Raw genomic sequence first — 57671 nt, forward strand, 5'->3', positions numbered from 1 at the left:
TTTGATGGTTTTATTGTGCTACACGGCACGGATACTTTGGCGTGGACAGCGGCGGCCTTGCATTGGCAATTGGCGCACATCGCCAAACCTGTGGTGATTACGGGTTCACAGCGACCATGGTTAATGCCAAATAGCGATGCGCCCGCTAATTTTGAACTCGCCCTGCACGCCGCTTGCGGCAAGCAAGCGGGCGTCATGGTGGCTTTTGGTGGCCAATTGCTGCCGGGTTTTGCGGTCAAAAAACTCGATGCCGATGCAGATTGCGCCTTTGCTGCGCCCAATTGGCAAGAAAAATGGCCGGCGCACCCGACTGAGCAATATCACTTTCAACCTATCAATCCAGCCTTAAATATCCTCGCAATCAAGCTTTTTCCCGGTTCCGAAGCATGGTTAGCCCAAAGCCTGAATCATCAATCATTTGATGGTATAGCCATAGAAGCCTATGGTAGCGGTAACCTACCGAGCAATACCCAACTAGAATCAATCCTTACTCAATTGGCGAACCAAGGTACGGTCTTTATTAATTGCAGCCAATGTATCGCCGGTGAAGTACGGCAAGGCCATTACGCAGCAGGCGATTTTATGCAGCAAATCAATGCCTTGCCCGCCGGGCGCATGAGTATTGAAGCAGCAACGACGTGGCTGTATACAGCGTTGACCGCAAATTCAACGCAGCAAATGCGTGCCAAAGCATGGCAATCCGCGCAGCTTATGGTATAGTGGCGCCCTATCGCTGCTTTGCGAAATCGAAGGAATTTGAACCCGATTTTGCCAAGGTACTCGACGGCGGGCCTCCCCGCATAGCTAGAAGGTGAACTTGGTCAGGTCCGGAAGGAAGCAGCCACAGCTTTTGATGCTAGTGCCGGGGGTCGGGCTCGCCACCTCCCCTCCTTGTATGACCCGTTTTATTGCAGCCTTACCATGTCAGAGCACGGACTGCGGCCTCTACACCTTGCAATAAACCCATAAGCAATTCTATAAATTCGCACTCATCAGTTCGCTTGAACAGCTATTCGCAGCTCTAAATGCATTCAAATCCCCTAGCCGACGTAATTCTTGACCGACATCAACGCATCCCTGCGCCAAAACACGCACTATACGTTTCGCAAGCTGATGCTTCGTGTATCTCCAGTGGTATTGAGCGCCATTCCTCGTAAATCGTCGAATGGCGTTTTTTTCACCTTGAAACCCCGCCGACTCCACTGCATAATCGCCCAAATCATTTTTTGGCGCGCCATATGAAATTTCTTTTCGACCTGTTCCCGATTTTGCTGTTTTTCGGCGCATACACCTACACCGACGATATTTTCCTCGCGACTGGCGTCACCATTGCGGCGACCATCGCACAAGTCGCCTACTGCTGGATTCGCCATCGTCACGTCGACAAAATGCTCTGGATTAGCTTAGTGCTGATTACTGTCATGGGCGGCTTAACGATTATTTTCCATAACAAGCAATTCATTATGTGGAAACCGACCGTACTGTACTGGCTATTTAGCGTCATTTTGGTCGGTGCTTGGCATCTCAAACAAAACAATCTGATCGAAAAACTAATGGGCGCGCAAATGGATTTGCCACGCCCGATCTGGACTCGCGTTATGTACGCTTGGGTCTTGTTTTTCATCGCGATGGGCGCACTTAATATTTTCGTATTTCATAATTTTGATGAAGCGATTTGGGTCAAATTCAAAGTGTTTGGTACTTTAGTGCTGACTTTGGTGTTTGTCGTGGCGCAAAGCCTGTATCTCTCTAAGCACATTTTGCCGGAAGATGAATCCAAACCCTCTGAGCCGCAATAAGGATTATTTATAAAATGCCTTTGTACGTGATTATCGGTACCGACAAAGCCGACTCGCTCGCCGACCGCCTTGCCGCACGCCCAGCTCATCTAGCCCGAATGGAAATTCTCAAAGAAGAAGGCCGTTTGATTTTAGCGGGTCCGTTTCCAGCGATTGATAGCGTTGATCCAGGCCCAGCAGGCTTTACCGGCAGCTTGATTGTGGCCGACTTTGCTTCATTGACTGATGCGCAAGCCTGGGCAGAGAACGACCCCTATGTCGTGAACGGGATTTTTACCGATGTAAAAGTCAAACCCTTCCGCCATGTACTTCCTTAAGAGTCTGGTATGATAATGATCGCCGATGAAATCCGCCTACGTTTGGCTACGCTGAATCCTGAAAATCTTGAAATTTTCGATGACAGTGCTGCCCACGCAGGCCATGCTGGAGCCGCCAGTGGTGGCGGTCACTTTGAAGTCACCATCGTTTCAGCTATATTTGCCGGAAAAAAAACGCTAGAGCGGCACCGTATGGTGTACCAGCCCTTAGCTGATCTAATCCCCAGTCAAATACATGCTCTTAGTATTCGTGCCTTAACGCCGGATGAATTTTAAATAAGATGAATTTTAAATAAAACTAGCTGATTCAATAGAGGAAACACTACATGTTTAAAGCAAACCGTTTGGCCTTAGCTATCGCCGCAGCCACACTGACTACCAGCGTTTTTGCCGCACCTGCAGGCACGATCGCCACTGTTAATGGCGTTGCCATTCCAAGCAGCAAAGCTGATCTATTTGTTAAAGAAGTGACGGCTCGTGGTCAACAAAAAGACACGCCAGAACTGCGCGCACAAGTGAAAGACGAACTCATTAAAAATGAAGTTGTCTATCAAGAAGCCATCAAAAAAGGCGTTGATAAAAGCCCAGAAGCACTCGCACAACTGGAAATGCTGAAACAACGTATTGTGATCGGCGCGTTTGTGAATAGCTACGTTAAAGCTAACCCAATCAGCGATTCTGATTTGCGTAAAGAATACGACAAAATCAAAGCTAACTTTGCTGGCAAAGAATTCAAAGCACGTCACATCTTGGTCGCTACCGAAGCTGAAGCCAAAGCCATTCTTGCTGATTTGAAAAAAGGCAAAAAGTTTGATGAAATCGCTCAAGCGAAATCAATGGACAAAGGCAGCGCAGCAAAAGGTGGTGATTTAGGCTGGGCGAACCCAAATAGCTTCGTAAAAGAATTCGGCACTGCATTAGCTGCACTGCCAAAAGGCAAAACGACTGAAACTGCAGTGAAAACTCAGTTCGGCTACCACATCATCAAATTGGATGACGTGCGCGAAGCCAAAGGCCCAAGCTTTGAAGAAGTGAAAGGCGAATTGGCTCAGCAAATGCAAGGTCAACAAGTGCAAAAAATGGTTGAAGACTTGGTGAAAAAAGCCAAAGTTGAATAAGCTTTTTTAGCAGATAAAAAAACCGGATCATGCTGATCCGGTTTTTTTTATTACTCAGTATCCGTACAAATTTGACTTGGCAATCTCAAAAGCGATGCCAGAAAACATTTGCTGAAGGTGCGCTGCGGCTTATTTCTTAGCTGGCGCACTCGCTTTAGCTGGTTTTTCTGTTTTCATTGGTGCGCTGGCTTTTGGCATTTTATCGGTCTTCACTGGCGCAGCAGGTGCTGCCACTTTGCCACCAACAGAAATTTCGCCTTTAATTTTTGCATACGTACCTTCTTTAATACCTGGTACTTTCATAACATCTTCAGCCGATTTGAAAGGACCATTTTTAGTGCGAAAATCAATGATGTCTTTCGCTTTAGCTGGGCCAATACCTGTGAGCGATTCCAATTGCGCTTGATTTGCTGTATTTAAATCCACCACTGCAAATGCCGCGCTCATCAAAGCAAAACTGGCCAATAAGGTAATAAATAGTTTTTTCAACATGATCAATCCCGTAAAATTTTAGAAGAATGCGTATCGCCGATACGTAGGGGCAACTATAGCAGGCCGCACCATTATTTCCATATTTTGTCAGCTCCAATCAAGGAATCCGTATGAAGGGCATCACACCGCAGCAAACGGTTGAGCATTATGAGAACTTCCCAGTCGGCTCTTTCTTACTCCCAAAACAATATCGCCCTGCTGTTGCCGTCGTGTATCACGTTGCGCGTTATGCGGATGATTTAGCCGATGAAGGCGACGCCAGCTCGGCGGAACGTTTGGCGGCGCTCGATGAATGCAGTGCCGAGTTGCAACGTATTGCACGCGGCGAGCCGGCGCTCACACTGCGCTTTCAAGCGCTCGCGCCCGTCGTGGCTAAATATGCGATTCCACTGCAATTATTTGAAGATTTGTTTTCTGCATTTCGCCAAGACGTTATCAAAACGCGCTACCAAGATTTTGGTGAAGTGATCGATTATTGCCGCCGTTCGGCCAATCCAGTCGGGCGAATTTTATTGCATATCTTTGGCCAAACCGATAGCCGCCAATTGGCGCTCTCAGACGGGATTTGCTCGGCATTGCAACTGGTGAATTTCTGGCAAGACGTTGCAATTGATTGGCAGAAAGATCGCGTGTATTTACCGCAAGACGATTTGCAGCGCTTTGGCGTCACTGAAGCTGACTTAGCCAAAGGCATCGCTAGCCCTGCATTTAAACAATTAATGAGTTTTGAATGTGATCGAGCACGGCGTATGCTGCGCGCGGGATCGCCACTTGGCGTGCAATTACTGGGCCGCGTCGGCTTAGAAATTCGCACGATTGTCTTGGCGGCAGATCGGGTACTGAGCAAAATCAAATTAGCGCAATACGATGTGTTTAATGCGCGCCCTACCCTCACTCGCGGCGATTGGCCGAATATTCTGTGGCAAGCACTGAAATCTGGAATCACGAAAAAAGCATGAGAATGAATCAGAAACAACAACGCGCAATCATTAGTCTGTTCACCGCGCGCTCTTGGGCAGCACGACTTTCTGCGATTTTAATTTTAGCGCTGGCGGCGTTTACGTGGTGGAATCAAAACCAAGTCAGCCCGGGACAACTAACGAAAGGCAGTAGCATTAGTGGCCGTGTCGTTGGCGTGGCCGATGGCGATACGATCACGGTGCTCGATGCCGATAAAAAGCAGTACAAATTGCGTTTGGCGTATATCGATGCGCCCGAAAAAGCCATGCCTTTTGGTCAAGCGGCGAAAAGCAACTTGTCGGATTTAGTTTTCGAACAACAAGTCACCGCGCAGATTGATGACGTCGATCGCTATGGGCGCGGCGTAGCGCGGATCAACAAAGCTGAGCAAGATATTAACTTGGCGCAAGTGAATGCAGGCTACGCTTGGCACTACACTACCTATGCAAAACGGACGCAAAGCAGTAGCGACTTTTCGCGTTATGCCGATGCTCAACAGCGCGCACAAGCACAGCGCAACGGCTTATGGCAGGATACAAATCCAACGCCGCCGTGGGATTGGCGTAAAGCAAACCGCTAGGTTTGAATCGACAATACATTGATGTATTGCTCGCTAGGCAATATTAAATATTACCTAGCGAGCAATACCCATCAATACCGAAACATAAAATACACCGCCCCCACCATACACAAAGCCGCCCACAGATAATTCCATTGCAAGGGCTGCTTCAGATAAAACACTGCCAATGGCATAAACACCGACAGCGTAATGACTTCTTAGATGATTTTGAGTTGCGCCGAGCTACACACTGGATAGCCAATTCGATTGGCAGAGGCTCTGCAGCAAATATTCAACAAAAGCGATGCTCCAGCTCAGCGAAGCCATCAACAACCAAAGTTTTGTTTGCCCCTCTTTCAGGTGTGCGTACCATCCAAAGTCATAAATAAATTAGAACTAAACAAGCAATAAAAATACTCGAAACACCTGCTGGTAAGTTCATCAAGGTCAAATCTCTGAATATTTGGTAGAATTGCGCCAGTTGACCGCGAACCCTTTCTCGCATGGAATCCAAATGCTCGTAGCTCGTTTCACCCTTGCAGCACTTTTCTCTGCCCTCGCTTTTGCCGCTCACGCTGGCGAAGCCGAGGATATTCAGCAATTATTACGTGCCAAGCAGTTTGTGCAAGCCATTGAACGAGCCGATAAATTTCTAGTCAAATCCCCCAAAGACGCACAGGTGCGTTTTTTACGCGCGATTGCGTTGACCGAAGCCGGCCGCAACGACGAAGCGATTAAAGCCTTCACCAAATTATCCGAAGACTATCCGCACCTGCCAGAGCCGTACAATAATTTGGCGGTGCTCTACGCCAATAGCAATCAGTTTGATAAAGCACGTTCCGCGCTGCAAATGGCGATTCAAACCAATCCAAGCTACGCCATTGCGCATGAAAATATGGGCGACTTATACGCCCGCCTTGCATCGCAAGCGTATGACAAAGCCTTGCAACTGGAAAACAATAATTCCCAAGTACAAACCAAGCTGAAATTAGTCAGCACGCTATTTAATCCAAATCAAGTGCCTAGCGCACCGGTAAAAGCCGCCACAGCAGCAGTGCCCGTAAAAGCGGCACCTGTGCCAGTGGCTACGCCGATTCCTGTCGTTGCCAAAGCCAGCGCAACAGCGCCAGCGAAAGTCGCTTTAATTACCCCTCAACCGACCTTGCCAGCGACGGTTGCCACGAAACCGCCAGCCAAAGCAACTGTCGCACCAACAAGCGCACCTACTGCAAGCGCAACCGTTAAGCCAAGCCCATCACCAGTGCCAAAAACCAATGAGCGCAATGCCGATCGCCAGCAAGTGATTGCCAGTGTAGAAAATTGGGCCAATGCATGGAGCAAGCAAAATGTGGGCGGCTACGTGGGTAGCTACGCCAAAGGCTTTAAAGCGCCAGGTGGACGTAGCGCTTGGGAAAAAGATCGCCAACTGAAGATTTCTGGTCCGAAATCAATTAATGTGCAAGTCGATATTCTTAAAGTTGACTTCATCGACGATGACACTGCCAAGGTCAAATTGCGCCAAGATTACAAATCAGATCGCCTCTCAAGCAGCACCGTCAAAACCCTGACCCTGCAAAAATCGGGCAATCGCTGGTTGATTCTTGAAGAACGGATTGGTGGTTAAGTATACGCATGTCACGTTTACCACCTTGGGCCAAGCGCGTAGCGTGCTTGGTCATCTTGCTTTGTTTGGCCACTGCCGCCACTCCGCGTTTATTTGAATTTGGCGATACCACGTTTAGGCTCACGCCCGACAAGCCCGGCGTAGCTCATTCTGGCAGCAATGAAAGCCGTATTCTCGCCGCGCTGGATGCTATCCGCGCGGGCAAGATGGCAGATGCGCGGGCCACTGTGGATGCCTTAATCGACGAGCAACCCAATTACCGCCTCGCTCAATTACTGCGCGCCGATCTCTATGCCATGCGCGCGATGCCGCTCGCTACGATTGGCGGAGGCGTGGCCAGTGCGCCAAGCAGCAGCGTGCTGGACGATTTGCGCAAGGAAGCCTTGGTACGCATTGCGCATCGCGATGAAGACAGCACAACCGCCAATCGCTTGCCCGCCAATATCGTCGCTTTTGCCCCGCAGCAAAAATACGCCATTGTCGTCGATGCTTCCACATCACGGCTGTATGTGTTTGCCAATGAGAATGGCCAACCTAAACGTATCAAAGACCATTACGTCACCGTCGGTAAGCTCGGCGTCGATAAAAAAGTCGAAGGCGATCAACGCTCGCCGCTCGGCGTCTATTTTGTCACCAGCCACTTAACGCGGCCGCAACTAGACAAAACCTACGGTGATTTAGCCGATTTATACGGCGTGGGCGCTTGGCCGATTTCTTATCCCAATGAACTTGATCGTAGTCAGAGTCGCACCGGCCACGGCATTTGGCTACACGGCAGCCCTGCCGCAACTTACGCTCGCGCGCCGCAAGCGTCTAATGGCTGCGTGGTGCTCACCAATGAAGAAATGCTCGATGTATCAAAATATCTGCAACCGGGCAATACACCCGTCATCGTCGCGCCAAAAATTGAATGGCTGAGCGAAGCGCAGTGGCAGCAGCGCCATACCGCAGGCTTAGCCCTGCTCAACGAGTGGAAAGAAAAATGGGCAAAACTCGATTCGAATGGCTATCTAAATTTTTATGGCGATGACTTCCGTAGCGCTGAAGGCCAAAATATTCAAGCTTGGCGCAGCCAAAAAGCGGCGGTCAATCTCGGCAAAACATGGGCGAAAGTTGAATTGAATAATGTGTCTATTTTTGCTGCTGGCGAGAATAGCTCACAGCTCGTTACGACCTTTGAGCAAGACTACCGCAGTAATAATCTGAACAATCAAATGAAGAAACGCTTGTATTGGCAACAAGGTACAGAAGGTTGGAAAATCATCTGGGAAGGCGCAGCCGCAAACTAAGGGTATTTTACTGTATGCCTTTCTATATAATGGCTACAACTCAATACCCATAAAAAAACCCGCTTGAATCTAAGCGGGTTTTTACTTACTGTGGATCGTGAACTGGGGGGCTTATAAAGTCAAACCACCTGTCACTTCAATCGCGGCACCGTTGATGTAGCTGGCTTCATCTGAAGCCAAAAACGCATACACGCTGGCGATTTCGGAAGGCTGTGCGAGGCGACGCATCGGCACTTTTTCTTCCATCGCTTGAATCACTTTTTCTGGCATGTCATTCAAAATCGGCGTAGCCACAAAACCTGGGCAAACCGCATTTGCACGAATGCCTTTTTTACCGAGTTCTTTTGCCCAAGTTTTCACAAAGCCAATCACGCCAAATTTCGACGCTGCATAGTTAGACTGACCAAAGTTACCATACACACCGACCACTGACGACGCGTTCAAAATCACGCCCGAATTTTGCGCAATCATCGTATCGACAACGGCTTTCGTGCAGTTGTAAACGCCTTTCAAATTGACATCAATAACGCGGTCGAACTGATCTTCGCTCATTTTGAACAATTGGGCGTCCATGACGATGCCGGCGTTATTCACTAACACATCAATCCGATTGTATTTTTCTTTTACGGCAGCAACCATCGCGGCAATCGTATCGGTTTTGGTAACATCAACCACAAAACCAACTGCATCCGCCCCGCCCGCCACTAAGGCCGCAACGACTTTATCAACACCAGCTTGGTTGACGTCGCAGACGACCACTTTCGCGCCTTCAGCAGCAAATTTAATGGCCGTAGCTTCGCCGATACCGCTAGCAGAACCTGTAATGATGGCTACTTTGTCTTTCAGTCTCATGGCACACCCTCTTCACGGTCGACGCCCTCTTTGGGCAAGACCCATAGCATAGAGCACATGTTGCGTCGCAACAATAGACAAGAAAGGGGAATTGATACAAAAATCACCTAAACATTACGCAAAGCGAAATTTAGTGATCATTGCCTTGGATCAGCGAGCGGCAGTCAACAACTTGTAAGTCATTATCCCGCGCAAAAGTCATGATGAATTCAAACACGCGCGGATCGATTTTTTCGAGTTGCTTATCCACCGCCACACAGCGCACATTATTATGCACCATCGGTCGCACAAAGGGTGCGTAAGAAAGCTTTTGGTCGACACCAAAAGTCGACAGAATGCCCGACAGGCGCTCGGCCCAATCGCTAGGACGAAACTCGCGTCCATTGCTGGTAATGCCTTGAATAATGATTTCGTAGGGATTGCAGATCATGTGGGCGCTTGGCTTTTTTAATTCGAGAACTGCCTGCATTATACCACCGCCCCTAGCTGCAACGCATGAAAATGTAGCTCAGCTTGGAATAAGTACATCCTCCACAAATCAAGCAAAATACTTGCTTTTTTAGGGTATAACACTGAAAATACTCGTTTTTTCAGCCATTTGGTCGCCCTCTAACGGCGTGCGGCCAGGACAAAACTCTGATGCGTCACTACCTAAAGTTCAGCGATTTCACTCTTGAAGAATACCAATACCTGTTTGAACGCACGGCTAAATTAAAAGCCCGTCTCAAATCAGGTGCCCTGTACCAGCCATTGCCTGGCAAGGTACTCGGGATGATTTTTGAAAAATCGTCAACGCGAACTCGGGTATCGTTTGAAGCGGGCATGTTCCAATTGGGCGGCCATGCGATGTTTTTGCAATCCAAAGACACGCAATTGGGTCGCGGCGAACCGATTGAAGACGTCGCCAAAGTGATGAGCCGCATGGTCGACATCGTCATGGTGCGTACGTTTGAGCAAACGATTATTGAGCGTTTTGCCGAAAATTCTTTGGTTCCAGTGATTAACGGCCTGACCAATGAATATCATCCTTGCCAAATCATGGCCGATATTTTCACCTATATCGAACATCACGGCTCAATTGAAGGCAAAACCGTATGCTGGGTGGGCGATAGCAACAATATCAGCCGTACTTGGTTGCAAGCCGCCAAAATCTTCAATTTCAAACTTAATCTGGCTTGCCCACGCGGTTACGAAATGACCGTGCTCGATGGCGAAACGTATAGCTCAGACAACTTCGAAACCTTTACCGATCCATACCAAGCCGCGCGCGATGCCGATATCGTCACCACTGACGTTTGCACGTCGATGGGTTACGAGCGCGAAACGCTGCAACGCAAAAAAGACTTTATCAATTACAAAGTCTCAGAAAAATTGATGCTGCAAGCGAAAGCCAATGCGTTATTTATGCACTGCTTGCCAGCGCATCGCGGCGAAGAAGTCGATCCTGAAGTCATCGACGGCCCACAATCAGTGGTGTGGCAAGAAGCAGAAAATCGCATGCACACGCAAAAAGCGGTCATTGAATATCTGCTCTTAGGTCGCGTGGACGATTAATGTTTGGCATCACCGATCTTTGGACTTACCTGCTGGGCACCGTGCTGATTATTTTGATGCCGGGCCCCAACTCGCTGTTCGCGCTGACGATGGCCAGCACGCGTGGGCGTAAGGCTGGCTTTGCTGCTGCGGCAGGAATTATCGTCGGTGATTTTATTTTGATGTTGGCAGCGACTTTGGGCGTGGCGTCTTTAATGAAGGCCAACCCGATTGCCTTTGATGTAATCCGCTACCTAGGTGCTACCTACTTGATGTATATCGGTGTACGTGCTTTGCTAGCAAAGCCACAGCCAGATACCCCAACTAACCAGCCCAGTGAAAACTCTACCCATAAAGCATTTCGTTCCGCACTGGGAATTTCGCTGATCAATGTGAAAGCAATTTTGTTTTTCATGGCTTTTTTCCCGCAATTTGTGAATCCAAACTATCCGCATGTTTGGCACACGTTTGCGGCGCTCGGCCTGATTGTGCAGTTGGTTAGCATTAGCTATTTAACGCTATTAATCCTGCTGGGCAGCAGCCTATCGCGGCGGCTTTCAGCTAAAATCTGGCTGAAAACCGTATTAAATAAATTAGTTGGCACCCTGTTTGTGAGCTTTGGCGTACGCTTGGCACTGAACTAAGTATGAGTGCAAAAATTTTATAGCAAGACAGTAAGAAAACTTTTGCTTGAACACGATTCGCAATTTTCTTTTTTGAACATCTTCAGACTAAGGCAATACGTATGTCCGATATTAATAAAGTAGTTCTCGCTTATTCCGGCGGCCTTGATACATCTGTCATTTTGAAATGGCTGCAAGACACTTACCAATGTGAAGTGGTGACCTTCACTGCCGACTTAGGCCAAGGCGAAGAACTCGAACCTGCCCGCCAAAAAGCACTGCAATTTGGTATCAAGCCAGAAAATATTTTTATCGACGACTTGCGTGAAGAATTTGTTCGCGACTTCGTATTCCCGATGTTCCGCGCTAATACCGTATACGAAGGCGAATACCTGCTCGGCACCTCAATCGCACGTCCATTGATCGCCAAACGCCAAATCGAAATCGCCAACGCCACTAACGCTGATGCGGTATCGCATGGCGCAACCGGCAAAGGCAACGATCAAGTTCGTTTCGAACTCGGTTATTACGGCCTGAAACCGGATGTGAAAGTGATTGCACCGTGGCGTGAATGGGATTTATTGTCGCGCGAAAAACTGCTCGCTTACGCCGAAAAGCACAATATCCCAGTGGATATGAAACACAAAAACGGCGGCGCACCGTATTCGATGGACGCCAACTTGCTGCACATCAGCTTTGAAGGCCGTCACTTAGAAAATCCATCGGCTGAAGCTGAAGAAACCATGTGGCGTTGGAGCGTGAGCCCAGAAAACGCACCGGATGCAGCTGAATACCTCGATGTTGAATTCGAGAAAGGCGATATCGTGGCGCTCAATGGCGTGCGTATGTCGCCAGCGACGGTATTGACTAAATTAAACGAACTCGGTGGCAAGCATGGCATTGGCCGTTTGGACTTGGTTGAAAACCGCTATGTTGGCATGAAATCACGCGGTTGCTACGAAACACCGGGCGGCACCATCATTCTGAAAGCGCATCGCGCAATCGAATCGATCACGCTGGATCGCGAAGTAGCGCATTTGAAAGACGATTTAATGCCACGTTACGCCAGCATGATTTACAACGGCTTCTGGTGGGCCCCTGAGCGTAAAGTATTGCAAACGCTCATCGATGCAACGCAAGAAACCGTGAATGGCTGGGTGCGTTTGAAATTGTATAAAGGCAATGTCATTGTCGTAAGCCGTGATTCAAAAACCAATTCATTATTCGATATGAATATTGCAACGTTTGATGATGATGGCGGCGCGTACAATCAAGTCGATGCGGGTGGCTTTATTAAATTGAATGCACTACGTATGCGTATTGCAGGTCGTTTAAATAAATAAGTTTTGCTTTAGATAAAACCAATTAAAACGGCTCGGTCATTCTGAGCCGTTTGCACTCAGATAGAGAAAGCCAATGCTTGATGCACTTTTAGCGATGGATGAAGAAAAATTTACCACGCTGTCGGTGACGATTTTATGCACGGGCTTAATCATTTATATGGGTTTTATTATTTACAATTTAGCCAAAGAATCCAAAGCCGGAAAATATGGCACGATTGTGCTGTTTTTTGTTTTAGGCTTTGGCATGCTGGGTTTTATTGCCAAAGAAATTTTAAGCCAAGTATTAACTCATTAAGTAACAGTACAAAAGTTTTCACGCAAGGCGCAAAGCCAAAGACAGTGCAGGTAGTACGGCGAGGCGCAGCAACGCAGCGTGAGAACTTTTGACTTACTACTTAAAATTAACCTTTATCTAGGAAATCATCATGAGCCAATTTGATAATGTATCGGTTTTAAAACAAGGTAATGTGTACTTTGACGGTAAATGCATGAGTCACACCGTGGTATTTGCGGATGGTACGAAAAAAACTGTAGGCGTGATTTTGCCATCGGCATTGAATTTCAATACTGGTGCACCGGAAATCATGGAAGTAGTTGCAGGGGTATGCAACGTTAAGCTAGCTGGAGAAAGCGCTACAAATACATACTCTGCTGGTCAATCATTCAATGTACCTGGCAATTCAAGCTTTGATATTGAAACGACTGAAACCTTGCACTACGTTTGCCATTTCGCTTAAGAGCATATTTTAAAAGTGCTACGCATCCCGTGATAGCGGTGCGGGCGGTGCTCGGAATCCTCATGTACAAATCGTACATTGCGGTTCCTGTGCTCCGGCCTCTCCGCTCTAACGGGCGCTCGCTACTTTTAAAACACTCTCTAAGCGCGAGCTGATACCAAATCAGGACGACTGTTCTGATTTGGTAAGCCATATTTCCCATCTATCTTCCAAGCGAGCTAAATTATGCCTTCTTTCGACATTACTTCTGAAACCGATATGGTGGCATTAAAAAATGCGATTGATGTGGCCGCGAAAACCATCATTAATCGTTATGACTTTAAAGGCACCAGCGCCAAAGTTGAACTCAATGAAAAAGATAAGCTGATTACTTTAAACGGCGACTCTGAATTTCAACTCGATCAAATTAAAGATATTGTTTTCCCGGCGCTCGAGAAAAAAGAACCCGAGAGCAGCAAGCGACTCGAACAAGGCGACATCCAAAAAGTTTCCGGCAATAAAGTGAAGCAAGTGCTGACCATCAAAGATGGTATTGATAAAGAACTAGCAAAGAAAATTATCACTATCATTAAAGATTCAAAACTTAAAGTTCAATCGGCGATTCAAGGTGATGAAGTACGTATTACCGGCAAGGATCGCGATATTTTGCAAAGCGTGATTGCTTTAATGCGTAAGTCTGTGAGTGATTTCCCACTGCAATATCAAAATTTCCGCGATTAAATCTCGCGTCAGCATAAGGTTCAACTAATATATAAAGCAACATCCATTTGCTATTCACAGGTTGAGCCTTATGCACTGGCCATCGAAAAAACCTTACCTCGCGCCATTTTTCTCATTAGTTTTTGCCGTGAGTGTACTCTGGGTCTTAGCGATCCAAATTACCGACTCCTATCAAGGGGAAATGAAGCGCGCCAACCTAGAAATAGAAAACCTCAGCGCTTCGATAGAGCAGGAACTCCTCGCCACATTCCGCGAAATTGAATTAGCCCAAAATCTTGCAGCAGCACAAATTAATTCTAATATTTTTTCGGCGAATCCAAACCAAAACAGTCTAAATAAAACCTCTGAATTATTACAAAACCATTTGTATCTGCTACCTACCATAGATACGATTGGGATTATTGATTCCACAGGAAAACTAATCGCTTCAGCAAACCAAAATCCAACATCCACTACAGAAAGCAATCAAGAATTAATTATTTCAGCAGCCAATAGAAAAGATGTAGGGCGTATTACAATAGTACAAATAGATAAAACGAAAAACGCTCTACTGCTAACACAGAATATCAAAATCGAAGAGGAAAATTCAGCCGTATTTTTTTCCAGCATTTCGCAAGCTGCCATTGAGAAAATTCTCAAGCAGTTCAGCAACAATGAAAACACGTCCATTTCAATTATTAACCTTGATTTAAATGCCGTCAGTACAAAACCTAAGCAGTCAGTTAATCAAAATGAACTAAAATATTTAATACGCTCAAGGGAAAAATTTCAAACAACCAGTAGTTACAAAAATAATACTGCGATCCAAAGTAGTATTCGCCAAATTGCGAACTCTTCACTCTTTATTATTGTTTCCAAGCACAATTCAAACTACTTATCTAACTGGAAGCATACAGCTTTAGTTTATGTTTTAGGTAGCTTTTTAATGCTTGGGCTATCCTTGATGATGATTTATTACTTCTGGCGCTCACAAAGACTCAATCAAACCTTAATCCAGAAAGAAAGTAAATTAATCGCCAGTGAAGCACGTTTTCGGCAAATGATTGAAGCAATGCCAATTGGTTTAATTCTAGCAAGGATGCCTGATTTTTTAATTCTGTATATTAACCAGCCTGCCGCACAGACATTAGATATGCCGCAAGCGACTGCGCTATCAAAACGAGCATTCGACTTTTATCATGATACCGCTGAATTCAAGCAGCAGATTAATCAACTGACTGAACTTAAAGCACCGCAAAACATTGAATGTATTTTACAAAAAAATACCAAGGAACAATTCTGGGGCAGCATTTCAATTTCAATGGTGCAAGGCACAGAAACACAAATGCTACTAATTGGCATAGTGGATATTAGCGAGCGCAAACAGTTAGAGGCTGAATTAAAGCATCAGGCAACTACGGATGTTTTGTCGGGCCTATTTAATCGCGCTCATTTCATCCACTCAGCCAGCAATGAAATGCAAAGAATTCAACGCCATCAGCGCAATGCGAGCCTATTAATGCTAGATATCGATCATTTTAAACGCGTCAATGATAATTATGGACACGATGCGGGTGACTTAGTGATTCAAGCGATTGCATTAACCTGCAAAAATATATTGCGGGATATCGATATCCTCGGTCGACTCGGTGGCGAAGAATTTGCCGCCCTACTCCCAGAAACAACACCTGCTGCTGCGTTGCAAGTTGCCGAACGCCTTAGAAGCGCAATTGAGTGCAGTCGCATTCAGCTTAAAGATGGGCAAATCATCCGCATCACCAGCAGTATTGGCGTGACTGAAGTGAGTATTCACGATGAAATTATCGACATCCCACTCAAACGAGCCGATTTAGCAATGTATGCTTCGAAGAAAAATGGCAGAAATCAAGTTCAATACTATAAAGAGGCCGAGCAATAATTTTGATCACCATCAATACAACTAGGTAAAAGATGCGATTAGATAGAGCATCACGACTAGGAGAGCATGATGGAAAATTCACCGCTTGGCGTTATTCTATTTTCAACTGTTGGCTTACTCAGCCTCTTCACTATCGGCTTTATCATCGCCATGGCGATTTATCTCTTTATCTACGTACAGCGCCGTGTGAATGCAGAAATAGCAGAACGAGATTTAAGCCAAGATAAAGAATAATCTCGCACAATTATCTTCTGTATAAGCCAAAAAATTCATCCTTTTCCCCTAAGCGACTGCCACTCCAGAGCAGTGAATCACTCTGGCTTGGCGGCTCTTTTGACCGCTGCAAATACAAAGCACACTGATTATCTGGACGTGCATCGAGCTCTAAATCGGTAAAATAGACAATGGCTGCGGCGGGATCTTTAGCAACAAGGCTTAGATCAATACATTCATGACGTCTGGACTGCATCGCCTCTGCCAATCCTTCGGCAACTGGGCGATAAGATTTGCCCGCATCGACCCAAGTTTGAAACAAACCAACCAACAAGCCAATCAATAAAGTGAGGCCACTCACCCAGCTCGTCAACGCTCTACGTCCAATTGGACGCTTGCGACACAGAACCTGCCCCCAGAGTAAGGTCACCAACACAGCAAATGCAGTGCCATAACTGAATACCGACATTTCAGCAGGGCTGAATCGTCGCAAATAAGCGACGACCTCCAAAGGGTAACCCAATACCAGAGCCAACCAGAAAAACCACACAACGAGCACTGCAAGGCCCAATGTTAGTAAACTAAACCAATTCAGTGCGGCAGCAGCCCCTCTGCGTAACTCATCCACGCCGCCGCTTGCCAGCAAGGAGAGCGTGACCAAAAGTGGTAACACCAGCGTTTCATTGGTTTTACTCACCAGCGTCACAAATACAATTTGTGCCAGCAGCAGCGTAATCAATAATTGCCAGCGAGGCTGGCTCAATTCGCGGCGAAACACATACAATGCCCAGCCCGCCAGTGGCAGAGCCGGCCAAGCAAACCAAACCAGTACCGATGGTAAAAAGCCAAAGTTATGTCCGATTGCAAATGAACGCGCCCCACCAAAAGGCCCCCATGCATAGTAGCGCCACCATGTCTGAAACAAATCACTGGAACTAGTTTGCAGCGAATAACCCCACAGCGCCGCAATCGGAAATGCAATCAACACAGCAGTCAGTAAAGTAATGGCGTAACTTAACTTTCTCCACTGCGTAAACATAAGCATCAGCGATGAAATCAATACCGCCAGTAAAGCATCAGCCCAGCTTGCTCCCGTTAATAGCACCAAGAATACGCAAGCTAGAATAACCCCTGCTCGCAGAGGACGTTTTATTGCCAGCGCCAGTGCATAAGCAAGCCACGCAAATCCGCACAACACGACGACCGCCGGTGAAACATGGTGCCCCCATAAAGGTAAACCAAGGCAACCTAAGAGAATCACCACAGCAAGCCGGCCATAACGGCGACCAAAGAGTTCTCGTGCAGCGAGGCCTGTTCCCCACAAACCCAGCGCCATCCACAAGCCGGTGCTTAATCGGGCTGCATCATGCGCAGCTACACCAAACCAAGACAATGCATTGGCCAGTAACGCAGCAAGCCAAAAATAAAGCGGCGCCTGATTAAATTGTGGCACGCCTGCGATCGATGCCAGCGTCCAATCTGAATGATGCATAAAGTAGGCCACAATCGCCATACTTACATTTTCATCCGGTTTCCATGGATCGTGCCCAACTAAACCCGGAATTAACCAGAAAAAACAGAGCAATAACAGCAGCCAAGGCTTATCTTGGCTTTTTGTTACATTCACAGGACGGTCTTGGGTAGCTTGATAGGTCAGCATGTCATATTCAATGAGTATGTCTAAATAATTTTGGCATAAGCCAATAAAAAAAGGCAGCTATAAAGCTGCCTTTTTTTATTTCTAACTCTAAATTAGCGAGCGAATCGAGCGAATTTAGAATTGAATTTCTCGATACGACCTGCAGTATCAACGATTTTTTGCTTGCCAGTGTAGAATGGATGGCATTCTGAGCAAACCTCAACGTGCAAATCTTTGCCTAATGTAGACGCAGTTTTGAATGCGCTACCGCAAGAGCAAGTCACGTTCATTTCTTTGTAATTTGGGTGGATATCAGCTTTCATGTTCTTTTCCTTGGGTTAGCGGGCGCCGGGATTTTGCCGACGCTGCAAAGTCTGGGATTATCGCAAAATGCGGGCTAATCCGCAAGAATTAACGGCGCATCGAGTCAAAAAAATCTAAGTTCGTTTTCGTTGACTTGAGCTTATCCATCAAAAACTCCATCGCTTCAAGGTCGTCCATTGGGTAGAGTAATTTACGCAGCACCCAGATACGCTGTAATTGCTCTGGTTTAATCAATAACTCTTCGCGGCGCGTACCCGATTTATTGATATTAATGGACGGGAAGATGCGCTTTTCGGCCATGCGGCGATCAAGCTGAATCTCATTATTACCCGTGCCTTTAAACTCTTCATAAATGACATCGTCCATACGGCTACCCGTATCAACTAAAGCCGTAGCGATAATCGTTAAGCTACCGCCCTCTTCAATATTTCGTGCGGCGCCAAAGAAACGTTTAGGACGTTGCAAAGCATTCGCGTCGACACCACCCGTCAAAACTTTGCCCGATGATGGAACCACGGTATTGTAAGCACGTGCTAAACGCGTGATTGAATCGAGCAAAATCACCACATCTTTTTTGTGCTCAACCAAACGCTTGGCTTTTTCAATGACCATCTCGGCCACTTGAACGTGACGCGTAGCAGGCTCATCAAAAGTAGATGACACAACTTCACCCTTCACGGAACGCAACATTTCAGTCACTTCCTCAGGGCGCTCATCAATCAGCAGCACAATCATGACGACTTCAGGATGATTGGCAGTAATTGCATGTGCAATATGCTGCAACATCACGGTTTTACCAGTTTTTGGCGGCGCAACGAGCAGAGCACGCTGACCTTTACCAATCGGCGCCATCAAATCAATCACTCGACCAGTAATATTTTCTTCAGCGCGAATATCACGTTCTAACTTCAAACGCTCAGTTGGAAACAACGGCGTTAAATTCTCGAACAGGATTTTATGCTTAGAAGCTTCAGGTGCATCGCTATTCACGCGATCCACTTTCACCAAAGCAAAATAACGCTCGCCGTCTTTAGGGATGCGAATTTCACCCTCAATCGAATCACCTGTATGCAAGTTGAAACGACGAATCTGGCTAGGGCTCACATAAATATCATCAGGCCCAGCGAGGTAAGAAGTATCAGGGCTACGCAAAAAGCCGAAGCCATCTGGCAAGACCTCAAGTGTCCCCTCACCGAAGATGCTCTCCCCTTTTTTGGCTCGATTTTTCAGCAAAGCAAAAATTAAATCTTGCTTTCGCATGCGATTGGCACCGTCAATTTCAAAACTAATCGCCATTTCGACTAATTCAGTGACGTGCAGATGTTTTAGATCAGACAAATGCATAAATAATTACGCTTAAAATAAAGTAAAGGGGAGGTAGTACGGGATATTCTTAGAGGGGGTAAGCCGTTATGTGGAGCGCTTAGCGCGCCACATAACCTTACTTTTTTGAAGCGTATATGGATTTAACTACAGTGTCAAATATTACTATCAATAAATGCAGTCAATTGTGATTTAGACAAAGCGCCGACTTTCGTCGATTTCACTTCACCACCCACAAACAGCATCAAAGTAGGGATACCGCGAATACCAAACTTAGGTGGTGTGGCTTGATTTTCATCGATATTGAGTTTAGCAATTTTCAGTTTACCCGCATATTCAACGGCAACATCATCCAAAATTGGCGCAATCATTTTGCAAGGACCGCACCACTCAGCCCAATAATCCACTAAAACAGGCTCTTGTGCTTGCAGTACTTCTGCTTCAAATGTCGCATCGGTGACATGTAAAATATTTTCGCTCATGATTGATGATTCTCCAGTGTTTACGGGTTAAGCCAAATAAATGCGATTTAATTACCGACCTTATCTAAATCTATTAATGCGGCCTAAAATATAAATTTCAAGCACTTTCAGTTAAAAAGCTGCTGCAACAGCCTCATCCAAGCGCTCAACAGCGGTGACAGTCATCCCTTCAATCGGCTGCCGTGGGCGATTCGCCTTAGGTACAATCGCGTGGGTAAATCCCAGTTTTGCCGCTTCTTTTAAGCGCTCTTGCCCTCGTTGCACAGGACGAACCTCACCCGCCAAGCCCACTTCACCGAACACGACCATTTTAGCTGGTAAAGGCTTATTCTTCAGTGACGAAACAATTGCAATTAGCATGGCTAAATCGGCAGCAGGTTCAGAGATTCGTACACCGCCCACCGCATTAATAAACACATCCTGATCAAAAGCCACAATACCAGCATGGCGATGCAAAACGGCCAGTAGCAAAGCCAAGCGATTTTGCTCGACGCCCACAGCAAGCCGCTTCACTTGCGGGGAATGGGCGTCATCCACCAAGGCCTGCACTTCGACCAACATCGGCCGCGTTCCTTCCTGCGTCACCATCACACAAGAACCCGCAACAGGCTCTGCATGCTGACTCAAGAACATTGCCGACGGATTAGAAACTTCGCGCAAACCTTTATCGGTCATCGCAAACACACCTAACTCATTAACCGCGCCAAAACGATTTTTAATCGCCCTAATCAAACGAAAACTAGAGTGCGTATCTCCTTCAAAATACAGCACTGCATCCACAATGTGCTCCAAAACACGCGGGCCAGCAATCGCACCGTCTTTAGTAACATGACCCACCAATAAAACTGATGTGCCGTGCCGTTTGGCAAATCGCGTTAATTGCGACGAACACTCCCTAACCTGGGCCACACTGCCTGGCGCACTGGTTAACGCTTCGGTGAACATGGTTTGAATTGAATCAATCACGACTACTTTTGGGGCTTCATTCGCCAACGCCAGTAAGATCTTTTCCAAACTAATTTCGGGGTAAAGGCGAACTTTAGCTGTAGGCACTCCCAAGCGGCGCGCTCTTAATGCAATTTGTTGTGCCGACTCTTCGCCGCTCACATACAGTACCGGCTGAGTTTCGGAGAGTTTAGCCAACGCTTGCAGCAGTAAAGTCGACTTGCCGATTCCTGGATCACCGCCAATCAGCACCACACCGCCGGGTACCAAGCCACCGCCCAATACACGATCCAATTCCTCCATATTCGTAGGAATACGAGGTACTTCTTCTGCATTAACTTCGGATAAGTTTTTAATTGCGCCATCTGCGGCCAATGACTGAAAGCGCCCAGTTGCCGCTTTGGCTTCAGTGATACTTTCCTCAAGCGTATTCCAGTCACCACACTGCGGACACTGTCCCTGCCATTTGGGCGAGAGACCACCGCACATGCGGCAAACAAAATTTGTTTTAACTTTACTCATAGAATCCAAATGAAAACGGCTCGCACTGCGAGCCGTTGAACAAGGCACGAAAACGTTAAATATACTTGAATAAACTTAAATCTTGAACCTGAGAAAAGCTCTTGCGAGTTGCATCTAAAACCATCTGATTTTGCGCAAAATCACTAATTGCTGCAGCGTAATCTAGATCCTGCAATCCCGACAGGGTTTTTGCATATTGTAGTTTCAAATCTTCAGTTGTGTCTTTGACCGAATCAGTTTCAAGCATCCTTGAACCTAGAGAGGCTTGAGAGGTCAGTACATTCCCCAGAGAGTTAGACAAATTCGACAGTGCCGTATTTAACTGGTTTTGAAATGCTGCAGCACCTGTAGAGCCTGACTGAAAAGACTTCAACGCAGATGACAGCGCCCCCAAGGTACTAAATAAATCCACGTGAGTGCTGGCCTTCACTGAAAATTGATCGCCAGCCGCTGGGCTACCTTTTACATCCATTTTCACACCAAAATCCCAAGCCGCCACAGCACCGGGATCAGATGCTAACTGCTTAAACTCAATGTCCGCATTTTCTGCGTAGACCCGAGGAAGGGCAGAGCCCGCCGCACGAGGTACTGCAGCACCATCAATTAAAGACACATTACTAGCGTTATTCACTAAATCATAAGTAGTAATTGTTTTTCCTACATTAGCTGGATCTGGCAAGACTTGAAACTGAATACTAAAATCACGCGGAGCAGGGGCAAGCTGCCATTTATTCGGATCAAGTACTTCACCAGGACTCACAATCCCGCTTCCTGTATTGGCTGGGTTATAAGCGGTTACAAATGTCCCATTGCCATTTTTAATTCGTTGGAATATATCGCTCCCAGATTCGGAAATGGGTAATTGCCGACCATCTGAGATTTGCACTAAGCGTTTTCCATTATCGCCATTATAAGTGACCTGACCAAAAGCAGCCTCCGTAAAAGGTTTGGTATCCCCCTGAAAGCCCGAGTACAAATAATTACCTTGTCCATCCGTCGTATTTGCTAATCCCAAGAGCTCTTGATACCGACCTTGTAAATCTGCCTCAAGTATTTTTTTCTCATCTGAAGCAAATGCGGCATTGCCCGCACGCACTGCTAATTCTTGAATATAATGAATACTCGATGTAACTTGATTCAACGTTGATTCACTTAAGCGCATAAATGAATCTGCAGTAGAGCTATTCGTAGCATATTGTTCATTAATCGATTTTGCCTGTGAAATATCAAGCACACGTGCAGACGCAATAGGATCATCTGCAGGCGTCAATATTTTACGCCCAGAAGATAGTTGGGCTTGCAATTTAGCTTGATCAGACTGATGTCGTTGCAATGCATTGCTACCCAGATTAAATAGGGTTGTAGTCGCGATACGCATTTTAAACTCTCCTAATTTAGTCCAGCTTAACGGCCTAAATTAATAATCTCATCAAATGCTTTTTGTGCAATTTGAATCACTTTGCTTGAAGCTTGATAGGCTTGTTGATATCGCAACAAATTTGCAGCCTCTTCATCCAAGCTAACAGCAGACACCGAGTCTCGACTATTTTCGGCGCTTGATAATAATTTGTCTTGTGCCTTAGCCATAATCGTTGCTTCATTCGTTTGCGTACCAATTGTCGCAACCATACGCCCATATGATTCTTGATATGTTGCCGTTTTACCGTCCAATACTCGATTCGTCTGCAGCTTTCCCATTACGAGCGCATTGCGATTATCTGCACTGGCGGTACTCACATTTTTCTGCACCGTTACGCTATCGCCACTCGCTGGCAATCCATCTAATTTCATGGTCCAACCATTATAACTAACAGTATCACCCGCCTTATAAGGCACCGTACCCGCAACAGCCGGTACAGCACCAGCGACACTAAATGCCATCCCAGATGGCACTACCGAAGCATCAGGTGTAAACGTCAGTGTAACCGGTGTAAAAATATTAGGATTCAAAGAAGCATCAGTCGTTAAAGTGGTTTGTGCAACGGCATCCGGCTGAGTAATCTTCAACGTTCCCGTATTCAATGGTGCAGGTGCTTTAGGCTCGACGGCAGACACGGGCCCCGCAGCGGCAATTTCACGCGGATCCGTAATCCTGACTCCAAGTTGATCAATAAATCCCTTCAAAGGCATGATGGTAAACTTATCTCCTGCCGCGGGTGTCGTGCTCAAAGACAATGACAAACCACCCGCAGTGGTAAATCCAGCAGGCGTTGTCAATGCTGCGGCCTCAGCAGGCAGCAGAGTATACTTACTACCATCACTTAAATTAGCCAGCGCATAATTCGTGCCATCGTAAGATAATTCGTAGTTACTGGTCGTTAACTTGGAAATATCCTGAATGTAACCGGTCAAATTTGCCGTGGCGGGTACGGTGTTATTCGTATTTGGGCGCACGACGCCAAGCGCAGGGGCATCAATGCCTGCACCTAAGTTGGTTGTCGGATATGACCAAAAATTTTGCCCTAAATTACCATTCAAATCCTGCCCAGCTTTGTGTTGCTGATTGAATGTTGTCACCAAACCCAATGCAGTCCGCTCTAAGCTATTTTGCGCCAGATTTAAAGACTGGCTACGATAATCCAATAATGCGCCTAATTGGCCACCACTAACTAAATTATCAGGTAATAAAATTGAATTACCATTTTGTTCATAACTAATTGATAAACTTTCTGGATCTGCTGGATTAGGTACCGCGCCCAAAGTGTAGGTTTGTGAACCCACCACTAAACCTTGACCATTACCAACAAACAAATTAATTGAACCATCACTTAAAGGCAGAGATGTTGTTTTGATTAATTTATTCAAATCTTTGACTAATAAATCACGTTGATCCAATAAGTCATTGGGGGGCTGCCCACTACTTTGCGCAACAACAATTTTATTATTTAAATCACCCACTTGCGCAGCATAAGCATTGATACTACTCACTGTATTCTCAATTTCGCCATTCAATGATGAGCGCTGCTCACTCAGGCGTTGTGAAAAAACATGAAACCGATTCAGCAGTGTTTGCGCGCTCGACAGCATTGCTTGGCGTGATGGCGGATTCGCCGGATTGGTCGCGACATTTTGCACCGACGAGAAAAAATCTTGTAACGCAGGGGAAACCCCAGCTGTAGGATCGGCGACAATATTATTAATTTCAGATAAATGCGCCAGGCGAGTATTTTGGTAGCTCGATTGCGTTTGTGCAACTTCAACCGCGCGGGTCAAAAACTGATCATAAATCCGTACAATCGAATCGACTTTCACACCCAAACCATTAAAACCACTTCCCGCCAGCTGAGGATAAGGGGCGCTTTGCCGAAGGCCTTGCCGCGAATAACCATCCGTGTTGACGTTGGCAATATTATGCCCTGTGGTACTTAAACCCAAGTTAGCGGCATTTAAGCCGGATACGCCAATACCAAATACAGATGAGGCCATGATGCTTTGCTCCTATTCTTTACTTTATCGGCTTTAAGCGCCCATTCTTGAATTGTTCACACCCAAACGGGCGGCCACACTCTCGGCCACACGGGCTAGTTTATTCGCGTAATTTGGATCGGTGGCATAGCCTTCTTTTGCCAAAGCCTTACCAAAACCCACTGCATCACTACCTTGACCTAAAGCATCGCCAAAGCGCCGTTTCATCACGCTGGCATAGTCGGCAAAGGCTTCGGTGTAGGAGTCATAAGCACGAAATTTTTCGACTCTTTTTTGCGCCACACCATCAACAAACTCAGTCGTTAACACATCGGTGGTTTTACCTTGCCAGCTTGAACCCGCTTTAATCCCGAACAGATTGAATGAGTCTTTGCCTGCGGCATCCGTAATATTTTTTTTGCCCCAGCCTGTTTCCAAAGCGGCATGCGCCAATAAAACATGTGGCGCAACGCCTAACGCTGCGGCAGTACTTTTCGCTGCGCTACTTAATTTACTAATAAAATCACCTGCAGTACCCACTGCTGGCTTATCGGCAACACTGGCTGGCGCAACGGCAGTTTTTGCCGCAACCGCAGGAGTCGAGCGGGCATAAGGCAAGCCACGATCAGCGAAGAGATCAACACCTCGGCGCAAGGGTTGTTGCAGTAGTTCAGGATTTTGTTGGACTTGAATTTGCCGAGCAATCACGTCGGCCAAACCCAAGCCACCTTTGGCCGACCACATTTGGGTCAATTGTTGATCGTGCATACCACGGAACATCGTCAGGCCACTGCTACCATTGAGGTCATCAGTCGGGCTCGCAGTACGCATGGCCGCTAGCATTTGCTGCATCAGAACGGCTTCAAACTGCTGCGCCACGCCTTTTGCACCCGCAGCAGCGTCGGCGCGATTGGCCACACGCAGCTGATTCATCGCTTTTGGGTCGATGGCGAGCGTGTTCTGAATGGCATTGCTGGCGGTATTCACGATGCTGCTCCAAAGTGCAAATGGCTTGATTGATACAAACCAAAGCAAGGAGCATGCCGAAAGTAATTTACTTGGCTTAAATTAAGTATAAAACAGACAAAAGCACAGATGTATATCGATGCAAGCAATAAGTATTAAAGCCTGCATCAATATACCTAGAGAATAAACAACTAAATAATTTCAATCACCGCATTCAAAGCGCCGGCTGCTTTCATTGCCTGCAAAATAGCGAGTAAATCCTGCGGCGTCGCGCCCACCGAATTCAGGGCACGAACGACCTGACTCAGTGAAGTGGCTTTTGGTACTTTCACCATCGGGCCTTTACCGGTTTCAATTCCTACTTCAGCATTCTGTACCCGCTTCGCCTGCCCTGCCGCGAGCGCGTTGGGTTGTACCACTTGATTATCCGCAATGATCGTCACAGTCAAGTTGCCGTGCGCGATTGAGCATTCTTGTACAGTGACTGCCTGATTCATCACCACAGAACCCGTTCGCGCATTAATAATGACTTTGGGATTCATTTGCGCGGGAGTGACATCGATCGTTTCCAAACGCGCCAGAAAAGCGACGCGCTGATTCGGATCTTGCGGAGCACGAACTTGAATCACTCGTCCATCCAGAGCGCTCGCGACCGCTCCTACTTGGCTATTAATCGCGTTCACCACGCGACTTGCGGTTGAGAAATCCGTTTGCAGCAGCTCTAACTGCACAAACTCACCACTCCCCAGTACCGTCGGCACCGCCTTTTCCACTGTCGCTCCAGCAGGAATCAATCCAGTCGCCAACTGATTCACTTGCACACTTGTCCCTGCGGCGGCAGCACCAGCACCAGCCACCACCAGATTACCCTGCGCCATGGCGTAAATTTGTCCGTCCGCGCCTTTCAAAGGCGCCATCAGCAAAGCACCACCACGTAGGCTACGTGCATTCCCGATAGAAGAAACCACCACATCGAGCGGCTGCCCTGGCCGCGCAAACGGTGGCAAAGTCGCCGTGACCATCACAGTAGCCACATTTTTAAGCTGGATATTGCCGCCCAATGGAATTTGCACGCCTAGATTGGTCAGCATATTGCGGATCGATTGCACCGTAAATGGCGTTTGCGTGGTTTGATCCCCTGTCCCATCCAAACCGACAACCAAGCCATAACCCACCAATTGGTTATTTCGTACGCCTGCAAAGCTAACTAGCTGCTTCAAAGGCTCTGCAACACTAGGCAGCGATAAACAACACAGTAAAGTGGCCAAAATCAGGCGACGCATATTCAAGCCCTTTATCATCGCTAACATTAAAACGGCCAAACCGACAAAAATGCGCGTTGCATCCAGCCCATCGTGTTGGCATCGGCAATCGCGCCCTGCCCGACTTGTTCGATTCGCGCATCGGCAACACGCGTCGAAGAAACGGTATTTCCGGCGCGGATATCGGCAGGATTAACCACTCCGGTAAAGCGAATCAAGCTCGTCTGCCCATTCACCGCAATTTGCTTCTCACCGCCAAAGACCAAATTACCATTCGATAAAACATCCACGACCGTAACGGCAATCGTGCCACGGAAGGTGTTGCTGCTATTGGTTTGCCCTTTGCCAGCAAAGGTATTCGCCGAAGTCACATCGGCGCTGGCATCCAGCATTTTGTTCAGTACTGATGGCATATAGGGCAAATCAGTCGTGCCACTCAACTTCAGACTACCACTTCGATCCGCTGCACTATTGGCCGAGTTCACCGCAGACAGGCTTTCTTCAATCGCAATAATCAAGATATCGCCAACGCGGCGCGCATTTGGCTCTTCAAACAACAATTTGGCCGTGCCTGACTGAAAAATAGAACCATTACTAGCCTGAGTCAGTACGGTTTGCTGTGGGCGTGCACTCACTGGCTGAGTCACAATTGATTGCGGCGCAACACAAGCCGTTAAGCCCAATGAAACCAGGACAACAGCCAGAATGCGAAAATTATTCAATGTATACAATTTATAAAGTACCTAGTTTTTGCAACATTTCATCCGAGGTACGCACAGCACGCGAATTCATTTCATACGCCCGTTGCGCTTGAATCATATTGATTAGCTCTTCTGTCACATTTACATTCGATGCTTCCACATAACCTTGGTTAATTGCCCCGAGTCCATTCGTACCCGGTGTCCCTACTGTGGGCGCACCACTGGCTGCGGTTTCAAGGTACATATTTTCACCCACCGATTGCAGACCCGGTGGATTAATAAAGGTTGCCAACTGAATATTACCTAGTTGCACTGGCGCAGCAGAATCATTATTAATGATGGCGGAAACCGTACCGTCTTTGGCAATGGTGACCTTTGTTGTGCCCTGTGGCACTTGTAATGCCGGCTGCAATGAATAGCCGCTAGAGGTCACGACCGTACCCTGACTATCCACCTGAAAACTACCGTCACGGGTGTAGGATGTCGTACCATCTGGCAAGGCAATCTGAAAAAAGCCCTGCCCATTGATCGCCATATCCAATGAACCATCGGTCAACTGCAAGCTACCTTGGCTAAATTGACGCGCAGTGGCGACAGGACGCACCCCCGTACCCACATTTAAGCCCGTCGGCAATTGCGTTTGCTGGCTGCTTGCGGCACCAGGTTGACGTAAATTTTGGTACAGCAAATCTTCAAATACCGGCCGCTCACGCTTGAAACCGTTGGTGCTCACGTTCGCCAGATTGTGCGAAATCACATCCACATTAAACTGCATGGCATCCATGCCGGTTTTAGCGGTCCACAAAGAGCGGATCATGATGATTTATTCCTATTTTAACTATTGAGCGACAGCAAAGAGGCTGCCGAACGAGAATTCTGCTCTGCGGTTTGCAGTAATTTGATTTGCATATCGTAATGCCGTTGCGTCGTAATCATGCTAACCAATTGATCGACTGCATTCACATTACTACCTTCAACCCCGCGAATCGCCAAACGCACATTCGGGTCGCTTTGGCCTGCCTCACCATTACGCCGCCGAAACAAGCCATCAAGGCCTTTTTCCATTTCAGCCGCAGGTGGATTCACCAACTTTAAACGACCTACTTCCACCGTTTGCGACGGATTACTGAGATCAACTGCTGAAACCGTACCATCGGCAGCGATAGATGGTTGAGTATTTTCTGGAATAGTTAACGGCCCATTTTCGCCCTCAACCACTTGCCCAGAAAACGTTTTTAACAAGCCCGTCGCATCCATCACAAAGCTACCATTACGGGTATAAGCTTCACCCGATGCGCTTTGCACCGCAAACCAGCCCTCGCCCATCACAGCAGCATCAAGCTCACGACCAGTTTGTTGAAATGGGCCAGAAGTTAAATCCGCTCCCGTGCCCTGCTCAATCGCAAATGCCCGAGTGGCTAATCCTGGTCCACCTAAAACAGGAATCGCCCGAAAAGCGGCCAAATCTGCACGAAAACCATGCGTTGATGTGTTTGCTAAGTTATTCGCAACAGTCGATTGACGGAACTCGGCTTGCTTTGCCCCCGTCATTGCCACATAAATCAAGCGATCCATATCAACCTATCAACTTAAATTAACGATGGTTTGCAAAATCGTATCTTGCGCTTTAATCGTTTGTGAGTTGGCCTGGTAATTACGCTGTGCAGTAATTAAATTTACCAGTTCGCTCGTCAAATCTACGTTTGAGTCTTCAACTGCAGCCGATTGCAATGAACCCGTGCTACCCGAACCTGGCGCATTGGTCAGTGGCTGCCCTGAAGCCGATGACTCGGCCCAGCGGTTATCCCCGAGCGGCTGCAAACCTTGCGAGTTAGTAAACGATGACAGCACCACTTGCGCTACATTGCGCGTTTGCCCATTCGAATAACGGCCTTGAACCATACCGTCTTTATTCACCGAAATGCCAGTCAAAACACCATCGGTATAACCATCTTGCGTCAGCGTACTCACCGCATATGGGCTACCAAACTGGGTTGATTTATCAAAAAACATTTGAAAATTCAAACCATTTGAGCCGTTATTGAGCGTTGCAGCCGTCACATTAAATGTTGAGCCACCAACCGGCAGACCAATCGGTCGACCATTCGCATCAAAAGTTAATCCTGTAGATAGAGCCGCTACAGCAGGTACTTGCGCACCCAAAGTACCGTTAGCATTCACATCTTTACCATCCAGAGCATAGCGAATAGTCCAAGTACTGCTCGGTGGAACCGTCGGCACTGCAGGCGGTACATCTTTACGGAAATATAAAGTTTGCGTGTGCGTGCCACCCAAAGAGTCAAACACAGTCGCTGATGTTGAATAATTGTAAGTGGTCGGATCGGTTGACGAGAAAACAGTCGTTGCAGGAATTACTTTGTCATTGGCGTTTAAATTCAAGCCTAAATTTAAACCAGCCCCAGTGACACCGGAACCACCCGTTGCGCGTGCGCCAATATTGGAAAATTGCAACTGAATTGGTGTTGGCGTTGAACCGGCTAAAACTTGCCCCGTTCCCTGATCAACAGCCCAACCTGTTAAAAACTGTGTGTTATTAACGATATAGCCATTTTTATCCAACTGGAACTGGCCGTTACGTGCGTAACTAATTGAGCCCGTCGGATCTTGCATACGGAAAAAGCCATTTCCGGTAATCGCAATATCCAGTGGGTTATTCGTTGATGTTGTGTTGCCTTGGCCAAATTGCTGCGCAATCGTGGTGGTTTTAGCACCAATACCGGCGATATTCGATGAGGAACCAAAAGTACTGGCATAAATATCAGCAAACTCGGCACGTGCGCCTTTAAAACCCACCGTGCTGGTGTTGGCAACGTTATTGCCAATCACATCGAGATTTTTTGCCGATGTGTTCAAGCCACTTAAACCTTGTTGAAAACCCATGATATTCCCCTAATCTTTACGCGGTTGTGCTGCCAGTGGCTGAGCGAATTTGAATGACATCACCAAAACCAGTTTTACTGCCGTTCGCCAAATACACGCCAACGCCACTACTACCAAACTCAACCGATTTAGCCACTTGCCAAGTCACCGTATCTAAAGCAATTTCCTTGCCATCTTTTTTGCCACTTGCAGCAACAGTGTATTCACCAGCAGGGAAAACACTGCCATCCGCTTTTTTGCCATCCCACTCCAACTGCGCCAAACCTGGTTGAGAACTATTAGCAGGAATCTTCGCGACTTCAGTGCCATCTTTATCAAAAACACTGAGGATCACGTCACTAGCACCTTCAGGAATGCTCACTCGCAAATCCGCCTTAGTCGTTCCATCAAAGTGGAAGCCTTTGCCGGGGGTGAGGACTTCTTTGCCGATCAAACCTGCCGCTTGCATCACTTGCGTTCCGGCATACAAAGATTGCATTTGATTCATTGTTTCATTGAGCTTGCCAATACCAGTGACGGTATTGATTTGCGCCATTTGGCTGGTAGTTTGTGCGTTATCCATCGGATTCATTGGATCTTGCGTTTGCAATTGCTTCACCAGCAATTTCATAAAAGTGTCTTGCTGCTTCTCTGCCTCGGTTCTGTTCACCAGTTTTTTAGTATTGAGCGAGGTGTAATCAAAATTATTGCTAATCGTTGCCATGATGAATCTCCTTAAGCCTGACCGATAGACAAAGTACGCATCAGCAGGGTTTTTGCTGTATTCATTACATCGATATTGGTTTGATAAGAACGCGAAGCTGAAATCATATTGGTCATTTCTTCGACCACGCTGACATTGGGCATTGCGATATAGCCGTTGCCATCGGCAAATGGATTCTTTGGATCGTAAACCAGACGCGGCGGCGATTGATCTTCAATCACGCCAGCGACTTTTACGCCTACCGATGCGGCACCATGGGTATTGCTCGGAACAGCTTGAAATACAACCTGCTTAGCCCGATACGGCTGCCCATTCGAACTAGTGACCGATTCAGCATTCGCCAAATTACTCGCCACCACATTCAAACGCGCCGATTGCGCATTCATTGCTGACGAAGCCACATCAAAAACGCGAAACAATGACATCAGTGCTTTCCTTATTGACCCGTTAACGCCGTTTTCATCGACTCAATTCGCCGCGTCATAAAGGTGACAGCCGCCTGATAGCGAATCGCGTTATCGGTAAATTCTCTCATTTCGGTATTCATATCGACCGTATTGCCATCAATCGACGGCTGCTGCTCATTGCGGTATTGCAGGCTAGGCGCGAATAAATCGACGGTATTGGTGGGCTGTAAATGACGAGTGTTCGTCGCTTGCAAAGTCGCTGGCGTATTACCTGCGCGTGCAGCATTAAAAGCAGCTTTAAAATCAATATCACGCGCTTTGTAATTGGGCGTATCGGCATTGGCAATATTAGAGCCCAAGATTTCTTGACGATAACCACGCAATTTCAGTGCGGTTTCTTGGTTACTAAAATAATTGTCGAGGCGACCTAGCATGTGCAAACTCCATAGAGATGAACAACTATAAGCAGGAAGCGTGCCAATAAAAAAAAGCCAAGCTAGGCTTGGCTTTGGGATCAATTTTTGATGATTTCAATAAGATAACGGCAAGACTTGCCGACTTACTCAGCACACAAGTGCCATACAGCCTCTTGTGCAGTGATTTATTGATGAATCAATGAAATTGCAATTGAATTTGCTGTTTAGCCACTGCTGCGGCGCCTTGCAATACTGAATGCACAGTCGCACGGTGCGCTGAGGGCGCTGGCTGCCAATCCGTTACCGGTTTACGGGCATTGCCATGGCAAATTACAATTTGAAACCAGCCTTCCATCTCGGCAGAACGAGCGGACGGACGTGCTTCTACATCAAAATCAAACATACGATTAGTCATAATGGACTCCAAACTACGGGGCTTTGCTGACCTTTTTAAGTAGATAAGCAAAAGTTTTCTTGCATCGTTGTCTCGCCTTGTCGTACTAGACGGCTTCGACGCCTTGCCATAAAACTTTTGCGCGAATACTTAGAATTTCGGTCGCACAGCCAAACCCGCCCAAAAGCCGGACGGTAAAGCACCAAATAGAAGAGCACCACGTTCAGAATGAACTTTGCAGAAAAGCTGAGGAGGCTTGCTGGGGAGAACTACTAAAACACATGGCAATCATCACTTAAAGTGGATCGCGTTAATGTGCTCAATCAAATTAGTGCCGCGAATATACGACATAAAAAAATCAAAGTCAACACAATATGTCAATAAAAAAATAATCACGCACAACTAAAGCAATGATTTGTAATCATCTTATTTAATTGGCATCGTGCCGTGCACGATGCCAAGCTAGCAAAATCAGTACTCAACACCGCGCGGCAAGTCTTTCGCCTCGGCAATCCACTTCTCAACTTGCGACAAACTCGGCGTTGTTCCCGCGAGTTTTTTCGCTTCGTTGGCTGTTGCCAACGCTTCTTGCAGATTTTGCGCATTGCGGCGCGCCAATTCAGCCACGGTATCCACGCCAGCGGCTTCCAGCAACTCAGCGAACTGCCCTGCCACACCGTGAATACGGAATAAATCAGCGTGATTCACCCATTTCAAAATTAATTTATCCGCAATCCCCGTTTGCGCCGCCAATGCATCGCGGCCTTTCGGTGTGCTACCCGCAGTTAACAGCGCTTCAACGCTGCTAATGCCGGCTTCTTTGAGTTTCGCTGCGTAGGTTTCGCCAATGCCTTCAATATCGATAATTGCCGTCATATTATTTACTCTCCACGGTTAAAATAAGTATTCAGGCAAAAGTTTTATGGCAAGGTATCGAAGCCGCAGACAGTACATCAAGTACGGCAAGGCAAGATAACGATGCAAGAAAATTTTTGCTTTAAATTGAGTCCTGCGCCAAATCAGTGAGCGGCTTGACCACCCACTTCAAGCTATCATCTTCTGGATGCTGACCAATAGTAAAGCCCAAATGTTTCATAAAGGTCAACATCGTTTTATTACTACTCAGCACTTCGCCTTCAATCACCGATAAACCCATATCCCGCGCAGCGACAAACAGCGCATTCATCAAGCGCCCACCTAAACCCAAGCCCTGCCATTGATCACTAATAACAACAGCAAATTCACAGCTATCGCGATCTGGATTAGCGGTGAAACGCGCTACGCCGATGATTTCAGTGCCCGCGCTCGTTTCTACCGTCGCGACAATCGCCATTTCTCGCGTGTAATCAAGCTGAGTAAAGCGCGCTAACATCACTTGCGGCAAGGATTTGAGCGTACTCATAAAGCGGTTGTAGCGGCTTTCTTCGGATAATTTACTGACAAACATCGCGACCAAATCCGCATCTTCGGGGCGAATCGGCCGCAATACCATCGGCAAACCATTTTTCAATTGGGTAATTTGCGCTAAATGCGCCGGATAAGGATGAATCGCCATATGGCTGTAACGGCGAGCATTTTCAGGAACTGGCGCAATTACAATTCGTGCATCCACCGCGACAACACCATGCTCGTCAGCCACCAGCGGATTAATATCAAGCTGCTGAATTTGCGGGAATTCGCAGACCATTTCCGAAACACGTAATAGCACCGCTTTCACCGCCTCCATATCCACACCTGGCAAATTACGAAACGGCGCGAGCATTTTCTTTACGCGCGTACGGCGAATTAAGTTTTCTGCGAGGTATTCATTCAGGGGCGGCAAGGATACTGCGATGTCGTTAAATACCTCCACGGTCACGCCACCATGACCAAAAGTAATCACTGGGCCAAACGAATGATCTCGCCCAACACCGATCATTAATTCACGGCCTGATTTTTTGCCGTGCATCGGTTGAATCACCAAGCCACGCACATTTTCAGCGCCCAAACGCTCTTGCGCGCGTGCCAGCATTTTGCTCGATTCGGTCGCGACTTGAACCAAGCTACTTAAATTAAGCACCACACCGTCAATATCAGTTTTATGCAAAATGCCTTTGGCATCGATTTTAAGCGCCACTGGCAAACCCAGCCCCATTGCAGCCGAAACCGCATCATCAGGTGTTTGCGCACGTATCGTTAAAGTCACTGGAATATTAAACGCACGCAAAATCGCTTTCGATTCCACTTCATCCAGCACTTCGCGGCCACTGGCGAGCACCGAATCAATAATCATGTGCGCGGTTTCAAGATCGGGCGCTTCCATTTCACCCAGCGGGCTTGGCGTTTGCAACAGCAACTGCTGATTGTATTGCCAGCTCGCCAAAGAATAAAACACTTCAACCGCGCTTTCTGGCGCGTTAAAAAACGCGGTTTGCGACTTTGCCAGCAATTTACGGCTTGCATCGATTTTCTTACCGCCGACCCACGCCAGCAGCAGCGGCTTGTCGGTACTTTTACGCAGCGCGATCATCGCCTCGGCAGTCGCCATATCATCGGTGCCAACCTGCGGCGTAAATACCACCAATACGCCATCGACATTCGGGTCTTTAATCACGAATTCAGTCGCTAATTTAAAGCGCTCTGCATTCGCATCGCCCAGCACGTCGACTGGATTTTGCAATCGGCTTTGCACCGGCAAAATCGCTTTTAATTGTTCTATCGTTTCAGGGCTGAGTTGGGCAAGCTGAATATGCAAATCATGGGCGCGATCGACCGCCATCAAACCCGCACCAATGCCATTGGTCAAAATCGCGAGGCGACGACCCTTGGTGCGATACGTACCATCGAGCACGCGTACCGCAGTGAACAACTGATTGATCGAGCGTAAACGCAGCACGCCAGCGCGTTTGAGCGCCACATCAAACACATCATCGTGTTTAATTAAGCGCTCAGAATGCGTACGGCCTAATTTCGGCTCTTCATCGTAGCGACCGACTTTCAACGCCAAAACGGCTTTCGAACGCGACGCAGCGCGCAGCGCCGACATAAACAAACGCGCGTCTTTTAAATCTTCGATATACAGCAAAATAGATTTGGTTTTCGGATCGGCGACCAAGTAATCGAGCACATCGCCCACGTCAATATCCGATGCCGAGCCCAGCGATACCACCGAGCTAAATCCCACATCATGCAGCTCGGCCCAATCCAAAATCGCCGTCGTTACCGACGAAGATTGCGACACCACCGCCAAGCTGCCGCTTTTAATTTTGCCTTTGTAATTGGCCGCTAATAATTTACTCGGCGCGCGGCAATAGCCAAACACCGTCGGCCCCATAATGCGGATATTGAATGTCTTTGCCGTCGCCAAGATTTTTTCGAGTAGCTTTTGCCCCGCTTTATCGTTACCGACAAAATCGCAAGACATAATCATGATATGGCGAATGCCCTGCTGACCGCAGGCTTCGACCAATTTGAGTAGGGTGCGGCTCGGTGTCGTCAAAATCCCTAAATCAACGGGTGTCGTGATTTTACTCACGGTTTTCACCGCCGCGATGCCATGCACCGTTTTGTGCCGCAAATTCACCGCATGAATCGCGCCGGTATAGCCGCCGTCCAGCAAATTTTGCATCACAGAACAGCCTACCGAACCCACTGTTTCTGATGCGCCAATGACAGCAATCGACCGAGGATCAAATAATGGAGCAAGGTAGTGGGGTTTCATAAGGCGCAACCTCTGTGAGAAGCTGTAATTGTATAACGTCTGACAGTATGCCTGGGCTCTATTGCAATGCAATAAGTTAGATAGGCAAAAATTTTCTTGCATCGTTGTCTCGCCTTGTCGTACTAAAGTACTGCCTGCGGCATCGACGCCTTGCCATAAAACTTTTGCACGTGTACTTATCTGTGCTTTCTTTGCGCTTTCCAGTAAATTTGATGCGAGCGAACTATCAAGGCGAACAAGGGATAGATATAATCCGTGGGTTTATTTCTCACCCACTCAGGATTGTGCACCATGGACATCAGCAAGATCCCCGCCGGTAAAAACCTGCCAGACGACTTTAACGTTATCATCGAAATCCCAGCTAACGCACCACCCATCAAGTACGAATTCGATAAAGAATCCGGCGCAATCATCGTTGACCGCTTCGTCGGCACTTCGATGTCGTACCCAATGAACTACGGCTTTGTACCGCACACCTTGTCATTGGATGGTGATCCTGTTGACGTTCTGGTTTACACCCCATTCCCACTCGCACCTGGCATGGTCATCAAATGCCGCGCGATTGGCGTGTTGGGCATGGAAGACGAAGCCGGTATGGACGCTAAAGTCATCGCTTTGCCAGTACCTAAAGTATGTGCAATGTTTGCACACATCGAAAAACTGGAAGACTTACCAGAATTGCTGCTCGCGCAAGTGAAACATTACTTCGAGCACTACAAAGACCTAGAAAAAGGCAAATGGGTGAAAATCACTGGCTGGGGCGACAAAGCCGCAGCTGAAGCTGAAATCATGACGAGCTTCGAACGTGCTAAAAACGCTTAATCTATTCAAGTAGATACAAAAAAGCCGATCTTTTTGATCGGCTTTTTTATTAGGTATTTCATTGTAGACATTAATAAATAATGCCTACAAGCACATACCTATGCTTTGTTATATCGAACAAACGCATACTCAATGCCATTGGCAGCGACATGCTGCTCGCGGCTGACTTCTTGCCAGATTGCACTATCAAACACAGGGAAATACGCATCACCTTCAGGGCTTAAAGCGACTTCAGTGAGGTATAAAGTATCGGCCACAGCCAAACTTTGCTGATAAATTTCGCCGCCGCCGATGATAAAAACGCGCTCATGTCCGGCTAATTGGGCAGCATCAATCGCAGCTTGAATCGATGAAAATGGCGTTGCGCCTATTGCTTGCCAATCGGCATTGTGCGTAATCACCCAATGTGGGCGCCCCGGCAATAGCCCCGGCAAGGATTCAAAAGTTTTGCGCCCCATAATCATCGGGCAGCCCATCGTTAGCGCTTTGAAATACTTTAAATCTTCGGGCAAGCGCCACGGCAATTGATTGTTAATACCAATGACACGGTTTTGGCCTACGGCGGAAATAATAGCGACTTGCATTCATCTATCCTTTAAAACGGCGACTCAATTGGGTAAAACGCTCAGCGGATTAATCGTTTGGCCTTTATAGCGCACTTCAAAATGCAGCTTCACTTCATCCGCGCCCGTTTGCCCCATCGCGGCCACAGCCTGACTTTGCTTCACTTGAGTACCTTCTTTGACCAGTAATTTCTGATTATGCGCATAGGCCGTCAAGTAGCCATTGGCGTGCTGAATAATCAGCAGCAAACCATAACCACGAATCCCATCGCCTGCGTACAGCACTTTACCATCGGCAGCGGCAAGAATCGGATCGCCCATTGCACCACCAATCCCAATACCTTTCACGCGCGGCGGCGCGTAACCATACAGAGATTTACCCTTAGCGGGCCACACTAAACTGATTGTTGCCATTGGCGCTGGGGCGCTGGTGGTGGTCGGCGTTTTAGGTCGACTCACAGTCGGCGTGGTCGGTTTCGCCACAGCGCCATTCGGAGCTGTGACACGCAATAATTGTCCTACGCTAATGTCTTCGGCCTTAGCCAAGCTATTCCAGCGCACTAAATTACTGACGCTTTGGCCATTATTTTTGGCAATTCGATACAGCGTATCGCCGGTTTTAACACGGTAGAATCCAGCTGGCGTCGACCCCGAGACCACTGGAGCTGGATTGCTGCCACACGCAGCCAAAAATAAGCAAAAAATGACGATCCAAACGCGCATTATTTCTGACTAGCCTGCAAACCGAGAGCCAACCAGCCCGCAATCCCTAGTTTTTGCAGCGTTTCAATATTGCGCTCAAAAATCACATCCGGATTTGGGAAGGCTTCCACTGCTTTGGCGATACTGTCCTCACGCAGCAAGTGCAAAATCGGATACGGCGCGCGATTAGTGTAGTTACCAATATCGTCGCTTTCGGTATCGGCAAACTGGAAATCAGGATGAAAACTGGCGACTTGCAAAATACCTTCGAGTTCATGCTCAGCCACCACCTCGTCGGCCAAGGCTTGCACATCATTGAAAATCTCGAAATCCGGAAATAAGGTCGGATGAATCAATAAAGTGGTATCGATTTCATCCGCTGGTGTTTGCGCCAACAAATCGAGTTCACGGTCTAAATCTTCCAAAAAACCATCCAAATGCTTGGCATCGCTAACGACAAAACGGATTTGTTGCTTCACATACACCGCTTTGGCGAATGGACAGAGATTCAAACCTATCACCGCTTGTTCTAGCCAATGTTGGGTGGTTTTGATGATTTCTTCGTGACTCATGTTGATTCCTTTACAAGAGTCGACAATTTTACCTGCCTATGCGGTTTTTGGCTTGTTACAAACACCAGAGAATTTTTTGCGATAAAAAATGGCGTCGATATAAATCGACGCCGACAGAGCCTATTAATGATGGGTATATCAATGAAGCGCTTACTAAATAAACTCTTTATGCAGATACCCATTAACGCAATAAGCTAAGCACCTGCCCCGCAGTTGCTCTAGCTTGAACTTGCATCGCAATGCCCGCATTACTGCGAATATTTTCTTGCGCCAATTTAGCTGTTTCTGCTGCGTAATCGGTATCGGCCACGCGGCTTTTTGCTGCGGACACATTGAGTGATGTCTTTTGCAAATTTTGAATCCCGCTTTCAAGCCGATTTTGAAACGCCCCCAGATTAGCCCGCTGCCCTGAAATCGTATTGATATCACTGTCCAGCGCCTGCAAACTGGCAGTCGCTGCTGCCGTACTGGATAAATCAATCCGCCCGGCCACACTATTTAGCCCAGACTCTCCCGCCAAGTTGGCAGTGCTCAAATTAAGTTGATCGCCCGCATTGGGTCCTGCTTGAAAATTAACAGACCCACCTTGCAGCACAGCTTGTCCATTAAATTGCGTGTTGTTCACAATATCGTTATTACTTTGCGATAAAGCATCGGCCTCGGCTTGCAGCGCCTGCCGATCACTGCTCGACAAAGTGCTATTGCCCGCTGCAACGCTCAATTCACGCAGGCGATCTGTGTTGTCCGAAATCGAACTCAATGCACCCTCGGTCGTTTGCGCCAAAGACACGCCATCGCTCAAATTGCGTACTGCTTGATTACTTCCCACAATTTGCGCGGCAAATTGCTGAATAATCGCCGCCCCTGCCGCATCATCTTTGGCGCTATTAATCCGCGATCCACTCGACAATTTTTGCAGACTGCTTTCCTGCGTAGCTTGCGAACGCGCCGTACTATTCTGCGCCGTTAAAGAGGCGAAATTGTTATTGGGATTGATCATCATAATGACCTCCACAAGCCATTGTTATCTTATCAGAGTACGCTTAAACTCACGCAATCCCAACTTGGCGCGACTGACGGCAAGCCTTATTAATCAAGCGCTTCCAGCGAATTTGAATCGCTCACCTAAGGAATATCTCTACAGCCAAATTGACGATCTCTGGCTATGCTGCAAGTGATTCTCAATTCAATTTACAGCCATGACACAGCAAGCCCATTCCCTGGTAGATGACCTGCAAGGCATGCTTTCCGGCGTGATTTTAGTCGCGCTGGCTTTGCAATTTTTTAAGCACGCGGGCTTACTCACTGGCGGCGCGACCGGGCTGGCTTTTATTGTGTACTACTTAAGCCATTTGCCTTATGGACCGATTCTGTTTGTACTGAATTTGCCGTTTTATATTTTTGCCTATCGCGTGATGGGTAAAGAATTTACGCTCAAAACTTTCGCTTGCGTGGCCAGTTTGGCGATACTGGCCGAATGGATGCCACAACTGATTAGCTTTAAAGCACTCAACCCGATGTTTGCAGGCATCATGGGCGGATTGCTTGCTGGTGTAGGGATTTTGATTTTAATTCGGCATAAAGCCAGCCTCGGCGGCGTAACAGTACTGGCTTTATATTTGCAAAAAACCAAAGGCTGGCGCGCTGGGCATGTGCAATTAATTGCCGATTTATTGATTTTGGCTATTGCCGTCGCGATTGTCAGTTGGCAACAACTGATTATTTCTATCCTTAGCGCGTTTGCACTGAATTTGGTGATTGCAACTAATCACAAAACAGGCCGCTATATGGGAATGTAAGCTGTGCATCTAGCGCTGCTTAGCAGCAATAGTCTAAGATGAAGCTCTAATAGACAAACCGTTTTCATACATTTGCATGCTGGCTAGTTCTCAGCTACATCCTCAGTGTTAAGGCAATCACATGCTGACTTTGCTCGCCGTGCTCTGTGCTGTTTTATTTGCAATACTGATGATTGCGCTATATCGCATGCAGCAAGCGCGACGCGCTTTGCAACGCCATCAATCGCTACTCGACAGTATTCCCGATTTGGCATGGGTCAAAGATCGAAAAAGCCGCTTTGTGATTGTTAATCAAGCCTTCCGTGATATTTGGAATATCAAAGATCCGCAATGGCTGATCGGTAAAGATGATTTCGCACTCTCCCCACCTGAACTTGCCGCTAGCTACCAAACCGATGACCAACGCGTGATGAATGAAGCCACCTCGCTGCAATCGGAACGCAATTTTGAGCACTTTCGTGATGGCTCACGCTGGATGGAGCTGATTAAAGTGCCGGTGTACGAGCACAATAAAATCATTGGCACCGCAGGCATTGCGCGCGACATCAGCATGCGCAAAGCAGCGGAAGAACGCCTATCGTGGTTAGCGCATCACGATCCACTGACCAAACTGGGCAATCGCAGCTATTTGGCGATCAAAATCAAAGAGCGCATCACCACGGCTACGCCATTTTGCGTTTGGCTGATTGATTTAGACCATTTCAAACGCATTAACGATGCCTTAGGGCATCGCGCAGGCGACCAAGCCTTGGCGCAAGTCGCCGATAGCCTCAGCAAAATTGGTAGCGAAGTATTCCGTCTTGGCGGCGATGAATTTGTGCTGCTGGATGATTTACGCCATGCCGAAACCATTAATGAAGCACTCAGCCAGCAACTCAAAATCCCAGTGACCATCGAAGGCCTGTATTTCGAGCAAGGTTTTACCGCCGGCCAAGTTGATTTTCCACACGATGGAGAAACGCCAGAACAACTACTCAAACACGCTGATGTCGCGCTGTACGAAGGCAAAGAGCTAGGTCGTGGGCATATTCGCCGCTTTGAATCGCATATGGCCACGCAAGCGGTGCGCCAGCTCGAACTGGAACGCGATTTGCGTCGCGCGCTACAAGAAGGACAATTTCGCCTTGTTTACCAACCGCAAGTCGCGCTAGACGGTGCGCAATTGATGGGCTTTGAAGCCTTAATTCGTTGGCGACATCCCGAACGTGGTGAAATTGCACCGAATGATTTTATTCCCTTTGCCGAACAAACAGGCATTATTTGCCGCATCGGCGAATGGGCTTTAGATTGCGCCATTTTGCAAATTAGGGACTGGGATGAACAAGGCTTGGCCTTGGTACCCGTATCCGTGAATGTATCGGCCTTACAACTGGCACAACCCTTATTTGCCAAAACCGTCATCGCTCGATTGGATGCGCTGCCAGCGCATTTGCGTCAATACATTGCTTTAGAACTCACCGAATCGACGCTGATGCACGAGCAAGCGCTCGATAGCGTGCATCAACTCACGAGCGCGCAGATTCCGATTTTTATGGATGATTTTGGTACCGGTTATTCTAATCTTTCGACCATTTCCCAATTAACACTATCCAAGCTCAAGTTTGATCGCAGCCTGATTCAAAATGTAGGCAACGATAGCGCGCATCAACGTGTTTGCCGCGCCTTACTCGACTTAGCCGATGCCTTAGAACTCGACGTGATTGCCGAAGGCGTAGAAACCGCCGAAGAAGCGCAATGGCTCGCCGAACAAGGCGTACTCTACGCGCAAGGTTATTGGTTTAGCCGCCCACAAGAAAGCCAAATCGCCACCCGTTTTCTAGCAACGCAGAAGTAATTCGTAAGCAACATCACAAATACCCCGTCAAAAACCAACAAATACTTACAAAAAAACAGCAATAACTGGCAATAAACATTCGTTTGGATTAGTATCCGCATTCGAATTAACCCCCTCGATTTCAGCCTGTGCACACCGAATTTTCAGCCCACTCACCGTTCCACCGCAAAACACGTTGGCCACTTGCCATCTTAGTGGCGGCTTCGGTTTTTTTGCTGAGTTACCTGCTTATTCCGCTGTGGCTGGGTGATGATATCTATCTAAGCTTACTCATCCCGCACTTTCAGTGGCTGCTATTGGCGCTGATAGGACTGTGCGGCCTGATCGCGCTGCGCTTTTATATCAATGATAAACGCCAACGCCGGCAACAAGCGCATCAAGATGACGCGCCGACCAGCGATAAAGGCTTAAAACTGTGCTTTTCAACCATCAATCAGTTTTTAATGCCGCAGGCTTGGTCGATTGAATTACTACAAAAGCTCACTGCTGCCCAATTTACACAGATGTGCGTTGCCTATTACGAAATCAAAGGCATTACCCATTCCACTTTAACGCTAGGCTCAAGCGAAGGCGTTAATATTTTAATCTGGCAAAATGAAATTGTGAGCCGAGTGATTCATTGCAGTAACGATCAAATCGTTGAGATGACTGCGCTAAGGCAATTTTTGGGCGTCATGATGCATGAGCGAGCACATGCAGGTGTGTATATTCATCGCGGCAGCTTTAGCGAAGAAGTCCGCATCTTCGCCGCCAGCCACCATATCCAGCTCAGAAATGAATACGCGATACTCGCAAAAATCGAAAAACTCTCTGAGCGTCGCCAGCAGCAATTGCTAAAAATAACACTCAATTAAGTGCAAACGAAAGAACAAGCGCGCCATACAGATTATCAAGGTATATTAATGCAGCCATTCATAGGTAATGGCTACACTAACATACCCATCACATTAAAGATTCACTTCAATATTATCAATCAAGCGCGTGGTGCCTAAACGCGCGGCGATCAGGATCACCAAGCGTTGATCAGTGCTCGCCGCCGGTTTTAGTGTTTCGGCATTACGCGTATCCACATAATCAATATCGTGCCAACCGCGTACGCGCAAATCAGTCACCGTTTGCACGGCGAGTTTGGAATAATCTTTTTCGCCCGCTTCAATCGCCGCTTTCATTCGCGCCAAATGGTAGTGCAAACGCGGCGCTTCAGCGCGCTGATCGGCACTCAAAAATGCATTGCGCGACGACAACGCTAAACCATCTTCCGCGCGGCCGGTATCAACCGGCAAGATTTGAATTTTCATATTCAAATCTTTCACCATGCTCTGAATCACAAATAGTTGCTGGTAATCCTTGCGGCCAAAACACGCCACATCGGCATCAACGATATTAAATAATTTCGTCACCACCGTCGCCACGCCACGGAAATGCCCTGGACGGAACGCGCCGCACAGCTCTTCGGCAATTGCGGGCGGTGTCACTTGATATTGCTGAATCACATTCGGATAGAGTTCTCTCTCATCCGGCGCGAAAATCACATCGACACCGCCTTGCTCAGCAATCAGCGCCGCATCATTTTCTAGTGTGCGCGGATAGCGATCAAAATCTTCGCCTTGACCGAACTGCAAGCGGTTCACAAAGATGCTGACGACGGTATGCTCTGCTGCGGCTTTTGCAGCATGGATCAGCGACATATGCCCCGCGTGCAAACTACCCATCGTCGGCACAAAAGCCACCGTGCCCACGGTTTTGCGCCAAGCGCGAAGTTCTGCAATCGTATGGATGATTTTCATGGTATTTGGGAATTCAATAGGATGGATTGAGAAGGGCAAAACCAAAGCAAAACTGGAACACGAACTACACGAAAAAAGGCCGAAAAACACGAAAACAACTACAAAATTAAAACCACAATTTAAGCTTTATTTGTGGTCATTGTTCGATCCTTTTCGGCTTTTTTTCGTTCTTTTTTTCGTGCCTTTCGTGTTCTACTTTTTTAGAATGAATGCTCTTCCGCTGGGAAAGTTAAACCTTTCACTGCTTTCACATACGCTTCCACTGCGCCTTGGATGCTGTGGCTGCCGCTCATAAAGTTTTTGACGAAGCGGGCTTTTTTGCCTGGATACACGCCCAGCATGTCGTACAGCACCAGCACTTGACCATCGACATCGACGCCTGCACCAATACCAATGGTCGGGATCGTCAGCGATTCGGTAATCGCTTTGCCGACCGCTGCTGGCACCATTTCCATCAACACCATACTCGCACCCGCGGCTTGCAAGGCCAGCGCATCGCGCTTTAGAATTTCCGCTTCGGTTTCGGTTTTGCCTTGTACTTTGTAGCCGCCGTATAAATGCACCGATTGCGGTTGCAAGCCGATGTGCGCACAGACTGGAATGCCGCGTTGCACCAAGAAATCAACGGTATCGACCATCACCGCGCCGCCTTCGATTTTGACCATTTCCGCACCAGCGGCCATCAACAGCGCCGCGTTTTCATACGCTTGCGCATGCGAAGCTTGATAGCTGGCAAATGGCAAATCAGCCAGCACCAAACCTTTTTGCGTACCGCGCGCTACTGCGGCGGTGTGGTAAATCATATCGCTCATCGTCACCGGCAAGGTCGATGTATGACCTTGAATGACGTTACCCAGCGAATCGCCAATCAAAAAAATATCCACCCCCGCTTCATCGAGCAAGCTAGCAAAGCTCGCGTCGTAGCAAGTCAACATGGCGATTTTTTGGCCATCTTGTTTCATTTTAATGAGGGTATTTAAAGTCGTCTTCATGGTTCGATATCCATGGTTAGAGGTGCAGCACGGATGGTGCTGTGAGGTGTGCTGCTGCGCGTTTGGCGCAGCCGCAATGGAGTCAATCTCAAGCAAAGAATCGTAAGGCAAACGAGTTCAAAAATCGACTCTTTTAAGCAGAAATACGGGTTTTCTCGGGGATGCGCGTCAGTTCTTGCGTGGCGACGCTAGGCAAAAAGTCCGCCGCTGCGCCCAAACCTGGGATTTCTACTTCAGGCGCGATTTCGAGCAAAGGTTGCAGCACAAAAGCGCGCTCATGCATTCGCGGATGCGGCACGATCAAATCGGGCAACGTTATTTGCTCTGCACCATACAAAATCAAGTCTAAATCTAAAGTTCGCGGCGAATTCTTGAACTCTCGCTGCCGACCATTCGCCGCTTCAATCGCCAGCAAAGCCGCCAACACGTCCGGCGCAGATAAGTCAGTTTCCAGCTCGCAAACGGCATTCACAAAATCAGGCTGATCGGTGTAACCCACTGGCGCGCTGGCGTAAAACGATGAGCTTTGCAGCAAAGTCATCGCCGGCCACGCCGCCAAAGCCGCAATCGCGGTGCGCAATTGCGCCTGCGGATCGCCTAAATTTGCGCCCAAGGCGACATAAATTCTCATGCGAATTACGCCTCAGACGTCTTAGAGGATGCCTTTACTGACGCGGGTTTACGCTGACGACTACGTTTGCGGCGTTTAGCAACGCCTTCACCACTGCTTGCGCCACCCGCCCCACTTTTCACCGCAGCTTCTATCATTGCCATGCGCTCAGTGCTTTCGCAAACTTGAAATTTCGTCCACCAATCGGCCAATTCAGGCTCAACCAAATCACATTCAGCCCGCAGCAATAGAAAATCGTAAGCGGCACGGAAACGCGGTTGCTCAAACAAGCGGAATGGCCGCAAGCCCACGCGTTGCTCAAAGCGCGGTTGCATCGCCCAAATTTCTTTCATCGCTGCGCCGTAGCGATTCGGAATCGCCAAGCGTTTGCACACTTTGCTTTCCACGTCATTCATCGCATCAATCAGCGCTGGAGTCTTCACTTCACCGGCGGCAATCCGTTTTTGCCAATTCAATTCAACTTCATGCCACAGCAAGGCGGCAAACAAAAATCCAGCCGAAACCGGTTTGTCTTCAGCCAAACGCTGATCGGTATTTTCGAGTGCTTTTTGCAAAAACTTCGCCGTATCCGGCTGCGATAAAAGTTTATCCAGCAGCGGAAACAGCGGTTTATGCAGACCCAGCTCACGCAAGGTTTGCACACAAGCCCACGCCTTGCCCGACAGCAAGAGCTTCATCATTTCATCAAACAAACGCGCTGTTGGGATGTTTTCAAGTAGCGCCGCGTGTTCGCGAATTGGGTTGCGCGTATCGGGCGCAATCGCCAAACCGAGCTTGGCCGACAAGCGCGCCGCACGCAGCATGCGTACTGGATCTTCGTGATAGCGTTTAACTGGATCGCCGATCATCACCAGCTGTTGCTTTTCGAGGTCTTCAATGCCGTGATGGAAATCGAGAATTTCCTCAGAGTTTGGATCGTAATACAGCGCATTCACGGTGAAATCGCGGCGATCGGCATCCTCAGCGATAGTACCGTAGACGTTATCGCGAATAATCCGCCCCGAAGCATCGGTCGGCGATTCTGCGCTGCCACGGAAAGTGGTCACTTCAATGATCTCTTCACCGCCACGCTCATAAAACGGCACGTGCACGATACGGAATCGGCGGCCAATGATGCGCGAGCGGTTAAAAATATGCCGCACTTGTTCCGGCGTGGCGCTGGTAGCCACATCAAAATCTTTGGGCGCTTTGCCGAGCAATAAATCGCGGATCGCGCCGCCCACAATATACGCCTCGTAACCCGCAGCTTGCAGACGATCACAGACTTTCAATGCACCTGAATGCAGTTGATCGCGGCGAATGCCATAATGCTTGGCGTGAATAACACGCTTGCCCGGGCGCCGTAGCACCTTGCCGATAAATTTACGAATCATGGGGTAATTAATATTGCCATTGATTTTGCCAAAGCGGCGAAGCCCAATATTATACAAGCCCTGCGTGGCCTACAGTGGATTGATTCGAGGTGCAAACACAAAAGCAAAATCGCACACCATTTGATTACATTCGCTAGCAAACACTAAATTAGGCAGTATTGCCACCTATCCATTAATAAATAATGCTTAGCTGTATATACCCAAGGAAATAAAATGAAAAAAGTTCACTACCAATTAGTCAATGTTTTTGCCACTGAAGCGCTTTTTTCTGGCAATCCTTTGGCAGTGTTTAGCGATGCCAGCGCCATCAGCCCCACAGAAATGGCGGCGCTTGGCCAGCAAATGAATTTATCCGAGATCACCTTTGTGACGAAGAGCGATGAAGCCGATGCCCATGTGCGGATTTTTACGCCCTCGTACGAGATGCCGTTTGCGGGTCATCCCACCTTGGGGACGGCGTTTGTGATTGCCAATGGACGGGCTCAATTGACGCTGAAAATGCAAGCGGGCTTGATTCCCGTGCGCTGTGCGGGTGAACAAATCACGCTCACGGCCAATCCGCCGAGCTACCGCGCAGGCCCAGAAGTGGCTGAACTCGCGGCGGCGCTAGGAATTTCTGCTAGCCAGATCATAGGCACACCACGCTTTGTCAATTGCGGCACTGAGCAACTCATCGTCCCGCTCGCTGACGCTGCTGCCGTTGCCAGTTGCAATATCGACATCACCCAATTTACGCGTGTCGCGCAGAATCAAGCAGGACTCAGCGGCGCGCTGGTGTGGGCGCGACAAACTCAGATGGACGGCAGTGAAACGATAGTTGCGCGCTATTTTTGGGATCAGTACGGCCAAGCAGCAGAAGATTTCGGTACCGGCTCGGCCTGCGCCAATTTGGGCGGCTGGCTACTGGCGGAAAATACGCCAACGCCGTTTGCACTGACGATGGAACAAGGCCACGGCATCCAACGCATTGCGCGCTTGCAATTGCACGTTGATGCAGAGCAAGACATTCACGTCAGTGGCCGCGTGGTGCAAATTGGCAGTGGTGAATTTACGCTTTAATCGGGCATGGCCATTAGTGCCAGAAAATCCAGCGGTGCGGCGTTTTGTGTGTGCCAGCGCTCACACAAACGCCGCCAAATCCCCGCCCACTCGGCTTCGACTTGCAAGCGATCAACTGGTAAACGCCACTCGGCCACGCTATCGCCAGCCAACATCGCGGCCAGCCAAGCCAGCGCGGCACTGAGATAATTAGATTCTGGTGACGACTGATTCGCCCATTGATTTAAGCAACGCACCACATCGGCATTCACGCCCCACACCATCAGCAGCAAAGCACTGCGCCTACAATGCACTGCAAACGCTAATTCGCTTGCAGGTGCAGCCAAGCGATGCAAAAAAACCGCCCACAACATCGTATTGCTTGGGGATGGGGACAAGGAATATTCAGCCAGTACCGCGCGGGCAAAATTGGCGCTGAGTACCGCCAGCCAATCGCTGCGCTGGCTGGCACGCTGCTGAATGCCGCGCGAAGACAATAATAAATTTTTATAGGTATGCAACGCCAGGCTTTGTTGATGAAGGGCTTGCTGAGCAATACCCTCGATACACGCTATGTCTGGCAAATTTAACTCCAGCAAGAGCAAGGCACTGAGTTTTGGATTGTCCAAGCAATACGGCATAAACTGCGCCAGTAGCAATGATTCTTGCTGCGACTGTAGCAGCAGCGCATCCAGCGCCGCCGAATGCAGCTCGGCGCTGGGCCAGCGCTCGGCGGCAAAGCTGCTTTCCCGTAATGCATTCGGAAAACAAGCCACTAACTCACGCCGAAACTGGCTCGGTGACAGACCAAACCACTGCCCAAATGCCCGCTCAAACGCACTGCGCTCAGCAAAGCCAATTTGTAGCGCCACATCATCCAAACGAGCGCTCGTATTAAGTAAAGCTTGAATCGCAGTGCGGCGTTTGATTTGCAGCAAAATCTGGCTAAAGCTGGTGTTTTCCAAGCTCAATTGCCGCCGCAGCATCGCGCTACTCATCCCCAAGGCGGCGGCTGTTTGTGCCAAATCAGCATGGGCTAAATTCGCCGTTGGTGTTAAATACCGGCCCACTTTTTGCGTTAAAGTGTCTTGCACCAAATATACTTGCAAGCGCTGATTTAACATCGGCTGAATCGCTAGATATAAATTCGTACTGGAGCCGGGCAATTTGCTGGCTAAATAGTGATTGGGCCACGTGAGGCCAAAACACTCCGCCGCATAGCGCACCGACACAGCGCACAAGGTATCGAACTCGTTTGATGCGGTTTTAGGCGTCATCACCTGAATCGACACCGGCGGTGCAGCAACGCCCAGCACATAGCTCACGACGCGCATCAACCAAATCAAAATCGCTTCATAGCGCAAGAGCATGCCCATGCGATCAGTACTCACACGGGGAATCAGCCGCAATTGCCAATCGTGCGGCTTGCGAACAAATTGAATCTCGCCATCGGGAAACAACATCGGCGCTAAACGCACAATTTCGTCGATTGCGACTTCGAGTGAATTGGCGGCGCGCAGGTAATACACCAAGCCATCACCCGCCGCCATATCTAGCTCGCTGGCGATCCAGCTCATTGCATGGCTATCGCCTAAGCCATATAAAAACTCGCTCAATTGCAAAGCCGATTCAGCAGCAAGTTCGCTGACCTCATCGGCCGCCACGCGGCGCAGCCCAAATAGCTGCTCAAATTGCGCAATCCGTTCAGGATGATGCTGGTAGCGCAGGTATAAACCCTGCAAATGGCGCAGCTGTGCAGCGGCCTGATTTCGTACTGACACGCGCCCTCCTCCATGTTCTAAACGTAAATGTCATATTTTTGCGCCGCCGGATCATATCAGTCTTTTCTGATATTCAATATAATCCCAAGAAATGGGGAATCCCGTATTCATAAAAACAATATTAACGAGAGCGCATCAATGAAACGCACAGTCATTCTCAGCCTTTTGCTCGGCCTCACTGCCTGTGGTGGCGGTGGTGGATCCAGCCCCACAACTCCACCCGCTGGCACACCGAATAATCCAAGCACGCCGAATAATCCGCCGCCAACGAATACGACAGTCGATCAAATCACCAATCCCGAACTCAAGCCCGAAGTGCCAACGACAGACCCAATTGTGCAAGCTTTAAAAACGGGCAGCGTGCAGGGATTGAATGCTGGGCATTTACCTACGTTGCAACGCCTCGCCGGTGAATTGGCGACTCGCTATCAGCAACAACAAAACAGCGCTTTGGCGGATATTTACGGCGATGCGAATCTGAATCTCACGCTGAATCACACCAGTAATAGCAACGAAATCCAGCGCTTAAGCTCCACATCGGCCAGCCCTTTCATCGTCGCTGATGATGGCAGCGGTATGGCGGCGATTTCACAATACGGCCAAGGCCGTGCGCTGGCCTATGGCGCGGATGTGCTCAATTGGATGGCGAATCAATCCAAAGAAACCCAGCATTTACCGCTATTCACGCGCGCTTTTAATTGGGTGGTCACGGGCAAAGCCACTGGCCCGCTGCCGAGCACACTCAAATTTGCTAGCGCAGGCTACGATGCCGCCACAGTGAGTAAATTCATCACCCGCCTCGGCAAAACACCGCAAGCAATCACATGCGATCTGACTGCCGCTAGCAACACCTGCTGGCAAGACGCTGATGTATTGGTTTTTGGTAATAATGTCAAAGACGCACCGAATCTCAGTGCGCTGGTACGCCAATACCAAGCCAGCGGCAAAGCCATTATTTATATGCACCCCAATTGGACTGAATCGGCCACCGGCCGCAAAGTACTCAACGGCATCGGCATGGATTTGGGCGGCTATCCGGGCAATTACTTTGCCAGCGCCGCAGGTGTTTCAGTCGGCGCGAGCCGCACTATCGCCGAATCCCTACAACGTGGCGATCAAATGGGCGCGCTAGTCAAAGCGCTGAGCCAAATGAATACACCAAACTTGAGCCTAGATCTCAGCGTCGACACCAGCTCCAGCAATGCCATTACGCAGTTTCAAAATGAGCTGGCCTCGTTGCAAAGCAATGGCACAGATATTTTTGCTGATCCAACAACGGATTTACATCGCATATTGATTCTCTGGGCCGATCTGTATCGCCCATCAATTCAATACGGGAAAATCAATCGCAGCACCAATCCTGCCGAATTTTTACGCACTTATGCATCCGATTCTTGGGTCGCCTACAATCGTGCCAGCACAACCGTTGCCAGCGCAGGGCAAGGCGATTTTATGCCGGTGGCGGCGCAAAGTATTCCGGTCAGTAGCAGTGCTGAGACCATCGAAGTGACCATCGCCCAAGCCGCAGGTATCACAGCCATTGGCCGCGCGGCGATTCCGGGCAAACCGCTGTATATCGAAATCGTCGACAATGGCGGAGCCAGCAAACTCAGCGTGCAAACCAATCATCTGCGCGCCTACGGCAATCCACTCACCGACAATGTCAGCGAAGGCTATAAACGCCCGCGTCGCCCGCAATCGTTTGCAATTCCACTCAAAGCCAGCGGCGAAATCGTCTTTGTTACGCCATTTGGTGGCCCGCTGTATCTGAATTACAGCGGTGCAACAGCGGGAAAAAGCGTGACGCTCAAAATCCGTGGCGGTGCAAAATACTCGCATTTTGATTTTACTAAAACGCAAAGCGACGCCGAGATTAGCGACGCTGTCGCCGCAATGAAACGCAAAGATTTTGGCTGGCAAACCGCCAAATTGGTGGGCGGCGAAATTCAGCAAACGATTTTTTACGCCAATCAAGCGATGGGTAATCTCGACCCTAAAGTGTATATCGTTGACCAAATCAAAGGCATGTTGTTCGACTCCAACCACATCGCCAATGGCTACAACAATATGCCAATGAGCAGCAATGTCGCCACGCTCTGTACGCAGTTTGGCTGGGATTGCGCTGGGCCCATTCACCGCGCGCCCAATGTGCAGCATTTTGTCGGCTGGATCGCCCAGTGCGGCTTTTTGTGCTCGGGCAATCCATCGGATGGTTTTGCCGGTATTGGTGGCACAGGTTGGGGCCACGCGCATGAACTCGGCCACAACACCGTGCAGCGCGTGATGCATATCGAGTTTAACGGCAAGGGTTGCGTCGTCGAATGCGATAACAATATCCTCGCCAGCGCGCACATGATGCGCCAATACAAACTACTCGGCATCGACACCGGCCATACCACCGACCATCCTAGTTTATATCAAAGGATGATCGCCAATCGCGCGACTAATTTGACGGGCAACGCCAAAGTACTCGATATGCAAACGCGGCTATGGGATATGGATAAAGGCCAAGATCCAATGCGTGCGGTGCATTTCCAACTGGCATTTTTGTTTAGCAAATACCGCGAAAACGAAGCGAAACCGAGCATGGAAGCGACGATGAATTACTTTACGCTGCTCACCAAAGGCGACCGTTTAGTCAGCAAGGCATGGGATTCGGCGAATAAAAATAAGTACGCGATGTCACGTTTTACTGATAACACCACCATCAGCAATCCAGACCTGCTGTATGTGCTTAGCTCGAAAATCATCGGCAAAGATTTACGGACGATTTTTGCGATGTATGGCATCACCGTCAGCCAAACTGCACTCGATTCGGTCGCCGATTTGGGATTGACGGTATTACCCGAAGAGTTTTACGCGCTGGCAACGGCCAAATTTAACCAAGTCTCTAGCGGGCAATGGCTTAATTTGGCCGGCACAGCACCAAGCTATCCTTACTGATTGAGCGGCGCGGTGAGCGCAATATGAATTAACTGATGAATTGACTGGCGCGCTCAGGCGCCAGATCAAACCCACACGATGGCGCGCAAAATATGCGCGCCATCGTCGTATCAATACGATCAATACCGAAATCTCCCACTCATCGTCATACCGACGCAGGCTGCTATTGACGAGCCGCGCTAAAATCACCATTGCAGCGGGATTCCAGCCTTGCCTTTAGGTATGCGGAGCACCGTCGAAATGACGAACTAATAAATGTTTTGCGTGTTTTTTAAATCAACGACTGTCAAGGCGGAAGATTTACTCCCGCATTGCGGAACAAAGCCGCCAGATGCGCGTCTATGCCCATGAATTAGCCGTATAATTGCCCCACTTTTTGCTCACATCTCGTAAAAGCCGCCACTATGCCACGCATTGCCATTACCGCTAGTCTGATTGCCACCCTTTTTAGCAGCAGTATCGCCCACGCTTTTGTCGCGCCCGTACCAGAAATTGCCGCTAAATCGTACTATTTATACGATAAGCAAAGCGGCCAAGTGCTTGCCGCGCGCGATCCAGATATGAAAGTTGAGCCCGCATCACTGACCAAATTGATGACCGCCTACTTGACGTTTAAAGCCATTAAAGAAGGCAAACTCAAGCTTGATCAGACATTACTAGTCTCAGAAAAAGGCTGGCGCCAAGAAGGCTCGCGAATGTATCTGGATCCGAAAGTGCCGGCCTCTGTCGATGACCTGATCAAAGGCGTCATCGTACAAAGCGGCAACGATGCTTGCGTCACACTCGCCGAAGCCATCGCCGGCTCTGAGGAAGTTTTCGCGCAATTAATGAATAAAGAAGGCAAGCGCCTAGGTCTGAAGGACTCGCACTTCACCAACAGTACCGGCCTGCCTGATCCAGCAATGCACGTCACGACCAGCGATTTATCCCGCCTTGCTAGCGCGATCATTAGCGACTTTCCTGAGTTCTATCACATCTATTCAATCAAAGAATTCAAGTACAACAATATCAGCCAACCGAACCGCAATCTCTTACTCTATCGCGACCCGTTTGTTGATGGCATGAAAACCGGCCACACCCAATCCGCCGGTTACAACCTCGTTGCCTCCAGCAAACGCGACGACCGCCGCTTGATTTCAGTCGTCGTTGGCACGACCAGCCCAGAAGTTCGCGCGACTGAATCATCAAAACTACTTAACTGGGGCGCGCAATTTTATGAAACACCGCGCCTTTACGCAGCCAAACAAGCAGTGCAAACCGTACCCGTTTGGAAAGGCAAAGCCGATGACGTTGGCGTCGGCTTTTTGAGCGATCAATACATCACCGTACCGAAAGGCGACGCGGCGAAAATCAAAATTGAACTCACCAGCCAGCAACCCTTGATTGCACCGATCAAAGTCGGCCAAACGGTCGGCACGATGAAAATCACGCTTGAAGGTAAAGTGCTTTCAGAGCGCCCCGTCGTCGCCGTCGCCGCCATCGAAGAAGCCAACATCTTCGGCCGCGCATGGGACACGATGCGTTTATGGTGGAAAGGGATTTTTGGTTAATCCCGATCTGATACACGACAAAAAGCCCAGCAAGATTTGCTGGGCTTTTTTAATTTAAAAGGGTATTGCCATACAGGTATTTAATAGCAAGGTCTAGAAACATATACCCATAGATATCTACTGATATTCAGATTTAGTGTTGATGCTGTGCCGCAATGGTTGAGCTGCGCGAAATCCCTTGTATCAAGCCGAGCGAGGAACAAGCGGCAAGGGGCTTTCGGCGGGCTCTGTTTTGTTAAAGCCCGCCGCCTTGCCGATTGTCCGCAGCGAGGGAATCCGACGAAGTCGGACGCAGATACTAGGGCGGCCTTCTTTTGCTTACTTTTCTTGGCCGTTCAAGAAAAGTAAGTGCCGCGCGGCATTAGCGCGACCATGACGATTAGAAAATTGACGTGTCAAGTCAAACGATGCACTTTTTTTTATCAATACCCAATCTAAACACAGCCCAACACCAGCGCTAAGCTTCAAAGCACTCGAAAACTCGGCACTCCTCAATACAGACGGTTTAAAATAGTCGGCAACACTATTGCAAGGCCACACGATGTATAACTCAGATCCACAACACGGCATTACGCTGGAAAAAATGCTCACCGATTTAGTCGATCACTTCGGCTGGGAAGAACTGGCACTGCGGATTCCGATTAAGTGTTTTTCCAATGAACCGTCGATCAAATCCAGCCTCACCTTCCTACGCCGCACACCATGGGCGCGCGCGCAGGTTGAGGAGCTGGACGCTAGGATGCGGCGGTAAACCATTCAAAGCCAAGTAGGGTGTCAATAAGCATTAGCGTATTGCAACTTTTGCAGCAAATTGGTGGAATGCCTTTCAGTTATTCCACCCTACCCGCTAAAGGCAGAGGGTCTAATGAAAACGATGAAAAATTTATTATTTTTCCCTTTAGTATTAATTGCCCTTTTATTATTAACACTTGGTTTTTTTGAGGGCAGAAAGGCTTATTGGGATAATAGAGTGCAAAAAATGTGCAACAAAGATGGCGGAACTACGGTCTTTGAGCACGTAACAATTAGTCGTGATGATGCACTAAACGGTGGATTGATGCGTGGGGATTTGTTTGCAATTCCTGCGGGTAAAAACGAGAAGACAATTTTCTATGTTAATTTTGAAAGCAAAAATATTCGTGATAGCGATCCATTAATCTTTCGATCTGAAACTAGTATAGTTCGAGTTAAAGACAGCAAGATAATCGCAATGATGATTGGCTACGCCCGAGTAGGGGGGGATTTTCCATCATTTTCGCATCCAACACACCAAAGCTGTCGTGAGAGAAGTAAAGCTTTAATAAATTTTGATAAAGCAGTGCAAATTAAAGAAGAGTCCAAATAGAGTTTTATCGTAAACAAGATAAGCCAAGTTCGTAGGTTGGGCTAAGCCTGCGCAGCCCAACGTTCGAGTAGCAACAAGCCCAAGGTGGTTTGGTGCATGAGTTATAAGTATACGAACAAAGCCTATATCAATAAATGCCCCCACAAAGATACCCATAACAATCGAAAGAGATTATTTAGGTACAAAGAAAAAGCGAATCCACAGTAAACGTTGGGCTGCGCAAGCTTAGCCCAACCTACGATACTGTTTTAACCATTTGTGTATATCGTGGTGCGCAACGCTGCGCGTTTCACACCCTACCAACCAATCCGTCATCGAGTCATCACCATGTCGTCACCCTGCTCTACCTTAGAAACGCCTCCCAATCCAGAACTCATCACGCTGGCGCAGGCACATTTGCGGGATGTGTTGACGATTGCGTTTGAACACATCGATGGTGAGCAACAGGCGGTGGTGGTGTTTGATACGCGCTGTGAGCTGGCGGCGACGTTGACAGAGGCTTATCGCTTGGCTTTGCCGAACGCGAACTTCATTGATTTTGATGCCAGCACGCCCGAGCAAGTATTGGCGGCGTTTGCGCCGTTGGCCGCGAAAGATTTGGTGGTGTTAGTGCAATCGACGAACTTTCGGCTGGAAGCATTTCGGATTCGCGTCGAGCTATTTAAGCGTGGTTTAAAAGTGATCGAGCATCCGCATTTGGGGCGGATGCAGGGGGCGGAAGTCCCGATTTATGTCGATTCACTGGCGTATGATCCTTGCTATTATCGCGGCGTTGGGCATGCGCTAAAAGCCAAAATCGATAGCGCCAGCCGTGGTTTGGTCGATAGTGGCGCGGGCAATGTGCTGCACTTCGCGGCGCCGTTTGAATCGGCCAAGCTCAATATTGGCGATTACAGCCAGATGAATAATGTCGGCGGGCAATTTCCGCTCGGCGAAGTGTTTACCGAAACGCAGGACTTTGCGGCGGTGAATGGCCGAATTCGCGTGTTTGTGTTTGGCGACACGCGCTACCGCGTGAACCGCCCTAGCCTACCGATTACCTTGGTGATAGCCCAAAGCCAAATCATCGACGTCATCGATTCAACGCCCGAATTTGATGAGATGCTGGCGATGATCCGCGCTGATGAAGGCGGCGTGGTATGGGTGCGGGAACTCGGTTTGGGAATGAATCGCGCATTTAGTTTTGCGCGCACCGTCAGCGATATTGGCACTTATGAGCGTATGTGCGGGATTCATTTGTCGCTTGGTATGAAGCACGGTATTTACGCCAAGCCGAATATCAAACGCGGTGAAGGCAAATACCATATCGACGTGTTTGCGATCACCGAATCGGTGCAGTTTGACGATGAAGTCGTTTACCGCAATGGCGCTTGGGTGGTTTCGCCGTAATGCATTGAAGTCGTCAAAAATGGCCTCAATGCCGATCTAAATAAAAAATATAAAAGCAAGGTATTACCATCTAGCCATTACTCATAAAGGCCTAGATGGTAATACCCATAATAAAATGGCTATGTTCGGATTTGGTGTTGATGCTGTGCCGCGATGGTTGGACTGCGCGAGATCCCTTGTATCAAGCCGAGCGAGGAACAAGCGGGTCGGGGTTTTTGCGATCAATGTTTGAGCGAGGCCGATGCTGTTGCCTTTGAGGCCGACCGAGTTTTGAGCGCAACCGACCCGATTGTCCGCAGCGAGGGCATCCGGCGAAGCCGGACGCAGATACAGGGCGGCCTTCTTTTGCTTACTTTTCTTGGCCGTTCAAGAAAAGTAAGTGCC

At 48.3% G+C, this 57671-nt stretch carries 59 protein-coding genes, 2 other RNA genes and 1 pseudogene (1 of these 62 cut by a window edge); 29 read left to right on the plus strand and 33 right to left on the minus strand.

Annotated elements, in window-relative coordinates:
- The 6 genes from Q320_RS20980 to Q320_RS0113645 form a co-directional block, all read left to right on the plus strand.
- On the plus strand, positions 1-720 hold the 3' portion of the coding sequence (locus Q320_RS20980) for an asparaginase (RefSeq protein ID WP_051534753.1). 255 nt of this gene lie to the left of the window's left edge; 720 of the gene's 975 nt are visible here — the last part of the coding sequence; its start codon lies beyond the left edge, outside the window; the stop codon is at positions 718-720.
- A gap of 65 nt (positions 721-785) precedes the next feature.
- Positions 786-883, plus strand: an RNA gene (ffs, locus tag Q320_RS21380) — signal recognition particle sRNA small type.
- A gap of 355 nt (positions 884-1238) precedes the next feature.
- Positions 1239-1799, plus strand: coding sequence for a septation protein A (locus Q320_RS0113630; protein ID WP_027469456.1), 561 nt, complete (start codon positions 1239-1241; stop codon positions 1797-1799).
- A 14-nt stretch (positions 1800-1813) separates the two neighbouring features.
- Complete coding sequence (locus Q320_RS0113635) at positions 1814-2116, plus strand: YciI family protein (protein WP_027469457.1); 303 nt, start codon at positions 1814-1816, stop codon at positions 2114-2116.
- Between the two features lie 15 nt (positions 2117-2131).
- Positions 2132-2392, plus strand: a complete 261-nt coding sequence (locus Q320_RS0113640; RefSeq protein WP_245591021.1) for a BolA family protein — start codon at positions 2132-2134, stop codon at positions 2390-2392.
- Positions 2393-2442: 50 nt separating this feature from the next.
- Positions 2443-3234, plus strand: a complete 792-nt coding sequence (locus Q320_RS0113645) for a peptidylprolyl isomerase (protein WP_027469459.1) — start codon at positions 2443-2445, stop codon at positions 3232-3234.
- Between the two features lie 129 nt (positions 3235-3363).
- On the opposite strand, the gene Q320_RS0113650 is transcribed toward Q320_RS0113645, so the two are convergent.
- The gene (locus tag Q320_RS0113650) at positions 3364-3726 is read right to left on the minus strand and encodes a ComEA family DNA-binding protein (RefSeq protein WP_156939072.1); all 363 of its coding nucleotides are present in this window, start codon (positions 3724-3726) and stop codon (positions 3364-3366) included.
- A gap of 110 nt (positions 3727-3836) precedes the next feature.
- On the opposite strand from Q320_RS0113650, the gene hpnC reads away from it, so the two are divergent.
- Both hpnC and Q320_RS0113660 read left to right on the plus strand, forming a co-directional pair.
- Complete coding sequence (hpnC, locus tag Q320_RS0113655; protein ID WP_027469461.1) at positions 3837-4685, plus strand: squalene synthase HpnC; 849 nt, start codon at positions 3837-3839, stop codon at positions 4683-4685.
- A gap of 2 nt (positions 4686-4687) precedes the next feature.
- On the plus strand, positions 4688-5266 hold the full coding sequence (locus Q320_RS0113660; protein ID WP_245591022.1) for a thermonuclease family protein: 579 nt from the start codon (positions 4688-4690) through the stop codon (positions 5264-5266).
- Positions 5267-5337: 71 nt separating this feature from the next.
- On the opposite strand, the gene Q320_RS22280 is transcribed toward Q320_RS0113660, so the two are convergent.
- Together Q320_RS22280 and Q320_RS22180 are read right to left on the minus strand one after the other, a co-directional pair.
- Positions 5338-5439 carry a DMT family protein gene (locus Q320_RS22280; protein ID WP_156939073.1) on the minus strand — a complete coding sequence of 34 codons (102 nt, stop codon included), beginning with the start codon at positions 5437-5439 and terminating at the stop codon, positions 5338-5340.
- Positions 5440-5488: 49 nt separating this feature from the next.
- Positions 5489-5632, minus strand: coding sequence for a DMT family protein (locus Q320_RS22180; RefSeq protein WP_156939082.1), 144 nt, complete (start codon positions 5630-5632; stop codon positions 5489-5491).
- Positions 5633-5759: 127 nt separating this feature from the next.
- On the opposite strand from Q320_RS22180, the gene Q320_RS0113670 reads away from it, so the two are divergent.
- Both Q320_RS0113670 and Q320_RS19925 read left to right on the plus strand, forming a co-directional pair.
- Positions 5760-6869 (plus strand): tetratricopeptide repeat protein, encoded by a 1110-nt coding sequence (locus Q320_RS0113670; RefSeq protein WP_051534754.1) that lies wholly within the window; start codon positions 5760-5762, stop codon positions 6867-6869.
- Between the two features lie 8 nt (positions 6870-6877).
- Complete coding sequence (locus tag Q320_RS19925; RefSeq protein ID WP_051534755.1) at positions 6878-8158, plus strand: L,D-transpeptidase family protein; 1281 nt, start codon at positions 6878-6880, stop codon at positions 8156-8158.
- 111 nt (positions 8159-8269) lie between these two features.
- Here the strand turns inward: Q320_RS19925 and fabG are convergent, their stop codons facing one another.
- Together fabG and Q320_RS0113685 are read right to left on the minus strand one after the other, a co-directional pair.
- On the minus strand, positions 8270-9010 hold the full coding sequence (fabG, locus tag Q320_RS0113680; RefSeq protein ID WP_027469464.1) for a 3-oxoacyl-ACP reductase FabG: 741 nt from the start codon (positions 9008-9010) through the stop codon (positions 8270-8272).
- Positions 9011-9155: 145 nt separating this feature from the next.
- Positions 9156-9440, minus strand: a pseudogene (locus tag Q320_RS0113685) (DUF3579 domain-containing protein); the annotation flags it as partial.
- A gap of 209 nt (positions 9441-9649) precedes the next feature.
- On the opposite strand from Q320_RS0113685, the gene argF reads away from it, so the two are divergent.
- The 9 genes from argF to Q320_RS21650 all read left to right on the plus strand — a co-directional run bounded on the left by argF (position 9650) and on the right by Q320_RS21650 (position 16097).
- The gene (gene argF, locus Q320_RS0113690; protein WP_027469466.1) at positions 9650-10564 is read left to right on the plus strand and encodes an ornithine carbamoyltransferase; all 915 of its coding nucleotides are present in this window, start codon (positions 9650-9652) and stop codon (positions 10562-10564) included.
- A complete protein-coding gene (leuE, locus tag Q320_RS0113695; protein WP_027469467.1) occupies positions 10564-11187 on the plus strand; it encodes a leucine efflux protein LeuE in 624 nt (207 codons plus the stop codon). The genes argF and leuE overlap by 1 nt, the downstream gene beginning before the upstream one ends.
- Positions 11188-11288: 101 nt before the next feature.
- A complete protein-coding gene (locus Q320_RS0113700) occupies positions 11289-12509 on the plus strand; it encodes an argininosuccinate synthase (RefSeq protein ID WP_027469468.1) in 1221 nt (406 codons plus the stop codon).
- A gap of 94 nt (positions 12510-12603) precedes the next feature.
- A complete protein-coding gene (locus Q320_RS0113705) occupies positions 12604-12804 on the plus strand; it encodes a DUF2788 domain-containing protein (protein ID WP_027469469.1) in 201 nt (66 codons plus the stop codon).
- Between the two features lie 130 nt (positions 12805-12934).
- On the plus strand, positions 12935-13246 hold the full coding sequence (gene ppnP, locus Q320_RS0113710) for a pyrimidine/purine nucleoside phosphorylase (RefSeq protein ID WP_027469470.1): 312 nt from the start codon (positions 12935-12937) through the stop codon (positions 13244-13246).
- Positions 13247-13308: 62 nt separating this feature from the next.
- Positions 13309-13381, plus strand: a non-coding RNA gene (locus tag Q320_RS21390) — sX9 sRNA.
- A 90-nt stretch (positions 13382-13471) separates the two neighbouring features.
- Entirely contained in the window at positions 13472-13966 is a 495-nt protein-coding gene (locus Q320_RS0113715; RefSeq protein WP_027469471.1) for a YajQ family cyclic di-GMP-binding protein, read from the plus strand.
- 70 nt (positions 13967-14036) lie between these two features.
- Positions 14037-15863, plus strand: a complete 1827-nt coding sequence (locus Q320_RS20985; RefSeq protein ID WP_027469472.1) for a diguanylate cyclase — start codon at positions 14037-14039, stop codon at positions 15861-15863.
- 66 nt (positions 15864-15929) lie between these two features.
- Complete coding sequence (locus Q320_RS21650; RefSeq protein WP_245591023.1) at positions 15930-16097, plus strand: DUF3149 domain-containing protein; 168 nt, start codon at positions 15930-15932, stop codon at positions 16095-16097.
- Between the two features lie 10 nt (positions 16098-16107).
- Here Q320_RS21650 and Q320_RS0113730 read toward each other — a convergent pair whose 3' ends face one another.
- From Q320_RS0113730 to Q320_RS0113820, 19 genes are all read right to left on the minus strand, one after another.
- On the minus strand, positions 16108-17736 hold the full coding sequence (locus Q320_RS0113730; protein ID WP_027469473.1) for an ArnT family glycosyltransferase: 1629 nt from the start codon (positions 17734-17736) through the stop codon (positions 16108-16110).
- A gap of 92 nt (positions 17737-17828) precedes the next feature.
- The gene (gene rpmE, locus Q320_RS0113735; protein WP_027469474.1) at positions 17829-18038 is read right to left on the minus strand and encodes a 50S ribosomal protein L31; all 210 of its coding nucleotides are present in this window, start codon (positions 18036-18038) and stop codon (positions 17829-17831) included.
- An 88-nt stretch (positions 18039-18126) separates the two neighbouring features.
- On the minus strand, positions 18127-19383 hold the full coding sequence (gene rho / locus Q320_RS0113740) for a transcription termination factor Rho (protein WP_027469475.1): 1257 nt from the start codon (positions 19381-19383) through the stop codon (positions 18127-18129).
- A gap of 134 nt (positions 19384-19517) precedes the next feature.
- Positions 19518-19847, minus strand: a complete 330-nt coding sequence (gene trxA, locus Q320_RS0113745) for a thioredoxin TrxA (protein WP_444542288.1) — start codon at positions 19845-19847, stop codon at positions 19518-19520.
- A 108-nt stretch (positions 19848-19955) separates the two neighbouring features.
- Positions 19956-21311: a DNA repair protein RadA gene (gene radA / locus Q320_RS0113750; protein WP_027469477.1), complete on the minus strand. Its 1356-nt coding sequence runs from the start codon at positions 21309-21311 to the stop codon at positions 19956-19958.
- 55 nt (positions 21312-21366) lie between these two features.
- Positions 21367-22689 (minus strand): flagellar hook-associated protein FlgL, encoded by a 1323-nt coding sequence (gene flgL / locus Q320_RS0113755; protein ID WP_027469478.1) that lies wholly within the window; start codon positions 22687-22689, stop codon positions 21367-21369.
- Positions 22690-22715: 26 nt separating this feature from the next.
- Positions 22716-24737, minus strand: coding sequence for a flagellar hook-associated protein FlgK (flgK, locus tag Q320_RS0113760; RefSeq protein WP_027469479.1), 2022 nt, complete (start codon positions 24735-24737; stop codon positions 22716-22718).
- A gap of 33 nt (positions 24738-24770) precedes the next feature.
- Positions 24771-25703: a flagellar assembly peptidoglycan hydrolase FlgJ gene (gene flgJ, locus Q320_RS0113765; protein ID WP_051534756.1), complete on the minus strand. Its 933-nt coding sequence runs from the start codon at positions 25701-25703 to the stop codon at positions 24771-24773.
- Between the two features lie 170 nt (positions 25704-25873).
- Complete coding sequence (locus Q320_RS0113770) at positions 25874-26965, minus strand: flagellar basal body P-ring protein FlgI (RefSeq protein ID WP_027469481.1); 1092 nt, start codon at positions 26963-26965, stop codon at positions 25874-25876.
- Positions 26966-26991: 26 nt separating this feature from the next.
- Positions 26992-27666 carry a flagellar basal body L-ring protein FlgH gene (locus Q320_RS0113775; protein WP_245591024.1) on the minus strand — a complete coding sequence of 225 codons (675 nt, stop codon included), beginning with the start codon at positions 27664-27666 and terminating at the stop codon, positions 26992-26994.
- A 10-nt stretch (positions 27667-27676) separates the two neighbouring features.
- Positions 27677-28462: a flagellar basal-body rod protein FlgG gene (gene flgG, locus Q320_RS0113780; protein WP_027469483.1), complete on the minus strand. Its 786-nt coding sequence runs from the start codon at positions 28460-28462 to the stop codon at positions 27677-27679.
- A 17-nt stretch (positions 28463-28479) separates the two neighbouring features.
- The gene (locus Q320_RS0113785) at positions 28480-29220 is read right to left on the minus strand and encodes a flagellar basal body rod protein FlgF (protein ID WP_027469484.1); all 741 of its coding nucleotides are present in this window, start codon (positions 29218-29220) and stop codon (positions 28480-28482) included.
- Between the two features lie 9 nt (positions 29221-29229).
- A complete protein-coding gene (flgE, locus tag Q320_RS0113790) occupies positions 29230-30546 on the minus strand; it encodes a flagellar hook protein FlgE (RefSeq protein ID WP_027469485.1) in 1317 nt (438 codons plus the stop codon).
- 16 nt (positions 30547-30562) lie between these two features.
- Entirely contained in the window at positions 30563-31249 is a 687-nt protein-coding gene (locus tag Q320_RS0113795) for a flagellar hook assembly protein FlgD (RefSeq protein WP_027469486.1), read from the minus strand.
- A gap of 11 nt (positions 31250-31260) precedes the next feature.
- Complete coding sequence (gene flgC / locus Q320_RS0113800; RefSeq protein ID WP_027469487.1) at positions 31261-31674, minus strand: flagellar basal body rod protein FlgC; 414 nt, start codon at positions 31672-31674, stop codon at positions 31261-31263.
- An 11-nt stretch (positions 31675-31685) separates the two neighbouring features.
- A complete protein-coding gene (gene flgB / locus Q320_RS0113805) occupies positions 31686-32090 on the minus strand; it encodes a flagellar basal body rod protein FlgB (RefSeq protein WP_027469488.1) in 405 nt (134 codons plus the stop codon).
- 178 nt (positions 32091-32268) lie between these two features.
- Positions 32269-32487 carry a hypothetical protein gene (locus tag Q320_RS0113810; protein WP_027469489.1) on the minus strand — a complete coding sequence of 73 codons (219 nt, stop codon included), beginning with the start codon at positions 32485-32487 and terminating at the stop codon, positions 32269-32271.
- Positions 32488-32937: 450 nt separating this feature from the next.
- Positions 32938-33342 (minus strand): DUF4332 domain-containing protein, encoded by a 405-nt coding sequence (locus Q320_RS0113815; RefSeq protein ID WP_027469490.1) that lies wholly within the window; start codon positions 33340-33342, stop codon positions 32938-32940.
- 121 nt (positions 33343-33463) lie between these two features.
- Complete coding sequence (locus Q320_RS0113820) at positions 33464-36166, minus strand: bifunctional acetate--CoA ligase family protein/GNAT family N-acetyltransferase (RefSeq protein WP_027469491.1); 2703 nt, start codon at positions 36164-36166, stop codon at positions 33464-33466.
- A gap of 291 nt (positions 36167-36457) precedes the next feature.
- On the opposite strand from Q320_RS0113820, the gene ppa reads away from it, so the two are divergent.
- On the plus strand, positions 36458-36988 hold the full coding sequence (gene ppa / locus Q320_RS0113825) for an inorganic diphosphatase (RefSeq protein WP_027469492.1): 531 nt from the start codon (positions 36458-36460) through the stop codon (positions 36986-36988).
- 98 nt (positions 36989-37086) lie between these two features.
- Here ppa and Q320_RS0113830 read toward each other — a convergent pair whose 3' ends face one another.
- The 4 genes from Q320_RS0113830 to Q320_RS0113850 form a co-directional block, all read right to left on the minus strand.
- A complete protein-coding gene (locus Q320_RS0113830) occupies positions 37087-37572 on the minus strand; it encodes a dihydrofolate reductase (RefSeq protein ID WP_027469493.1) in 486 nt (161 codons plus the stop codon).
- Positions 37573-37596: 24 nt separating this feature from the next.
- Positions 37597-38274, minus strand: a complete 678-nt coding sequence (locus Q320_RS19935; RefSeq protein WP_035853760.1) for a peptidoglycan DD-metalloendopeptidase family protein — start codon at positions 38272-38274, stop codon at positions 37597-37599.
- Entirely contained in the window at positions 38274-38825 is a 552-nt protein-coding gene (locus tag Q320_RS0113840) for a DUF1415 domain-containing protein (protein ID WP_027469494.1), read from the minus strand. Before Q320_RS0113840 ends, Q320_RS19935 begins: the two co-directional genes overlap by 1 nt.
- Before the next feature lie 181 nt (positions 38826-39006).
- Positions 39007-39828, minus strand: a complete 822-nt coding sequence (locus Q320_RS0113850) for a flagellin N-terminal helical domain-containing protein (RefSeq protein WP_027469495.1) — start codon at positions 39826-39828, stop codon at positions 39007-39009.
- 196 nt (positions 39829-40024) lie between these two features.
- Between Q320_RS0113850 and Q320_RS0113855 the strand changes: the two genes are divergently transcribed.
- The 3 genes from Q320_RS0113855 to Q320_RS0113865 all read left to right on the plus strand — a co-directional run bounded on the left by Q320_RS0113855 (position 40025) and on the right by Q320_RS0113865 (position 43312).
- Positions 40025-40624 (plus strand): YitT family protein, encoded by a 600-nt coding sequence (locus Q320_RS0113855; RefSeq protein ID WP_211251237.1) that lies wholly within the window; start codon positions 40025-40027, stop codon positions 40622-40624.
- 121 nt (positions 40625-40745) lie between these two features.
- Positions 40746-42458, plus strand: coding sequence for a putative bifunctional diguanylate cyclase/phosphodiesterase (locus tag Q320_RS19940; protein WP_051534757.1), 1713 nt, complete (start codon positions 40746-40748; stop codon positions 42456-42458).
- A 212-nt stretch (positions 42459-42670) separates the two neighbouring features.
- Positions 42671-43312, plus strand: a complete 642-nt coding sequence (locus Q320_RS0113865) for a restriction endonuclease (protein WP_156939074.1) — start codon at positions 42671-42673, stop codon at positions 43310-43312.
- 93 nt (positions 43313-43405) lie between these two features.
- Here Q320_RS0113865 and panC read toward each other — a convergent pair whose 3' ends face one another.
- The 4 genes from panC to pcnB all read right to left on the minus strand — a co-directional run bounded on the left by panC (position 43406) and on the right by pcnB (position 47241).
- Positions 43406-44245 carry a pantoate--beta-alanine ligase gene (panC, locus tag Q320_RS0113870; protein ID WP_027469498.1) on the minus strand — a complete coding sequence of 280 codons (840 nt, stop codon included), beginning with the start codon at positions 44243-44245 and terminating at the stop codon, positions 43406-43408.
- A gap of 200 nt (positions 44246-44445) precedes the next feature.
- On the minus strand, positions 44446-45237 hold the full coding sequence (gene panB, locus Q320_RS0113875) for a 3-methyl-2-oxobutanoate hydroxymethyltransferase (protein ID WP_027469499.1): 792 nt from the start codon (positions 45235-45237) through the stop codon (positions 44446-44448).
- A gap of 133 nt (positions 45238-45370) precedes the next feature.
- The gene (gene folK, locus Q320_RS0113880; RefSeq protein ID WP_035853763.1) at positions 45371-45868 is read right to left on the minus strand and encodes a 2-amino-4-hydroxy-6-hydroxymethyldihydropteridine diphosphokinase; all 498 of its coding nucleotides are present in this window, start codon (positions 45866-45868) and stop codon (positions 45371-45373) included.
- A gap of 5 nt (positions 45869-45873) precedes the next feature.
- Positions 45874-47241 (minus strand): polynucleotide adenylyltransferase PcnB, encoded by a 1368-nt coding sequence (gene pcnB, locus Q320_RS0113885; RefSeq protein ID WP_027469501.1) that lies wholly within the window; start codon positions 47239-47241, stop codon positions 45874-45876.
- 213 nt (positions 47242-47454) lie between these two features.
- Here pcnB and Q320_RS0113890 point away from each other — a divergent pair, with 213 nt between their 5' ends.
- On the plus strand, positions 47455-48300 hold the full coding sequence (locus Q320_RS0113890; protein ID WP_027469502.1) for a PhzF family phenazine biosynthesis protein: 846 nt from the start codon (positions 47455-47457) through the stop codon (positions 48298-48300).
- On the opposite strand, the gene Q320_RS0113895 is transcribed toward Q320_RS0113890, so the two are convergent.
- On the minus strand, positions 48297-50060 hold the full coding sequence (locus tag Q320_RS0113895) for a helix-turn-helix transcriptional regulator (RefSeq protein WP_027469503.1): 1764 nt from the start codon (positions 50058-50060) through the stop codon (positions 48297-48299). The two genes, Q320_RS0113890 and Q320_RS0113895, sit on opposite strands and share 4 nt — an antisense overlap.
- 138 nt (positions 50061-50198) lie before the next feature.
- On the opposite strand from Q320_RS0113895, the gene Q320_RS0113900 reads away from it, so the two are divergent.
- The 5 genes from Q320_RS0113900 to Q320_RS0113920 all read left to right on the plus strand — a co-directional run bounded on the left by Q320_RS0113900 (position 50199) and on the right by Q320_RS0113920 (position 57287).
- The gene (locus Q320_RS0113900; protein ID WP_035853765.1) at positions 50199-53003 is read left to right on the plus strand and encodes an ImpA family metalloprotease; all 2805 of its coding nucleotides are present in this window, start codon (positions 50199-50201) and stop codon (positions 53001-53003) included.
- Between the two features lie 404 nt (positions 53004-53407).
- On the plus strand, positions 53408-54553 hold the full coding sequence (locus tag Q320_RS0113905) for a D-alanyl-D-alanine carboxypeptidase family protein (RefSeq protein WP_027469505.1): 1146 nt from the start codon (positions 53408-53410) through the stop codon (positions 54551-54553).
- A gap of 541 nt (positions 54554-55094) precedes the next feature.
- The gene (locus Q320_RS0113910) at positions 55095-55304 is read left to right on the plus strand and encodes a VF530 family protein (protein WP_035853768.1); all 210 of its coding nucleotides are present in this window, start codon (positions 55095-55097) and stop codon (positions 55302-55304) included.
- Between the two features lie 114 nt (positions 55305-55418).
- Positions 55419-55898 (plus strand): hypothetical protein, encoded by a 480-nt coding sequence (locus tag Q320_RS0113915; RefSeq protein ID WP_027469507.1) that lies wholly within the window; start codon positions 55419-55421, stop codon positions 55896-55898.
- A 327-nt stretch (positions 55899-56225) separates the two neighbouring features.
- Entirely contained in the window at positions 56226-57287 is a 1062-nt protein-coding gene (locus Q320_RS0113920; RefSeq protein ID WP_035853771.1) for a M29 family metallopeptidase, read from the plus strand.
- Positions 57288-57671: the final 384 nt, after the last annotated feature.

Source organism: Deefgea rivuli DSM 18356 (genome assembly GCF_000620145.1).
Taxonomy (GTDB): Bacteria; Pseudomonadota; Gammaproteobacteria; order Burkholderiales; family Chitinibacteraceae; genus Deefgea; species Deefgea rivuli.

What these genes read in the sequence shown, in the direction of transcription:
- Q320_RS0113630 (WP_027469456.1), top strand. Translation starts at nt 1,239, where the DNA reads ATGAAATTTCTTTTCGACCTGTTCCCGATTTTGCTGTTTTTCGGCGCA.
- Q320_RS0113635 (WP_027469457.1), top strand. Translation starts at nt 1,814, where the DNA reads ATGCCTTTGTACGTGATTATCGGTACCGACAAAGCCGACTCGCTCGCC.
- Q320_RS0113640 (WP_245591021.1), top strand. Translation starts at nt 2,132, where the DNA reads ATGATCGCCGATGAAATCCGCCTACGTTTGGCTACGCTGAATCCTGAA.
- Q320_RS0113645 (WP_027469459.1), top strand. Translation starts at nt 2,443, where the DNA reads ATGTTTAAAGCAAACCGTTTGGCCTTAGCTATCGCCGCAGCCACACTG.
- Q320_RS0113650 (WP_156939072.1), bottom strand. Translation starts at nt 3,726, where the DNA reads ATGTTGAAAAAACTATTTATTACCTTATTGGCCAGTTTTGCTTTGATG.
- hpnC (WP_027469461.1), top strand. Translation starts at nt 3,837, where the DNA reads ATGAAGGGCATCACACCGCAGCAAACGGTTGAGCATTATGAGAACTTC.
- Q320_RS0113660 (WP_245591022.1), top strand. Translation starts at nt 4,688, where the DNA reads ATGAATCAGAAACAACAACGCGCAATCATTAGTCTGTTCACCGCGCGC.
- Q320_RS22280 (WP_156939073.1), bottom strand. Translation starts at nt 5,439, where the DNA reads ATGCCATTGGCAGTGTTTTATCTGAAGCAGCCCTTGCAATGGAATTAT.
- Q320_RS0113670 (WP_051534754.1), top strand. Translation starts at nt 5,760, where the DNA reads ATGCTCGTAGCTCGTTTCACCCTTGCAGCACTTTTCTCTGCCCTCGCT.
- Q320_RS19925 (WP_051534755.1), top strand. Translation starts at nt 6,878, where the DNA reads ATGTCACGTTTACCACCTTGGGCCAAGCGCGTAGCGTGCTTGGTCATC.
- fabG (WP_027469464.1), bottom strand. Translation starts at nt 9,010, where the DNA reads ATGAGACTGAAAGACAAAGTAGCCATCATTACAGGTTCTGCTAGCGGT.
- argF (WP_027469466.1), top strand. Translation starts at nt 9,650, where the DNA reads ATGCGTCACTACCTAAAGTTCAGCGATTTCACTCTTGAAGAATACCAA.
- leuE (WP_027469467.1), top strand. Translation starts at nt 10,564, where the DNA reads ATGTTTGGCATCACCGATCTTTGGACTTACCTGCTGGGCACCGTGCTG.
- Q320_RS0113700 (WP_027469468.1), top strand. Translation starts at nt 11,289, where the DNA reads ATGTCCGATATTAATAAAGTAGTTCTCGCTTATTCCGGCGGCCTTGAT.
- Q320_RS0113705 (WP_027469469.1), top strand. Translation starts at nt 12,604, where the DNA reads ATGGATGAAGAAAAATTTACCACGCTGTCGGTGACGATTTTATGCACG.
- ppnP (WP_027469470.1), top strand. Translation starts at nt 12,935, where the DNA reads ATGAGCCAATTTGATAATGTATCGGTTTTAAAACAAGGTAATGTGTAC.
- Q320_RS0113715 (WP_027469471.1), top strand. Translation starts at nt 13,472, where the DNA reads ATGCCTTCTTTCGACATTACTTCTGAAACCGATATGGTGGCATTAAAA.
- Q320_RS20985 (WP_027469472.1), top strand. Translation starts at nt 14,037, where the DNA reads ATGCACTGGCCATCGAAAAAACCTTACCTCGCGCCATTTTTCTCATTA.
- Q320_RS21650 (WP_245591023.1), top strand. Translation starts at nt 15,930, where the DNA reads ATGATGGAAAATTCACCGCTTGGCGTTATTCTATTTTCAACTGTTGGC.
- Q320_RS0113730 (WP_027469473.1), bottom strand. Translation starts at nt 17,736, where the DNA reads ATGCTGACCTATCAAGCTACCCAAGACCGTCCTGTGAATGTAACAAAA.
- rpmE (WP_027469474.1), bottom strand. Translation starts at nt 18,038, where the DNA reads ATGAAAGCTGATATCCACCCAAATTACAAAGAAATGAACGTGACTTGC.
- rho (WP_027469475.1), bottom strand. Translation starts at nt 19,383, where the DNA reads ATGCATTTGTCTGATCTAAAACATCTGCACGTCACTGAATTAGTCGAA.
- radA (WP_027469477.1), bottom strand. Translation starts at nt 21,311, where the DNA reads ATGAGTAAAGTTAAAACAAATTTTGTTTGCCGCATGTGCGGTGGTCTC.
- flgL (WP_027469478.1), bottom strand. Translation starts at nt 22,689, where the DNA reads ATGCGTATCGCGACTACAACCCTATTTAATCTGGGTAGCAATGCATTG.
- flgK (WP_027469479.1), bottom strand. Translation starts at nt 24,737, where the DNA reads ATGGCCTCATCTGTATTTGGTATTGGCGTATCCGGCTTAAATGCCGCT.
- Q320_RS0113770 (WP_027469481.1), bottom strand. Translation starts at nt 26,965, where the DNA reads ATGCGTCGCCTGATTTTGGCCACTTTACTGTGTTGTTTATCGCTGCCT.
- flgG (WP_027469483.1), bottom strand. Translation starts at nt 28,462, where the DNA reads ATGATCCGCTCTTTGTGGACCGCTAAAACCGGCATGGATGCCATGCAG.
- Q320_RS0113785 (WP_027469484.1), bottom strand. Translation starts at nt 29,220, where the DNA reads ATGGATCGCTTGATTTATGTGGCAATGACGGGGGCAAAGCAAGCCGAG.
- flgE (WP_027469485.1), bottom strand. Translation starts at nt 30,546, where the DNA reads ATGGGTTTTCAACAAGGTTTAAGTGGCTTGAACACATCGGCAAAAAAT.
- Q320_RS0113795 (WP_027469486.1), bottom strand. Translation starts at nt 31,249, where the DNA reads ATGGCAACGATTAGCAATAATTTTGATTACACCTCGCTCAATACTAAA.
- flgC (WP_027469487.1), bottom strand. Translation starts at nt 31,674, where the DNA reads ATGTCATTGTTTCGCGTTTTTGATGTGGCTTCGTCAGCAATGAATGCG.
- flgB (WP_027469488.1), bottom strand. Translation starts at nt 32,090, where the DNA reads ATGCTAGGTCGCCTCGACAATTATTTTAGTAACCAAGAAACCGCACTG.
- Q320_RS0113810 (WP_027469489.1), bottom strand. Translation starts at nt 32,487, where the DNA reads ATGACTAATCGTATGTTTGATTTTGATGTAGAAGCACGTCCGTCCGCT.
- Q320_RS0113815 (WP_027469490.1), bottom strand. Translation starts at nt 33,342, where the DNA reads ATGACGGCAATTATCGATATTGAAGGCATTGGCGAAACCTACGCAGCG.
- Q320_RS0113820 (WP_027469491.1), bottom strand. Translation starts at nt 36,166, where the DNA reads ATGAAACCCCACTACCTTGCTCCATTATTTGATCCTCGGTCGATTGCT.
- ppa (WP_027469492.1), top strand. Translation starts at nt 36,458, where the DNA reads ATGGACATCAGCAAGATCCCCGCCGGTAAAAACCTGCCAGACGACTTT.
- Q320_RS0113830 (WP_027469493.1), bottom strand. Translation starts at nt 37,572, where the DNA reads ATGCAAGTCGCTATTATTTCCGCCGTAGGCCAAAACCGTGTCATTGGT.
- Q320_RS19935 (WP_035853760.1), bottom strand. Translation starts at nt 38,274, where the DNA reads ATGCGCGTTTGGATCGTCATTTTTTGCTTATTTTTGGCTGCGTGTGGC.
- Q320_RS0113840 (WP_027469494.1), bottom strand. Translation starts at nt 38,825, where the DNA reads ATGAGTCACGAAGAAATCATCAAAACCACCCAACATTGGCTAGAACAA.
- Q320_RS0113850 (WP_027469495.1), bottom strand. Translation starts at nt 39,828, where the DNA reads ATGATGATCAATCCCAATAACAATTTCGCCTCTTTAACGGCGCAGAAT.
- Q320_RS0113855 (WP_211251237.1), top strand. Translation starts at nt 40,025, where the DNA reads ATGACACAGCAAGCCCATTCCCTGGTAGATGACCTGCAAGGCATGCTT.
- Q320_RS19940 (WP_051534757.1), top strand. Translation starts at nt 40,746, where the DNA reads ATGCTGACTTTGCTCGCCGTGCTCTGTGCTGTTTTATTTGCAATACTG.
- panC (WP_027469498.1), bottom strand. Translation starts at nt 44,245, where the DNA reads ATGAAAATCATCCATACGATTGCAGAACTTCGCGCTTGGCGCAAAACC.
- panB (WP_027469499.1), bottom strand. Translation starts at nt 45,237, where the DNA reads ATGAAGACGACTTTAAATACCCTCATTAAAATGAAACAAGATGGCCAA.
- folK (WP_035853763.1), bottom strand. Translation starts at nt 45,868, where the DNA reads ATGAGAATTTATGTCGCCTTGGGCGCAAATTTAGGCGATCCGCAGGCG.
- pcnB (WP_027469501.1), bottom strand. Translation starts at nt 47,241, where the DNA reads ATGATTCGTAAATTTATCGGCAAGGTGCTACGGCGCCCGGGCAAGCGT.
- Q320_RS0113890 (WP_027469502.1), top strand. Translation starts at nt 47,455, where the DNA reads ATGAAAAAAGTTCACTACCAATTAGTCAATGTTTTTGCCACTGAAGCG.
- Q320_RS0113900 (WP_035853765.1), top strand. Translation starts at nt 50,199, where the DNA reads ATGAAACGCACAGTCATTCTCAGCCTTTTGCTCGGCCTCACTGCCTGT.
- Q320_RS0113905 (WP_027469505.1), top strand. Translation starts at nt 53,408, where the DNA reads ATGCCACGCATTGCCATTACCGCTAGTCTGATTGCCACCCTTTTTAGC.
- Q320_RS0113910 (WP_035853768.1), top strand. Translation starts at nt 55,095, where the DNA reads ATGTATAACTCAGATCCACAACACGGCATTACGCTGGAAAAAATGCTC.
- Q320_RS0113915 (WP_027469507.1), top strand. Translation starts at nt 55,419, where the DNA reads ATGAAAACGATGAAAAATTTATTATTTTTCCCTTTAGTATTAATTGCC.
- Q320_RS0113920 (WP_035853771.1), top strand. Translation starts at nt 56,226, where the DNA reads ATGTCGTCACCCTGCTCTACCTTAGAAACGCCTCCCAATCCAGAACTC.